The sequence below is a fragment of the Asticcacaulis sp. genome (genome assembly GCF_051956075.1).
GTDB lineage: Bacteria > Pseudomonadota > Alphaproteobacteria > Caulobacterales > Caulobacteraceae > Asticcacaulis.
Map to the genome: position 1 here is coordinate 1 of NZ_JBQCGA010000054.1, position 45541 is coordinate 45541.

The 45541-nt window shown below is 62.9% G+C and carries 42 protein-coding genes; 21 read left to right on the forward strand and 21 right to left on the reverse strand.

Annotation, left to right across the window (positions count from 1 at the left end; translation table 11 throughout):
- Positions 1 to 97: 97 nt before the first annotated feature.
- Both ACTHLA_RS14075 and ACTHLA_RS14080 read right to left on the reverse strand, forming a co-directional pair.
- Positions 98 to 394, reverse strand: coding sequence for a DUF805 domain-containing protein (locus ACTHLA_RS14075; RefSeq protein ID WP_440190549.1), 297 nt, complete (start codon positions 392 to 394; stop codon positions 98 to 100).
- Between the two features lie 23 nt (positions 395 to 417).
- Complete coding sequence (locus ACTHLA_RS14080; protein WP_440190552.1) at positions 418 to 1758, reverse strand: replication-associated recombination protein A; 1341 nt, start codon at positions 1756 to 1758, stop codon at positions 418 to 420.
- A gap of 104 nt (positions 1759 to 1862) precedes the next feature.
- Between ACTHLA_RS14080 and ACTHLA_RS14085 the strand changes: the two genes are divergently transcribed.
- The 4 genes from ACTHLA_RS14085 (at position 1863) to ACTHLA_RS14100 (ending at position 6189) form a co-directional block, all read left to right on the forward strand.
- Positions 1863 to 2792 carry an ABC transporter ATP-binding protein gene (locus ACTHLA_RS14085; protein WP_440190555.1) on the forward strand — a complete coding sequence of 310 codons (930 nt, stop codon included), beginning with the start codon at positions 1863 to 1865 and terminating at the stop codon, positions 2790 to 2792.
- Positions 2789 to 3559 carry an ABC transporter permease gene (locus ACTHLA_RS14090; RefSeq protein ID WP_440190558.1) on the forward strand — a complete coding sequence of 257 codons (771 nt, stop codon included), beginning with the start codon at positions 2789 to 2791 and terminating at the stop codon, positions 3557 to 3559. Before ACTHLA_RS14085 ends, ACTHLA_RS14090 begins: the two co-directional genes overlap by 4 nt.
- A 243-nt stretch (positions 3560 to 3802) precedes the next feature.
- Complete coding sequence (locus ACTHLA_RS14095; protein WP_440190561.1) at positions 3803 to 5350, forward strand: phospholipid carrier-dependent glycosyltransferase; 1548 nt, start codon at positions 3803 to 3805, stop codon at positions 5348 to 5350.
- Positions 5347 to 6189 (forward strand): lysostaphin resistance A-like protein, encoded by an 843-nt coding sequence (locus tag ACTHLA_RS14100; protein ID WP_440190564.1) that lies wholly within the window; start codon positions 5347 to 5349, stop codon positions 6187 to 6189. The genes ACTHLA_RS14095 and ACTHLA_RS14100 overlap by 4 nt, the downstream gene beginning before the upstream one ends.
- On the opposite strand, the gene ACTHLA_RS14105 is transcribed toward ACTHLA_RS14100, so the two are convergent.
- Positions 6186 to 6410 (reverse strand): hypothetical protein, encoded by a 225-nt coding sequence (locus ACTHLA_RS14105; protein ID WP_440190567.1) that lies wholly within the window; start codon positions 6408 to 6410, stop codon positions 6186 to 6188. The genes ACTHLA_RS14100 and ACTHLA_RS14105 overlap by 4 nt on opposite strands.
- Positions 6411 to 6574: 164 nt before the next feature.
- On the opposite strand from ACTHLA_RS14105, the gene ACTHLA_RS14110 reads away from it, so the two are divergent.
- Together ACTHLA_RS14110 and nhaA are read left to right on the forward strand one after the other, a co-directional pair.
- On the forward strand, positions 6575 to 8377 hold the full coding sequence (locus ACTHLA_RS14110) for a long-chain-acyl-CoA synthetase (RefSeq protein WP_440190570.1): 1803 nt from the start codon (positions 6575 to 6577) through the stop codon (positions 8375 to 8377).
- 171 nt (positions 8378 to 8548) lie between these two features.
- Complete coding sequence (gene nhaA, locus ACTHLA_RS14115; protein ID WP_440190573.1) at positions 8549 to 9766, forward strand: Na+/H+ antiporter NhaA; 1218 nt, start codon at positions 8549 to 8551, stop codon at positions 9764 to 9766.
- Here the strand turns inward: nhaA and ACTHLA_RS14120 are convergent.
- Positions 9728 to 11395 (reverse strand): cellulase family glycosylhydrolase, encoded by a 1668-nt coding sequence (locus ACTHLA_RS14120; RefSeq protein ID WP_440190576.1) that lies wholly within the window; start codon positions 11393 to 11395, stop codon positions 9728 to 9730. The two genes, nhaA and ACTHLA_RS14120, sit on opposite strands and share 39 nt — an antisense overlap.
- 80 nt (positions 11396 to 11475) lie before the next feature.
- Between ACTHLA_RS14120 and ACTHLA_RS14125 the strand changes: the two genes are divergently transcribed.
- The gene (locus tag ACTHLA_RS14125) at positions 11476 to 12855 is read left to right on the forward strand and encodes a protein adenylyltransferase SelO (protein ID WP_440190578.1); all 1380 of its coding nucleotides are present in this window, start codon (positions 11476 to 11478) and stop codon (positions 12853 to 12855) included.
- On the opposite strand, the gene bla is transcribed toward ACTHLA_RS14125, so the two are convergent.
- From bla to ACTHLA_RS14140, 3 genes are all read right to left on the reverse strand, one after another.
- Positions 12850 to 13755, reverse strand: a complete 906-nt coding sequence (gene bla / locus ACTHLA_RS14130) for a class A beta-lactamase (RefSeq protein ID WP_440190581.1) — start codon at positions 13753 to 13755, stop codon at positions 12850 to 12852. The two genes, ACTHLA_RS14125 and bla, sit on opposite strands and share 6 nt — an antisense overlap.
- Positions 13755 to 15833, reverse strand: a complete 2079-nt coding sequence (locus tag ACTHLA_RS14135; RefSeq protein WP_440190584.1) for a dipeptidyl-peptidase 5 — start codon at positions 15831 to 15833, stop codon at positions 13755 to 13757. Before ACTHLA_RS14135 ends, bla begins: the two co-directional genes overlap by 1 nt.
- 65 nt (positions 15834 to 15898) lie before the next feature.
- A complete protein-coding gene (locus ACTHLA_RS14140) occupies positions 15899 to 16348 on the reverse strand; it encodes an SRPBCC family protein (RefSeq protein ID WP_440190587.1) in 450 nt (149 codons plus the stop codon).
- Between the two features lie 71 nt (positions 16349 to 16419).
- Between ACTHLA_RS14140 and ACTHLA_RS14145 the strand changes: the two genes are divergently transcribed.
- Entirely contained in the window at positions 16420 to 17115 is a 696-nt protein-coding gene (locus ACTHLA_RS14145; protein ID WP_440190590.1) for a DUF1345 domain-containing protein, read from the forward strand.
- A 54-nt stretch (positions 17116 to 17169) separates the two neighbouring features.
- Complete coding sequence (locus tag ACTHLA_RS14150; RefSeq protein WP_440190593.1) at positions 17170 to 17400, forward strand: hypothetical protein; 231 nt, start codon at positions 17170 to 17172, stop codon at positions 17398 to 17400.
- Positions 17401 to 17462: 62 nt separating this feature from the next.
- On the opposite strand, the gene ACTHLA_RS14155 is transcribed toward ACTHLA_RS14150, so the two are convergent.
- From ACTHLA_RS14155 to ACTHLA_RS14165, 3 genes are all read right to left on the reverse strand, one after another.
- Complete coding sequence (locus tag ACTHLA_RS14155) at positions 17463 to 19325, reverse strand: SGNH/GDSL hydrolase family protein (RefSeq protein ID WP_440190596.1); 1863 nt, start codon at positions 19323 to 19325, stop codon at positions 17463 to 17465.
- 198 nt (positions 19326 to 19523) lie between these two features.
- Positions 19524 to 19988: a response regulator gene (locus tag ACTHLA_RS14160; RefSeq protein ID WP_440190599.1), complete on the reverse strand. Its 465-nt coding sequence runs from the start codon at positions 19986 to 19988 to the stop codon at positions 19524 to 19526.
- A 1-nt stretch (position 19989) separates the two neighbouring features.
- Positions 19990 to 21516, reverse strand: coding sequence for a sensor histidine kinase (locus ACTHLA_RS14165; RefSeq protein WP_440190602.1), 1527 nt, complete (start codon positions 21514 to 21516; stop codon positions 19990 to 19992).
- 150 nt (positions 21517 to 21666) lie between these two features.
- Here ACTHLA_RS14165 and ACTHLA_RS14170 point away from each other — a divergent pair, with 150 nt between their 5' ends.
- Positions 21667 to 22137 carry a response regulator gene (locus ACTHLA_RS14170; protein ID WP_440190605.1) on the forward strand — a complete coding sequence of 157 codons (471 nt, stop codon included), beginning with the start codon at positions 21667 to 21669 and terminating at the stop codon, positions 22135 to 22137.
- Here ACTHLA_RS14170 and alkB read toward each other — a convergent pair.
- Positions 22134 to 22763: a DNA oxidative demethylase AlkB gene (gene alkB / locus ACTHLA_RS14175; RefSeq protein ID WP_440190608.1), complete on the reverse strand. Its 630-nt coding sequence runs from the start codon at positions 22761 to 22763 to the stop codon at positions 22134 to 22136. The two genes, ACTHLA_RS14170 and alkB, sit on opposite strands and share 4 nt — an antisense overlap.
- Entirely contained in the window at positions 22753 to 23814 is a 1062-nt protein-coding gene (ada, locus tag ACTHLA_RS14180; protein WP_440190611.1) for a bifunctional DNA-binding transcriptional regulator/O6-methylguanine-DNA methyltransferase Ada, read from the reverse strand. The genes alkB and ada overlap by 11 nt, the downstream gene beginning before the upstream one ends.
- 270 nt (positions 23815 to 24084) lie before the next feature.
- Between ada and ACTHLA_RS14185 the strand changes: the two genes are divergently transcribed.
- Complete coding sequence (locus ACTHLA_RS14185; RefSeq protein ID WP_440190614.1) at positions 24085 to 26130, forward strand: autotransporter assembly complex protein TamA; 2046 nt, start codon at positions 24085 to 24087, stop codon at positions 26128 to 26130.
- An 11-nt stretch (positions 26131 to 26141) separates the two neighbouring features.
- Entirely contained in the window at positions 26142 to 30446 is a 4305-nt protein-coding gene (locus tag ACTHLA_RS14190) for a translocation/assembly module TamB domain-containing protein (protein ID WP_440190617.1), read from the forward strand.
- A 48-nt stretch (positions 30447 to 30494) separates the two neighbouring features.
- Here ACTHLA_RS14190 and ACTHLA_RS14195 read toward each other — a convergent pair whose 3' ends face one another.
- From ACTHLA_RS14195 to ACTHLA_RS14210, 4 genes are all read right to left on the reverse strand, one after another.
- A complete protein-coding gene (locus ACTHLA_RS14195; protein ID WP_440190620.1) occupies positions 30495 to 31652 on the reverse strand; it encodes a thiolase domain-containing protein in 1158 nt (385 codons plus the stop codon).
- On the reverse strand, positions 31649 to 32509 hold the full coding sequence (locus tag ACTHLA_RS14200) for an alpha/beta fold hydrolase (protein WP_440190623.1): 861 nt from the start codon (positions 32507 to 32509) through the stop codon (positions 31649 to 31651). The genes ACTHLA_RS14195 and ACTHLA_RS14200 overlap by 4 nt, the downstream gene beginning before the upstream one ends.
- Before the next feature lie 67 nt (positions 32510 to 32576).
- Positions 32577 to 33863, reverse strand: a complete 1287-nt coding sequence (locus ACTHLA_RS14205) for a DUF3443 domain-containing protein (RefSeq protein ID WP_440190626.1) — start codon at positions 33861 to 33863, stop codon at positions 32577 to 32579.
- Complete coding sequence (locus tag ACTHLA_RS14210; protein ID WP_440190629.1) at positions 33860 to 34342, reverse strand: DUF2844 domain-containing protein; 483 nt, start codon at positions 34340 to 34342, stop codon at positions 33860 to 33862. Before ACTHLA_RS14210 ends, ACTHLA_RS14205 begins: the two co-directional genes overlap by 4 nt.
- A 214-nt stretch (positions 34343 to 34556) precedes the next feature.
- Here ACTHLA_RS14210 and ACTHLA_RS14215 point away from each other — a divergent pair, with 214 nt between their 5' ends.
- Positions 34557 to 34817, forward strand: a complete 261-nt coding sequence (locus ACTHLA_RS14215; RefSeq protein WP_440190632.1) for a GlsB/YeaQ/YmgE family stress response membrane protein — start codon at positions 34557 to 34559, stop codon at positions 34815 to 34817.
- A gap of 55 nt (positions 34818 to 34872) precedes the next feature.
- Positions 34873 to 35289: a CBS domain-containing protein gene (locus ACTHLA_RS14220; RefSeq protein ID WP_440190635.1), complete on the forward strand. Its 417-nt coding sequence runs from the start codon at positions 34873 to 34875 to the stop codon at positions 35287 to 35289.
- Positions 35290 to 35292: 3 nt separating this feature from the next.
- On the opposite strand, the gene ACTHLA_RS14225 is transcribed toward ACTHLA_RS14220, so the two are convergent.
- The gene (locus ACTHLA_RS14225) at positions 35293 to 35481 is read right to left on the reverse strand and encodes a hypothetical protein (protein WP_440190638.1); all 189 of its coding nucleotides are present in this window, start codon (positions 35479 to 35481) and stop codon (positions 35293 to 35295) included.
- Positions 35482 to 35655: 174 nt separating this feature from the next.
- On the opposite strand from ACTHLA_RS14225, the gene ACTHLA_RS14230 reads away from it, so the two are divergent.
- The 4 genes from ACTHLA_RS14230 (at position 35656) to ACTHLA_RS14245 (ending at position 38975) form a co-directional block, all read left to right on the forward strand.
- Entirely contained in the window at positions 35656 to 36768 is a 1113-nt protein-coding gene (locus tag ACTHLA_RS14230; protein WP_440190641.1) for a heavy metal-binding domain-containing protein, read from the forward strand.
- A gap of 73 nt (positions 36769 to 36841) precedes the next feature.
- Positions 36842 to 37588 (forward strand): LuxR family transcriptional regulator, encoded by a 747-nt coding sequence (locus ACTHLA_RS14235; RefSeq protein WP_440190644.1) that lies wholly within the window; start codon positions 36842 to 36844, stop codon positions 37586 to 37588.
- A 160-nt stretch (positions 37589 to 37748) separates the two neighbouring features.
- Complete coding sequence (locus ACTHLA_RS14240; RefSeq protein WP_440190647.1) at positions 37749 to 38363, forward strand: demethoxyubiquinone hydroxylase family protein; 615 nt, start codon at positions 37749 to 37751, stop codon at positions 38361 to 38363.
- Positions 38364 to 38366: 3 nt separating this feature from the next.
- Entirely contained in the window at positions 38367 to 38975 is a 609-nt protein-coding gene (locus ACTHLA_RS14245; RefSeq protein ID WP_440190650.1) for an SOS response-associated peptidase, read from the forward strand.
- 85 nt (positions 38976 to 39060) lie between these two features.
- Here the strand turns inward: ACTHLA_RS14245 and ACTHLA_RS14250 are convergent, their stop codons facing one another.
- Both ACTHLA_RS14250 and ACTHLA_RS14255 read right to left on the reverse strand, forming a co-directional pair.
- Positions 39061 to 40866 (reverse strand): chloride channel protein, encoded by a 1806-nt coding sequence (locus ACTHLA_RS14250; protein ID WP_440190653.1) that lies wholly within the window; start codon positions 40864 to 40866, stop codon positions 39061 to 39063.
- Positions 40867 to 40975: 109 nt separating this feature from the next.
- Positions 40976 to 41707, reverse strand: a complete 732-nt coding sequence (locus tag ACTHLA_RS14255; protein ID WP_440190656.1) for a YoaK family protein — start codon at positions 41705 to 41707, stop codon at positions 40976 to 40978.
- Positions 41708 to 41804: 97 nt separating this feature from the next.
- Here ACTHLA_RS14255 and ACTHLA_RS14260 point away from each other — a divergent pair, with 97 nt between their 5' ends.
- On the forward strand, positions 41805 to 42356 hold the full coding sequence (locus ACTHLA_RS14260; RefSeq protein ID WP_440190659.1) for a hypothetical protein: 552 nt from the start codon (positions 41805 to 41807) through the stop codon (positions 42354 to 42356).
- Between the two features lie 34 nt (positions 42357 to 42390).
- Here the strand turns inward: ACTHLA_RS14260 and ACTHLA_RS14265 are convergent, their stop codons facing one another.
- The gene (locus ACTHLA_RS14265) at positions 42391 to 42963 is read right to left on the reverse strand and encodes a TetR/AcrR family transcriptional regulator (RefSeq protein ID WP_440190662.1); all 573 of its coding nucleotides are present in this window, start codon (positions 42961 to 42963) and stop codon (positions 42391 to 42393) included.
- A 134-nt stretch (positions 42964 to 43097) separates the two neighbouring features.
- Between ACTHLA_RS14265 and ACTHLA_RS14270 the strand changes: the two genes are divergently transcribed.
- A complete protein-coding gene (locus tag ACTHLA_RS14270) occupies positions 43098 to 43835 on the forward strand; it encodes an SDR family oxidoreductase (RefSeq protein ID WP_440190665.1) in 738 nt (245 codons plus the stop codon).
- Here the strand turns inward: ACTHLA_RS14270 and ACTHLA_RS14275 are convergent.
- Positions 43832 to 44743, reverse strand: coding sequence for an NAD-dependent epimerase/dehydratase family protein (locus tag ACTHLA_RS14275; protein ID WP_440190668.1), 912 nt, complete (start codon positions 44741 to 44743; stop codon positions 43832 to 43834). The two genes, ACTHLA_RS14270 and ACTHLA_RS14275, sit on opposite strands and share 4 nt — an antisense overlap.
- A gap of 88 nt (positions 44744 to 44831) precedes the next feature.
- On the opposite strand from ACTHLA_RS14275, the gene ACTHLA_RS14280 reads away from it, so the two are divergent.
- Positions 44832 to 45541, forward strand: a 710-nt coding sequence (locus ACTHLA_RS14280; protein ID WP_440190671.1) for a LysR family transcriptional regulator, incomplete at its 3' end; no start/stop codon positions are given.

Consider the following 45541-nt stretch of genomic DNA (forward strand, 5'->3'; position numbering starts at 1 on the left):
GACGTCGCCCTAACCATCAACCCGATCAGAGGAAAATCAGTCCCAAGCGCGTGGCGAAAAACACGACACAGAAAAGTGCGACCGTATAAACCCCAAACTAAATCGAAATGAGAACCGCGTTACGATGAATGAAGCGGGCTAAGCTTACGACAAAACTGATCACTAAGGAGATCAAAAAAGTCGCAAGATAAAACCACCAATATTCGGATCGCCTGGCCCGGCCGGTAAAATCAACATATTTCCGCATACACAGACTGAAGGCCTGAGAGAATTTCACGGGCGAAGCAGGCGGCCCAAAACGGTTGGGCCCGGAGGGCTTGACGAGCAATGGCAGAAAGCCCGGCAAGCCGAGTATGACGAGAAATAGAAGATGCCAGATTGAAAGCGTACCCATTTGTTTACTCCCCCTTTACGCCGTCACCCCTCGCCCCGCGCCTTTTGCTTTTTTTGCCGCAGGTCGGCCCAGTAGTCCAGTCTTTGCCGCACCTTGCCTTCGTGGCCGCTGCCCGCCGGGTCGTAGATGACCGGTCGCTTCATGCCGTCGGGAAAATAGTTCTGGCCGGAAAAGCCGTCGGGATCGTCCGGGTCGTAAATATAGCCCTTGCCGTAGCCGATTTCCTTCATCAGTCTGGTCGGCGCGTTCAATATCACGGCGGGCGGGTCGAGATGGCCGGTTTCCTTCGCCAGCATCGTCGCCTTTTTAAAGGCGGTATAGACCGCATTCGATTTCGGCGCCGAGGCCATATGCACCACAGCCTGGGCCAAAGCCAGTTCGCCTTCAGGCGAGCCGAGCACCTCATAGGTATCCCGCGCGGCATGGCACATCAAAAGCGACATCGGATCGGCATTGCCGATGTCCTCTGAGGCCATGCGGATCAGCCGGCGCGCGATAAACAAAGGATCGTCGCCGCCGTTCAGCATCCGCGCCAGCCAGTACAGCGCCGCATCCGGGTCCGAGCCGCGCACCGACTTATGCAGGGCCGAGATCAGGTTGTAATGGCCTTCGCGGTCCTTGTCGTGATTGGGACGCCGCTTCTGCAACTGCGCCAGCAGTTCATCCGGCCTCAAAGCTTCGGTAAAGCCCATATGGTCGAGCGATTCGATCAGGCTCAGGAGATAGCGCCCGTCGCCATCGCTCAGAAGTTTCAGCGTCTCGTAAGCCTCGTCGGTCAGCGGCAATTTATGGCCGATATGACCTTCGGCGCGCGCAATGATCTCATCCTGCGCCGCCTCATCCAGCCGTTTCAGCACAAACACCTGACAGCGCGACAAAAGCGCGCCGTTCAGCTCAAACGACGGATTTTCGGTCGTGGCCCCGATCAGGGTCACCACGCCTGCCTCGACATAGGGTAAGAAACTGTCCTGCTGGGCGCGGTTGAAACGGTGGATCTCATCGACGAACAGGACCGTGCGATGCCCCATGCGATGCCGGACCTGCGCCTGCTCGAATGCCTTTTTCAGATCGGCGACACCCGAAAAAACCGCCGAAATCTGCTGGAACTCGTAGCCCGCCGCCTCGGCCAGCAGGCGCGCAATCGTCGTCTTGCCGACGCCCGGCGGCCCCCACAGGATCAGGCTGGGCAGAAAGCCGCGCTCGACCAGCCGCGAAATCGCCCCGCCTTCGCCCAGCAGATGCGACTGCCCGACCACCTGATCCAGCGCGCGCGGGCGCAACCGGTCGGCCAGCGGCTTGGACGCATCATCGACAGATAAGGTTTTCGCCTGAGGCTCGGCGTCACCGAAAAGATCGCTTGTCATAAGAACACATATAGAACATGAATCATCCGCTTGCCATACCCCTGTCGCATTCTGGCAGGGCGCGCCTATATGGAGGCGGCACAGCTTACCGTACAGGACACAGCATGGAACCGGTCATCGCCATAACAGGCTTGGAAAAGACCTATAAGGGCGGATTTCAGGCGCTGAAAGGCGTCGATCTCAGCATAAATCGCGGCGAAATCTTCGCCCTGCTTGGCCCGAATGGCGCGGGCAAGACCACCTTGATCGGCATTGTCTGCGGGCTGGTGCGGCCGACCGGCGGCACGGTGATCGCCGACGGCTTCGACATCGCCAGGGATTATCGCGCCGCCCGCACCCGCATCGGCCTGGTGCCGCAGGAACTGGCGACCGACATGTTCGAGACGGTCTGGCACACGGTCAGCCATTCGCGCGGCCTGTTCGGTAAGCCGCCCAATCCGAAACTGATCGAGCAGATCCTGCGCGATTTATCATTGTGGGACAAGCGCAACAACAAGATCGCGACCCTATCCGGCGGCATGAAGCGGCGCGTGCTGATCGCCAAGGCGCTGTCGCATGAACCCACCATCCTGTTCTTGGATGAGCCGACCGCTGGGGTCGATGTCGAGCTGCGCCGCGATATGTGGCAGATGGTGCGCCGCCTACGCGAAGCGGGCGTCACCATCATCCTGACCACCCACTATATCGAGGAGGCCGAGGAGATGGCCGACCGTATCGGCGTGATCAATAAGGGTGAGATCATCCTGGTCGAGGACAAGCGCGACCTGATGAAAAAACTCGGCCAGACCCGCGTGCAGATCACCCTGACTCAGGCCCTCGCCGCGCCGCCGGACATTGGCCGGGAGACGCATTTGAGCGAAGACGGTCTGACCCTGAGCTTTACCTTAAGCGGCGAAGGACACGATCAGGATACCGGCGTCGCCGACGCGCTCAAAGCCCTGATGCAGCAGGGAATCGACTTTTCCGGCGTCAATGCCGAACGCTCGTCGCTCGAAGATATTTTCGTCAACCTGGTCGAGGCCCGCGCCGCATGAGTTCGTTCAATTTTTACGCCGTCCGCGCGCTCTACACCTTCGAAATGAGCCGGATGTGGCGCACCCTGTTTCAGAGCCTGGCCGCGCCGGTTCTGTCCACCTCGCTCTATTTCATCGTCTTCGGCTCGGCCATCGGCGGACGCATGACGACGGTGGACGGCGTATCTTACGGCGCCTTTATCGTGCCGGGCCTGACTCTCCTCAGCATCCTGACCGAAAGCGTGTCCAACGCCTCATTCGGCATCTATCTGCCGCGCTTTACCGGCACGATTTATGAGCTTTTGTCCGCGCCAGTGTCAGTGATCGAGGCCCTGCTCGGCTATGTCGGGGCGGCGGCGTCGAAATCGCTGATTCTCGGCGTCGTCATCCTGATCACCGCGCGCCTGTTCGTCGCGTATCACATTGCGCATCCGGTCTGGATGATCGTCTTCCTGATGCTCAACAGCCTGACCTTTTCCCTGTTCGGCTTCATTCTCGGCGTCTGGGCCGACGGTTTCGAGAAACTTCAGGTCGTGCCCTTGCTGGTGATCACGCCGCTGACCTTTCTGGGCGGCACCTTCTATTCGATCCATATGCTGCCCGCCCTGTGGCAGAAGATCATCCTGTTCAACCCGATCGTCTATCTGGTCAACGGCTTCCGCTGGGCCTTCTACGACAAGGCCGACGTCAATATGGCGATCAGCCTGGGCATGACTTTGGGCTTTATGGCGATCTGCATTGCGATCATCGCCTGGATATTCAAGACCGGCTATCGGTTACGCACATAAGAAAACTCCGGCCCGGAACTGTGACCAGCAGCTCCGGGCCGGGTGATATGCGCGCCGGACAAGGGGAGTAAACCAGCGCGCCCCGCATGTGTCCCGGTCTCAGGGGCCTCCGGGACACAAAATGACAATAACAACTAAAGGTTGCATTATGATTAATGCAATCAACGGACGATTTTTCTTGGTTTTCTCGCTATAGGCATGGCCGCGAGAATGGGGCATAAGAGGCGAAACGACGGAGACCTCATGCCATCCGCCCCTTCCAACCCTACGCATAAGCCGTCCTTTTTCGACCGATTATGGAACGCCGACGATGCAAGCCTGCGGTGGATACTGGGCGCGCTGATTGTGGTGCTGGCCTGCTTCAATTTCCTGCGCGACCTGAACAATCCCAACCATGCCTTCTGGGACGAAAGCTATTATCTGACCACGGCGCAACGCTATGAAGAAGGCACGGCGCAATACGCCTCGCACCCGCCGCTGGCCTTCATGTTCATGGACGCCAGCCTGAAGCTGTCGGGCGCCAATAAGACTCTCAACCTGCATCATCTGGCCGAGGTCAAGAAGATCGACACGCGCGTCGTGCCGGACGGCTACGACTTCACCTGGATACGCCTGCCTTCGGCCCTGTTCGCGGTGGCGGGCGCGCTTCTATTCTATCTGATCATGCTCAGGCTTGTGCAGGAGCCGTTCGAGGCCTTTGTCTTCTCGCTGCTGTTCGTGTTCGAGAACGCCTACATCGTGCATTTCCGCGCCGCCCATCTCGATTCGTATCAGATGACCTTCACGCTCGGCTCTGTGCTGGTCTGGCTGCACACATTCGGGCGCGAACCGAAACGCCCGCTTGTGACCTGGCTGAGCTTTGGCGTACTGTGCGGCCTCAGCTTCATGTGCAAGGTCAACTCCCTGCCTCTGTTATTCCTTGGCGCCTTGAGCCTGCTGCGCGCCCTTTGGGATGAGCGCACACGCGAAAATTTCTGGCGACAATTTTTGCGCGGCTGGACCGTGCTGGCCGGTTTCTTCGCTATGCTGATCCTGATCTTCAGCCTGCACGTCGTCTTCAATCCGAACGCCCCCGATCCGACCACCGAAGCGGGCAAGCGCGACCTGCGCTATATGGATCAGGTCTATCAGGACTATCTGCACCATAAGCGCGGCCTGTCGCCCGAAGTCATCTGGCACGCCACTTACGGCTATTATCAATACATGAAGCACGACTTCACCGGCGAGGTGAAGACCGAACCGAACGGCTCACAGCCGATCCTGTGGCCCTTCATGGCCAAGGCGATCAATTATCGCTGGGATTTCGACGGTCATCGCACCGCCTACACCCAGATGCTGGGCAATCCGGTCAATTGGGGGCTGGGCCTGCTGGGCGTCGTCGGCGCGCTGGTGTTGGTGGTCCGTCGCCGCTTCCGCGATGAGACGCCGCAGGAGACGCGCGATCTCGATCTGAGCGAGGCCCTGCTGGCCATGTACGCCGTCTTCATGGGCATCCATATCTATCTGGGCCTGCAAAGGGTGATGTACATCTATCACTATTTCATCGGCCTGGCCCTGACCTTCATGCTGGCGGCGTTGACCTTCCGCCTGCTGATGCGGCGCCTGCCTTGGCTGGACAAACACCGCTTCAGCATCTTGTGCGCCCTCAGCCTGCTGATTGCGGGCAGCTTCCTGTTCTACGCGCCTCTGACCTACCATCAGCAGATGACCCGCGCCGCCTGCGAAGCGCGCAACATCCCCGTCCGTTTGGTGGTGTGCCAGCCGGTGAAAAAGCACATGGTGACGAAATGATCTGGCTCGACCTCGCCCGCCGGGGCAAGACCAACTGGTGGCGTTATCTGGTGGCGTGGCCGCTGGCGATCCTGATCGCGATCGTGACGATCACCGTCCTGCTGGCCGCGCCGATCTGGCTGCACTGGCTGCCAGCCAGCATCACCGGCGACATGCAGTCCGCCGCGCACCCCATTGTTTTCTATGGGAGTCAGGGCCTGACCTTCGCCCTGTTCCTGTTCGGCTTCTGGGCGGCGATCCGTCTGATGCACGGCAAGCGATTCAGCGATATACGCGGCGCCTGGAGCTGGCGATCTTTCTTGACCGGCATGGGCGTATGGCTGGTCGTTCTGATTGTCCTGACCCTGATCGACTATGTGATCCGTCCGAAGGGTTTTCACCTCAGTCTGAGCCTGACGCCCGTTGCGGTTCTCGTCGCCATTGTCGGCCTGCTGGTCCAGACCTTCACCGAGGAATTCGTGTTCCGCGGCTACCTGTCGCAAAGCCTGCTGCTGGCGACCAAGAATCAGGTTGTCGCCATCGTATTAAGCAGCCTCGTCTTCGGCGCCATGCACATTCCGAACGGCATCCCCCAGGCGGTCGGCGCCACAATCTTCGGCCTCGTCGCCACGACCATGGCGATCCGCACCGGCAGCCTGTCTCTAAGCTATGGCGTTCACTTCATGAACAATCTGTTCGGCGCCATCATCGTTGTGTCGGCGCAGGACGTGTTCAAAGGCGCGCCTGCCCTGATTACACAAAACACGCCGGACCTGATGTGGTCGGACACCGCCATTGGCGCCGTCGCCATGCTGGCCGCGACCGCCCTTCTGCTGCGTTCGCGGAAAAAAGCTGTTTAAGCTTCCGCGAAAACGACCGTCACACCCTTCTTGCGGAAATAGGACTGCATCAGCTTGCGGCCCTGACGGTTGTTCTGCGCCAGACGGGTCGGTTCGACCACGGCTTCCTTGAGGCCTTCCGCGGCCAGCGCCGCCTTCAGATTCTTGATGCAGGCGTCGATCTCGGCATTATCATTGGCCAGCGACTCGTAAATGCGTTCCATGGCGTCAGCGACGGTCAAGTTTCATTCTCCTGTGATCTTCGCCGGGTTACAGAAATGCAGCGCGTGACGCAAGAGCGTCGCGCGTCGCCCATATCGAAGGCTTGCTCAAAAATTGACGTTTCCGTAAAGTTTGGTACAGTCCTCCGAACGCATAAAAGAGACAGACAGGGAGTTCGCAGCGTATGTTCGCCAATCTCAAACGTGACCTGACCTTCCTGAAACGCCTGATCCGCATCCTGGGTCGGGTGAATAAGATTTCACCGGATTCGCACAATCTGGTCTGCGACGATTTCGAAGCGGTGGCCGACAGGCATCCGACTCGTCCCGCCCTCAGCTTCGAGGGCAAGTCCATGACCTATCAGCAGCTCGACATGCTGGCTAACCGCTACGCCCACTGGGCGCGTCAGCGCGGCCTAAAGCCCGGCGATACGGTCGCCCTGTTCATGCCCAACCGCAGCGACTACATCGCCATCTGGCTGGGGCTCAACAAGGTCGGCGTCATCACCGCCCTGATCAACAATTCTCTGACCGGTTCGGGTCTGGCGCACTGCATCAACATCTCGATGGCCAGCCTGACCCTGGTGGATATGACCACCAAGGCCGCTTTCGACGAGATCGAAAGCCAGATCGCGCGCTTTCAGACCCTGTGGGTGCTGGACCTGCCGCGTGAGGACGAAAGCGAGCATTGCCGCAGCCTCGATGCGGCGATCAAAGGCGTCTCCAGCGTCCGCCCCGACCCCGCCCTGCGCGCTGGCCTGACCGCCGGCAGCGTCGCGCTTTATATCTACACCTCCGGCACGACTGGCCTGCCCAAGGCGGCCAAGATTTCCAACGCCCGCGCCCAGCTCTATATGCAGGCCTTCGCCGGTCTCAGCCATATGACGCCGGAGGACAAGATCTACTGCGTTCTGCCGCTGTACCACGCCACGGGCGGACTGTGCGGCGTTGGGGCGGCGCTGATGAACGGCGCCTGCGTGCTGCTCAAGCGCAAATTCTCGGCCAGCCAGTTCTGGAGCGATGTGCGTAAAGAGCGCGTCACCCATATCGTCTATATCGGCGAACTGTGCCGCTACCTCGTCAACTCGCCGCCTTCGCCTAATCCCGATGACGAGACGAAGCACAAGGTGCGCATGGCCTTCGGCAACGGCATGCGACCGGAAGTCTGGGACCACTTCAAGAAGCGCTTTAAAATTCCATCCATCGTCGAGTTTTACGGTTCGACCGAGGGCAATGTCTCCCTGTTCAATCTCGACGGCCAGCCCGGCGCGGTCGGGCGCGTGCCGAAAATCCTGCGCGGCAAGTTCAATGTCCGGCTGGTGCGCTTCGACGTCGAAAGCGAAATGCCGGTGCGCGGCATGAACGGCCTGTGTCAGGAGTGCAAGCCCGGCGAGATCGGCGAGGCCATCGGCATTATCGGCCATGATGTGCGCCACTCCTATTCCGGCTATGCCGACAAGGCCGCGACGCAAAAGAAGATTCTCACCGATGTGCTGAAAAAAGGCGACGCCTGGTTCCGCACCGGCGACCTGATGCGTCAGGACAAGCACGGCTATCTCTATTTTGTCGATCGCATCGGCGACACCTTCCGCTGGAAAGGCGAGAATGTCTCAACCTCCGAAGTCGCCGAATACTGCGCCTCGGCGCCGGGAGTGGAGGAGGCCATTGTCTATGGCGTGCCGCTGATCAATCACGACGGCAAGGCGGGCATGGTCTCGCTGATCACACGCGAAGGCTTCGACCTGGCGGCGTTCAAGGCGCATGTCGATTCGCACCTGCCCGTCTATGCGCGCCCGGTCTTCGTGCGCCTGCTCACCGAGGTCGAGACCACCGGCACCTTCAAATACAAGAAGATGGACCTGGTCAGCGAAGGTTTCGACCCCAACCGCGTGCATGACCCCCTGTTTGTCTGCGCCGACAAGGGCGGTTATGAGCCGCTGACGCCCGCCCTGATCAATACGATTGAAACAGGCCAGCTCAGATTATAATCGGTCGCCTCATGCCCAGAAGGACTTACGCTTTTGGGCATGAGGCCTGGTAAGACGCCTCAAGTTTTTTCCCAAAAGTGCTTACACTTTTGGGCATGAGGCTTGCTAAGACGCCTCATGTTTTTCCTAAAAGTGCTTACACTTTTAGGCATGAGGCTCTAATTTACCGGCATGAGAACACCCGCCGCCCTGAGCCGATTCACCCTGGATTTCCTCAAGACGGAGGCCGGTTCCGGCTTCCTTCTGGCCCTGTGCGCCCTGATCGCGATGATCTGGGCCAATTCGCCGTGGGCGCAAACCTATTTCGGCTTCATCAACTACCATTTCGAGATCGACGTCGGACCTTTATGGCGTTTCGACGAGAGCGTGCTGGAATGGACGAAGGAAGGGCTGATGGCCATCTTCTTCTTCGTCGTCGGGCTTGAGATCAAGTACGAGATCGTGCGCGGCGCCCTGTCCAGCCCGCGCAAACTGGCCCTGCCGGTCGTAGCAGCGCTGGGCGGCATGGCGGTTCCCGCGCTCGTCTATCTCGGCGTCAATCTGATCGACGGCGGCGACCTGCGCGGCTGGTCTGTTCCAACCGCCACCGACATCGCCTTTGCGCTGGCTGTGCTGGGCATGGCGGGCAAGAGCCTGCCGTCCAGTTTGCGGGTCTTCCTGCTGACCCTGGCCATTGTCGATGATCTCGGTGCGGTGATCATTATCGGCGTCTTCTATAATTCGCATTTCGACCTGGCGTATCTTGGCGTCGTCGTCGCCCTGCTGGCGGCGATGGCCTCCTTGCGCTATCTGTTCCCGCGCACGCGCCTCGGCTTCTTCTTCGTCTATATGCTGTTCTTCCTGGCCATCTGGGCGATGAGCCTCAAGGCCGGGGTCAGCCCGTCCCTGACCGCCGTGGCCGCAGCCTTCTGCGTCAGCATCGATCCGGCCAATCCGGGCGAAGAAGGCATGGTCAAGGACATAGCCAGCGAACTGCACCCTTACGTCGCCTATCTGATCCTGCCCTTCTTCGCCTTCACGGCGTCAGGTTTCTCTTTCGAGGGCATGAACTGGGCCAGCCTGATCGACCCGCGCTTTCTCGGCACGCTGCTGGGCCTGTTCGTCGGCAAGCAGATCGGCATCTTTCTGGCCAGTCTGGCCGCTATCATCGTGGGGCTGGCGCGCCTGCCCGACGGCGCAACGCGCGCCCAGCTTTACGGCGTGTGCCTGTTGTGCGGCATCGGCTTTACCATGAGCCTTTACATGGCGGCTCTGGCGTTCGAGGGCGGCCACGAAGGCGGCCTGATCGCCGTCAAGTCGGGCGTCATGGCCGGATCCTTGCTCTCGGCGGGCGTCGGCGCCGCCCTGCTGTCATGGCTGGGCAAGCGGCGTCAGGCGCAGGCCGCTTAAACTGTCGGCGTCCTTCACGGCGCGCACGACCAGCACATTACGGCCCGCCTGCAGGTCCGCGACACCCGACGACGGCGCGTGATCGGTTTCGATCCTGAAGGCCGACGGGTCACTGGCCTCTACCGTCACGGCATAACGGCCTGCCCGGGCGGCATCGAGCGTATAATGCAGCCATTCCCCGGCCTGAACCTGCGTCACCACAGGCCCATCCGGCGTGTCGGCGATGTCCACCCCGTCATTACGATAGACGCCGCCATCATTGCCCGTCGTATGCGCTCCGCCGGTTGAGACATAGTAGTTGCCCGACACCGTGTCGTGATAAGCGACGCCATCGGGCCCCAGATCATAATCGGCAGCGCGGATCACAGCGCCCTCAGCCCCGACCGCGTGGCTGACGAAAGGCACGGCCGCATCGCTGTGCACAGCGCGGAACATGGCGTCGATCACATCTTGATGGACCGGATTATGCTCAAAGCGGACATCCTGCGTCGCCAGGGTCATCAGGCCGCGCTCGGCCGTCGCCGCATCAGGCCTTCGCCCCTCGCCGCTCAGCCAGGCCGATACCTTCATATAGTCGGCGTTCGGACGCACTTCGAGCGGGTTGTTGATGCCGATCTTTTTCAGCGGCCACCACGACCAGCCAATGCCGTTATCCTCCTCCAGCCGGATCGCATGGGTGAACCAGTCGTTCGAGTTTTCGCCCGATTCGCCGTTCCATAGCGGCACATTGTATTTGGCGCGCATCGCGACAAAGTCGGCTATCGTGTCGGGCGTCGTATAGTTCCAGTATTTATGGAAGCTCAGCGCCAGATTAGCGTCCATCGGCGGCATCAAACCCTTGTAATTATTCCCCCAACAATTGCCCTCAATGATGACGAGGTGGTTCTGATCCTCATCGCGCACGGCCTTGATCGTGCGTACATAGAGATCGCGCAGCGGAGCGTTCTGCGTCTCCTTGCAGCCGTTCTTGTCGGAAGCGTCCTGAAAGCCCCAGTTCGGCTCGTTCAGCAGATCAAAGCCCCCAATCGTCGGCTCATCATGATAACGCCGCGCCAGTTCGCGCCACAGGGCGATCATCTTGCTCTGATCGTCCGGGCTTTGCCATAGCGACGGTTTGGCCGGATCGCGGTCGGAAATCGGCAGGTCATTGCCCTGTCCGCCCGGCGCGGCATGCAGATCGAGGATGATCACCATGTCATTGGCCTTGCACCAGGCGATCAGCCGGTCGATCATGGCGAAGCCTTCCGGCTTCCAGACGATCTTGCCGGGGATATCCTCCATAAACAGGTTCCAGTGCATCGGCAGGCGCACCGAATTGAAGCCCCAGGACGCCATCGCGTCGATATCGGCCTTGGTGACCTCATTGTCGCGCCAGGCCTGATAAAAGGCCTCGGCCTTGTCCGGCCCGATCAGCTCGGCGATCTTCGCCTTGATGGCGTGTTGCGGCAGGCCGCCCGCCTTCAGCATATAGCCTTCCTGAAGCATCCAGCCGCCAAGCCCCATGCCGCGCAGCAGAACAGGCCTTCCCGCGCCATCGACAATCTGCTGATCCCTGGCGTGTAAAAAGCCTTCGGCGTATGCGGGTACGGCCAGCGCCAGAGCGGCGGTGGCGAGCAGAAGATGTTTCATGGCGTTTCCTCTTTTTTTCGCAGGCTAAGCGCGAATGACAGCGCTGACAAGAGCTTGACTCATGCGACCGCTGCGCCGACATGCAAGCCATGCCCTATCGCCCCGCACCCCTTTTGAGCCAGAGCGGCCTTGACCTGTTCGATCCGGTCGCCGCCGCGAACTTTCCGCAAACTATCCTGCGTTACCGCAACACCCGCGCCGCGCACAGTATCGGGCTGGAGACTGTAAGCGACGCCGATTGGGTCGGCTATTTCGGACGCTTTCAGCCCCTGCCCGATAACCAGCCGCAGCCTCTGGCCCTGCGCTATCACGGCCACCAGTTTCGCCACTACAATCCCGATCTCGGCGACGGACGCGGTTTTCTGTTCGCTCAAATGTATGATGACGCTGACCGGCTTCTCGATCTCGGCACGAAGGGTTCGGGAACCACGCCGTATTCACGCGGCGGCGACGGCCGCCTGACGCTCAAGGGCGGCGTGCGCGAGGTTCTGGCCACCGCCATGCTGGAGGCTCTGGGCGTGCCGACCTCGAAATCGCTGTCGCTGATCGAAACCGGCGAGGCGCTGATGCGCGGCGACGAGCCGTCCCCGACGCGATCTTCCGTGCTGGTCCGGCTCAGCCACAGCCATATCCGCTTCGGCACGTTCGAGCGGCTGGCCTATCTGAATGACGTCGCGACGATGCGTGCGCTCGTCGACTTCATCCGCGCCCACTATTACCCGGATAAGGCAAACGCCGCCGAGTTGTTTGACGCCGTCGTCAGCAACACCGCCCGACTGGCCGCGCGCTGGATGGCGGCGGGCTTTGTGCATGGGGTGCTGAACACCGACAACATGAACATCACGGGCGAGAGCTTCGACTATGGACCCTACCGCTTCCTGCCGCGCTATCAACCCGACTTCACCGCCGCCTATTTCGACCATTCCGGGCTTTACGCCTATGACCGTCAGCCCGACGCCGTGTTGTGGAATCTCGGCCAATTGGGCCGCTGCCTGACCCTGATCACAGAGCCGGAACCGCTGATCGCCAGCTTAAACGCCTTCTCGGACCGTTATCAAAGCGAACTGGAGCAGGCGATCTGCGCGCGTCTCGGCGTGATCCCGACCGGGAATGACGCGCCTCTGGTCGCGGCCTTTTTCAAGCTGGCGCAGGAGCTGCGATTTGACGGCAGTTTCGAGGGATTGATCTATGACGCCATGACAGGCCGTTTCACGACCAGTCCGCGCGCCGCCTCTTATCAGGGCGCAGACTTCGACTCTTTCAAGTCCCTGTTGAACGGCTATCCGCGCGATCGCCCAGAACGTCTGCCCCATCCGCGCCTGCAGCAGCCCGATCCCGAAACCCTGCTCTATGAGGAGATCGAAGCGATCTGGACACAAATCGCCGTCGAAGACGACTGGTCCCTGTTCAACGCCAAACTGGTCGCCATCGACGTGTGGCGCGAAGCCCTCGCCCTATGAAGAAGACGAATCCAGTTTGGAAATAAAGCCCAGCGTATCGAAGACCAGCCGGGTAATGTCCGCGATGGTCTTTTCGCGCCCGGCGTCGTCGAGATTTCCGCCCGACGTGTAGATGGCCAGAAAAACCGGTCCACCTTTGGGAGGCCAGATCACCGCCACATCATTGACCGCGCCGTTCGCGCCCGTGCCGGTCTTGTCCGCGACCACGCTGCCCGCCGGAACCCCGGCGCGGATGCGCGCCTTGCCGGTCTGGCAGTCCACCATCCAGCCCTTGAGCCGGGTCAGGCTGTCCGGTTTCAACGCCGTCCCGGTAAACACCGTGCGCAGCAGGCCGGCCATCGCCGCCGGAGTCGTGGTGTCGCGCTGATCCCCCGGTAGATTGCTGTTCAACTCCGGCTCGTTGCGGTCAAAGCGCGTCACCGCATCGCCCAGACCCCGCGCGAACTGAGTCAACCCCGCCGGACCGCCAACCAGTGGCAGCAGCAGATTGGCCGCCGTATTGTCGCTCAGTTCAACCGCCGCCGCGCACAGATCGGCCACCGCCATTCGCCCCTTGGCGACATGCGCCCTGGTCACCGGCGCATAGGACAGCACATCCTTGTCGCTGTAGGCGATCTCCTTGCTCAGGCTTAGCTTGCCCTGATCGACCTGTTGCAGGATCGCCGCCGCCAGCACCCATTTGAAGGTCGAACAATGCGCGAAGCGCTGATCCGACTCGATGCTGATATTGCCGCCATCGCCTTGCGCACCCGTCAGGGCGCTGACGCCGATCTGGCCGCCGTGGCGCTTCTGAATGGCGACCATGCGTTGCGCAAAGCCGATCGCCTCACGCACCTTGGGCGAGCAGCCCGCCAGACTGAGCGCGCCGACGCCCGCCAACACCCCCCTGCGCGACAGCATCACTTATCCTCCGGCTTCAGATATTTGGCCAGCCAGTTGAACACCGTCTTGTGCCACATCAGAGAGTTCTGCGGTTTGGTCACCCAATGGCTCTCATCGAGGAAGCGCAGGAATTCGGAGTCGATGCCCTTGGCCTGCAAGGCGGTGAAGGCGCCGATGCCCTGCGCCAACGGAATGCGGAAATCCTGATCGGAATGCACGACCAGCATCGGGTCTTTCCAGTCCTTCACATGCAGGGCCGGGTTGAACGTGTCGTAGGCCGCCGGATCGTCATACGGATCGGCGCCCTGCTCCCAATGCTCGAACCACATCTCCTCGGTATTGTAACCCATGGCGCGCGAATCGAACACGCCGTCGTGCGTGACTAGGCACTTCCACGGTTGCGGCCAGTTCCCGGCGATCCAGTTGATCATGAAGCCGCCATACGACGCCCCCAGCGCGCAGGCGCGATCGCCGTCGAGGAATTTGAAATTGGCCAGCGCATAGGCCCAGCCCTTTTGCAGGTCTTCCAGCGGGCGGTCGCCCCAGTGCTGCGAGATCGAATCGGTAAAGGCCTGGCCATAACCGGGCGAGCCGTGGAAGTCGATAAACACCACCGCATAGCCTTCGCCCGCATAGGTTTCCGGGTTCCAGCGGAACGACCAGCCGTCGCCGAACGCCACCTGCGGCCCGCCATGCACGATAAAGGCGACCGGATAGGTCTTGCCCTCCTGATAATTGGCGGGCTTCATCACATAGCCATAGACGTCCTCGTCGTTCCAGCCCTTGAACTTGAACTGCTGGTAATCGCCCTCGGCCAGCGTATCGAGAACGCTGTCGAAAGCGGTGAGGTTCTTCGCGCCGTCATCGACATAGGCCGCCTTGTTCGCGGCGAGATAAAGCGTGTTCGGACGCTTCAGGCTGTTCTTCAGGAAGACGAGGCCCTGCGGCGTCTCCTCATAGGCGACCATGTCGCCGTCCTTTGAGAGCTGCGTGACCTTGCCCGTCTTCACCTCGACGCGGAACAGCAGGTGCTTGCCGTGGTCGTCAGAATCGACCAGCAGGCTCTTGCCGTCCTTGGCCCATTGCAGTCCGGCGACCGTATGGTCCCAGTCCGGCGCCAGAGGCGTAACCTTGCCGCTGCTGAGATCGCGCAGCATGATGTCGAAGCGGTCGGATTCGAATCCGGGCCGCTTCTGCGCCGTATAGGCCAGGGTCTTGCCGTCGGGCGAGACGCGCGGCGCCGCGTCCCAGGCCGGATTGGCGGCGGTCAGGTCAGTCATCGCGCCGCCGGTGACGGGGACGCTGTAAATATCGAAATTGGTGCTCCACGGCTCGGTCTTGCCCGCCAGACGCGCTGACAGATAGACGGTCTGCGAGTCCGGCGAGATGAAGAAATCGCCCTCGTCGCCGAACGGTTTGGACGGAACGTCGCCATCAAAACCATCGGTCAGCGCGACCGGATCGCCGCCCGAAAGGGCCTGATAGAACAGATGGTTGCGCGTGCCGTCCGCCCAGGTGTCCCAGTGGCGCACGAACAGCTTGTCATAGACCATGCCGGTCGCCTTATCGGCCTTGCGCGCGTCCTGCTTCTGGACCGTGCAGGCAATCTCATCGCCTTTACACTCTGGGAAGACCGCCAGGGACAATATGATCCCCTTGCCGTCCGGCGTCAGGCGATAGGCCGAAACGTCGAGCGGCAAATCAGTCACCTGCGTCGCCGCTCCGCCGGTCAGGTCGGTCTTCCAGATTTGCGATGAGCCGCCGCGCGAGGATAGGAAGTAGATCGTCTTGCCATCCGGGCTCCACTGCGCGTCGCCTGCGCCGCCGTCGCTGGCCGCCAGCTTGACCTCCGGCGCGTCAGGCGTCTTCAGATCCTTGAGCCACAAAGATGTCACGCCCTTATTGGCCTGCACGTCGGTGGCGCGCGCGTCGATGACGACATAGCGCCCGCTCGGATCGACCTTCATGCCGTTGATGCGGTCAAGCCCCACCATCTCTTTATAGGTGAACGGCGCCTTGTCCTGGGCGTGGGCGGCGCCAAGCGCCAGAAGCGAAGCCGAAGCGGCGAGCAAAAGCGAAGTGAGGGGGCGGCGCATGTCAAACCTGTCTCAGTCGATACGATGCGTCAGTTAAAGCCCTCTTCTTAGTACTTGTCGAGCCTTTAGGCCGCCATCTGACGCGACAGGAGCCGCGCCAGATTGTCGAGCGCTTGTCGCGCCTGCGCATCGGCCTTGGCGCCAATCAGCGCCGAGGTTATACGCGCGATCAAGGTGTGCGGCGTGATCTCGATGCGATGCGTCAGATGCGTTCCCGTCTCAGTTCCCACCAGACGAAAATCGACAATCACCTGCATCGACTTGTCGAAATAGCGGCAGGTCAGTCGGTACGGCGCGTCGTGACTGAGGATCACGCCGTCCATCAGATGATGCTTGCCGCCTTCGCAATGGGCGTAGCGCAGCCGGTCGCCCGCCACATTCGGACCGGGACCGATCTTGGCCAGGCCTTCGCAGTGGCCGTGCCACTGCGGCAGGCGTTCAAAATCGTCGAGCAGGGCGAAGACCGCCTCAGGCGACGCCGCCAAATCTGTACTGTGTTCGCAAACTATGGTCATGGTAAGCTGCCGGACTTATTACGGTCATAGCCGAGCATGTCGCCGACGCCCGCAAAGGATCAATACGGTTCATGAGCCAGCCTGCACCTCCGGCGAAACGCGGCCTGTTCGACCTCTATGTGCTGCGCTATCTGCGCCAGAAGCCGCAACTGCCGATCACGGCTCTGATCGGCGCTTTTGTGGCGGTTGTCGTCGCCGGCGTAACGCCTCTCCGGCTGGCCACGGCGCTGCTGATCGGCTGGAACGTCACCACCCTGCTTTATCTCGGCTTTGCGCTCTATGCGATGTTCACCGCCGAACACGACCGGCTGACGCGCACCGCGCACCTCTATGACGATGGCGAGGGCGTGATCCTGCTGGTGTCGGTGCTGGCCGCTGCGCTGAGCTTCGCCGCCATCGTGTTCGAACTGGCCTCAACCCAGCACGTCACCGGCCTGATGAAGGCCGTACATGTCGGTTTGGCGGCCCTGACCCTTCTGACCTCCTGGGCCTTCATCCACACGGCGTTCGCCTTTCACTACGCGCACGGCTATTATCTGCGCCATAATGATAAGACGCCGTGCCTGATCTTTCCCGGCAAGGACGCGCCGCACTATACGGATTTTCTGTACTTTTCCTTCATTATCGGCACGTCGGGCCAGACCGCCGACGTCTCCTTCGCCAGCACGGCCATGCGCCGCACCGGCCTGTTTCACTGCGTCATCGCCTATCTGTTCAACGCCACCGTGCTGGCCCTGATGATCAATATTTCCGCTTCGCTGCTGTAACCTTTGTGAAAGGCGGTCGTAATAGGCTGGGAACGACGCAAAAGGCGGGCGACTATGGCAATCAGCGGCGACTATCCCCATCCGGTGCAGGTCAACGGCTTTACTTGCAAAAACTGCACGGATGTCGATTACGCCAAAAAGCACATCGACCCGGCGCATCCCAAATCCGGCCCTTACGACGTCAACGCCGCCTCCGATCCTTCGCGAAAGGCGGCGCTCGACCCGGCGACCGCCACCACAGCGCAACTGACGGCGGCGGGCAGACTCCTTGACCTGCGCGCATAAAAAACCGCGCCCTTTTGTGACGAAAGGGCGCGGGATCAGGCTTGGCTCGAAAGATACGCGAACTAGAACTTTTTGCTGACCGAGATCAGCGCCGACTGCGACTTCTGGCTGTGCGAACCGAAGGTTCCGCGATACTGGGCGCCAAGATCGAAACCGCCCACCTCTGCGGTCAGGCCGATTCCCGCCAGCATGCCGGGGCTTTCGACATTGCCCATCGCCATGGTGAAGGGTTGCGCGGTGTTGTTGAGCAACTGGCCGCGCAGATCGCCCTCGTCGCCGCTGAGGACGCCCTCATAACCGATCACGCCATTGACGCGCACAGTGGGCGCGATCTGACCGACCGCCTGCAATTCGACAGCGCCATTGGTCGAATTGACCTTGCGGTCCTTAAAGCCGACCGCGGCGATCGTGCCGAACTCGTCAAAGCCCTGCATGGTGGCCGCGACATAGGACAGCCGCGCCAGCGGGGTGATCGTCCAGTCGCCGAGCTTGTGGTCGATGCCCGCCTGCACGGCCGCCGAATAGGCGCTGGTCCCGATGTGGGTGCGGCCATTGGTGTAGGGGCCAAACAGGGTTTCGCGCTGATAGTTGGAGTAGCTGCCCGCGCCAGCGCCCGCCGAAGCCGTAATGAAGACCGGGCCGGAGCGGCAGTCATAGGCGGCGTCAACACTGATATCGAGCGTGCGCGCCTTGATCATAAAGCCCTTGGTGTCGCCGCTGACCACCGTGCCGCCGAAACCGAGGCTGGAGCTGGCGTTCAACGGACGCATAAAGCCTGCGCGCATCCCGGCCTGCCGGTAATCATAGGCCTTGGCGTCGGTGGTGATCATATCGCCGCCAATCATGTCCTGCACGCTGACGGAGCGGTTGCGCTGGCCGTCATTGCCGACGACCTGCGCGAAATAACCGCCGTCGCGCGCCGCATGCAGCAGGTTGGTCATGTCATTGGCCGTCGTGCGGCGGGTTTCATAGCTCTCGTCCGCGAACAGGCCGACGCCCGATGTCAAGGCGGGTGTATAGAGATATTGCGCCGTCAGGGCGGCGATCAGCTTGTGTCCGCCGGCGGTCGGATGCACGCCGTCCCAGAAGAGATAACCGTTCTGCGTCGCCGCCGTGCCGGTCACGCAGGCCGCGACCGTGATGCAGGCGTGGGTGACGTCGCTGAAGCCATAGGCCTGCGGATTGGCCTCGATGGTCTGCAAGGCCGAGAAGATATCGACCTCGACAATATTGCTGCCGGTCGCTGAACCGGCGACCTGCAACAGGCCCGCATGCAGGGCGGCGTTGAAGGTCTCGCCCGAATAGCTGGACAGGGCCGAGGCGCTGGCATTGGTGTTGAACTGCGGCGTGGCGCCGAGATCGGGCAGGTTCATGACCAGAATGGTCTTAGCCCCCGCCCCGGCCAGCATGCCGGTCTCGGTGGCGACGTAGCCAGCCGCCGTCTGGGCGGCGCCGGTCATATAGGCCTGCGCCGTGGCCGGATTGGACGCCGCCGTCGGCAGGGCCTGGAACAGGTCGTTGGCGCCCGCCCAGAGGCTGGCGACGTCCCCGGCGCCGAACTTGCCGCCCTTAGCGACAAAGGCCTGAATCTGCTGGTAGCTGGACGGGATCGGGCCGTTGCTGTTGGCCGCGTTGTCGGCGCGCGCGCCGCCCCAGGCGAAGTTGATGCTGCCGGAATTGACGCCCGCCGCCGGGGTGAAATAGCCGAGCATGCTTCCCGACAGATATTCCGCCCAGGTCTTGTCATTGGTGAAGCGGTGATTGTACGGCGCCGGCGGCTGTCCGGTGGCGGTGTAGAGATTGCCGTTGTCGGTCAGGCTGTCGCCGAAGCTGACAAGGCGGTCATAGGACTGCGCGTTGGCCCCGGCGGCGAACGCAAAAAGGGCGGTGGACGCCAGCAGCGTCAGGCAAAAAGCTTTCTTCATGGCTACCCTGTCGAATTTTATAAGTTCGGCGGTCACGCAGAGTTGACCTTTCCGTCAACGGAAACCATCCGCCTTTTGGCCGCATTTGGCAAGATTGCCGCAAGGTCAAGTTATGTGCTTTTTTGGCGCTGCTGTTACATTTGTGTCTCAGCGCCCGATCTGAAGCCCCGATCTGAAGCCCCGACGTGAAAGCCCGGCTCAGGCCGCGGCGTCGCCGCCGGGCAGCACCGCCAGCATGAAGAAGAACTGCTCGATACTGGCGGCGACTTCGCGAAACTTGTCGATGCTGACCGGCTTGACGACATAGGCGTTGGCATGGCGGTCATAGGCGCGCGCCACATCGGTCTCAGCCTGTGACGACGACAACACCACAACGGGTATGGTTTTGAGCGCGTCGTCGTCCTTGATGGCGCGCAACACGTCCTGACCGCTGACGCCCGGCAGGTTAAGATCGAGCAGAATAATGTCGGGCAGGCGGAACAGCGCATAAGCCCCTTCCCGCCGCAACATGGCCAGCGCCTTCTCGCCGGTGTCGGCCACCGTCAAACGATTGTCGATGCGGGCGTCGCGAAAGGCGCGCGCGGTCAGCAACGCGTCGCCGCGATTGTCCTCGATCAGCATGATTTCGGCCGGACGGCCTTCGCGGATAAGCAGGTTCAGCATGTCACGCTCCCTGATACGAGGCTGGTTCCGGCGCGAGTCTCAGCGACTTGGCGATGGAGATATGAAAGCGGCTGCCTTCTCCCATCCTGGACTCCACCCAAATGCGGCCGCCATGATTCTCCACGATCCGCTTGCACACCGCAAGCCCAAGACCGCTCCCCTTGATGGATTCCCAGTTGTGCAGCCGGCGGAACGGCTCGAAAATCTGCTCGATAAAGGCTTCGTCGATCCCGAGGCCATTGTCGGTGACGGAAAATTGCCAGTAGGCCCCACCCTCGGCGGCGGCGATATGGATGACCGGCGTTCGCCCTTCGGGTTGATATTTGATGGCGTTGGCGATCAGGTTCTGAAACAGGCGCATGATCTGCACCGCATTGCCCTGAAGCTTCGGCAGCGGGTCGCTGGTGATCTCGGCGCCGCTGTCCAGAATGAGCTGGCGCAGGTTTTCCAGCACATGATTGATCTCGACCTGCATATCGACCTCGCCAATGGTCAGGCCTTCGCGGCCCATGCGCGCATATTCGAGCAGATCCTGCACCATGTCGCGCATCCGCCAGGCGGAATCGCCGATGATTTTCAGATATTCGCGTCCGTCATCATCAAGCTTGTCAGCATAGTCGTGCGCGACGATCTGGCTGAAGTTCAGCATCATGCGCAAAGGCTCCTGCATGTCGTGCGAGGCGACATAGGCGAAGCGCTCCAGCTCGGTGTTGGAATCGGTCAGACGTTTCAACAACCGCTCGCGCGCCGCCTCCGCCTGCTTGGCGCGGGTGATGTCACGCAGAATACCGATATAGTATGTGCGTCCGCCGAGTTGATAGTCTGATACCGACAGATCGAGCGGAAACTTGCGGCCATCCTTGCGCCGTCCCGTCATTTCGCGGCTGAACGCCCCGGCGCCGAGATAGTCCTGCACGAAGCCCTCATGCGGCTTCTGATCGGGTTCGGGAATCAAAATGGCGATGCTGCGCCCCGTCACCTCGTCGGCGCTGTAGCCGAACATCTGAGCGCAGGCGGCGTTGAAGCTTTCGATATGGCCGCGTTCGTCAATGGTGATGATGCCGTCGGTGACATTGTCCAGCACTACGCTGAGCGCGGCGCGGCCCTGTTCCTGACTTTGCTGGTAGAGATCGGCCAGCTTGGCGTTGGTTTCGGCCAGTTGACGCGGACTGGGCAGACGCAAAGCCACCGGTATGCGCACGATCAGCGCAATCAGGGTGGCGATCGAGGCTATGGCGGTCAGCGCCTTGATCACGCCTTCAAAATAATAGTCAGGATGCCAAAGCACCCAGATATTGAGCAGATGGGTGAAGCCGCACAGCAGGATAAAGGCGCCGAACAGCGCGAAAACGCCCTGAAACGGCAGGTCGCGGCGCTTATGCAGGATATAGAGCAGCACCAGCGGAATGCCGGAATAGGCCAGGACGATGCCGGCGTCGGACAGGACGTGCAGCCACAGCACGCCCGGTTTCCACAGGAAACAATAGCCGTGCGGCATGAACATATCGCCGCCGTTATGCTGCGTCATGATCGTCTCCTGCCTGTTCGGCGCCAGTCTTTCCCGATTTTGCCCGCACGGCAAGAGCCAGAGTCGACTTCGGTGCATAATGCGGAAAATGACTTGCAGGGCGCCGAAAAATGGGCGCAAATCGTCCTGCGGTAGAACCGGGCGGGATGGATGACTCGACTTAACGAACGGGATCGCAGCGCACAGGTGCTGCTGATAGAAGACAATCGCGGCGATGCGGTCTTAACGCGCCGCGCCTTCAAACGGGCGCGCATCGCCAACGACATCACGGTCGCCGAATCGGGCGAGAAGGGTTTGAGCATCCTGCGTCGCGAGGGCGAATACGCCGACGCGCCGCGTCCAGATATTATCCTGCTCGACCTGAACCTGCCCTATATGCACGGGCGCGATTTTCTTTCGACGGTCAAGGATGATCCGGCCTTGCGCCGCATCCCGGTCATCGTGCTGTCCTCGTCCAGCGCCGACACCGACATCAGCGCCGCCTACGCCCGTCACGCCAATGGCTATATCACCAAACCGGTCAGCAGCGACACCTATGACAATGTCGTCTCGCGCCTCGAATCCTACTGGTTCGAGCTGATGCAACTGCCGCCCGACGAAGCGACTCCGGCGTTTTCCTAGCCAGCCTTACGGAAGGTGAGATTGTAACGCAGGCCGCCGGTCAGTTCATGCCGCCCGGCTTTCAGCGGCGTCACGCCATGAAAGGCGCGCCGCATCGCCCCGCCCCAGACCGCAACATCGCCATGGCGCAGCTCCAGCCGCGTCGCCTTGTCCTTGCGCCGCAGGCCGCCCCACAAAAACGTCACCGGCAGGCCCAGCGACACCGACACGATCGGCGCTGTCTCATCGGGCTCGTCGGCGTCCTGGTGCAGCCCCATGCGCGCGCCGATCTCGTAGCGGTTGATCAGGCAGGAATCGGGCGCGAAACCGAACCCCGCCGCCTTCGCCGCCGTAACCGCCAGATCGCGCAACTGGTCCGGCATGACGGGCCAGGTCTGACCCGACAGAGGATCGCGCGCCGTGTAACGATAACCCTTGCGATCGGTCACCCAGCCCAGATCGCCGCAACTGGTCATGGCCGCCGACATGACCTGCCCGCCCGGCGTTGTCATGCGGCGAAACGGCGCCGCCTCTGCGACGGCGGCGATGGCGGCCAGCAGATCGGGCGCGGCGTCCAGCGCAAAGCCGCGCAGCAGGCAAAGCCCTTCCGGCGCCGCCTCCGGCGCATCGAACAGTTCAGCCTGCATCGCGTTCCTTTGCCAGCAGAGCCGCCTTGCGCGCCACGCCCCAGCGATAACCCGACAGGCCGCCGTCGCTGCGCACGATGCGGTGGCACGGCACGGCGACAGCCAGCGTATTGGCGGCGCAGGCCCCCGCGACCGCGCGCACCGCTTTGGGCGCTTTCAGACGCTGCGCCAGCTCGGCATAGCTCAGAGTCTTACCCGGCGGCAGGGCGCGCAAGGCCTGCCAGACGCGCTGCTGAAACGCCGTGCCGCGAATATCGAGCGGCAGGTCCAGCCCCAGCCGCGGCGCCTCGACAAAGGCCACCACCTGCGCCACGCGGGCGTCGAAGGCCGGATCGTCGCCCGTCAGCCGCGCCGCCGGAAACCGGTCCTGCACTTCGCGCGTCAACGCCTCAGCATCGTCGCCCAGACTGATGGCGCACACCCCCTTGTCGCTCTCGGCCACCAGCACGGCGCCGAGACTGGACTGCGCGATGGCGAAACGGATGACTTCGCCCGTCCCGCCTTTGCGGTAACGGCCCGGCGTCATGCCCAACCGCGCCGTCGCGCCCTCGTAAAAGCGGCTGGCCGAACCGTATCCGGCGGCGTAAATGGCGCCGGTCACCGAGCCTTCGCCGTCCAGAGCGGCCCGCATCCGCTTGTCGCGCTGCGCCCGCGCATAGGCCTGCGGCGTCACCCCGGTCTGCGCGCGGAACAGGCGGTGAAAATGATAAGGGCTGAGGCCCGCCTCGCGCGCCAGATCATCAAGCCGGGGCATGGCGTCGCTGGCCTCAATCCGGCGGCAGGCCTGCGCAATGATCGCCGCCGTCTTTACAGCGAGGTCTTCGCCGCGCGGACGACAGCGCAGACAGGCGCGCAAACCCGCCGCCTCAGCCGCATCATGGCTTGCAAAGAAGACGACATTCTCCGGCCTTGGCCGTCGCGACGGGCAGGAGGCGCGGCAATAGATTCCCGTGCTCATAACGCCATAGACAAAGCCAGCGTCCGGCGTCCGGCGCAGCACCGCGTCCCAGCGCGGATCGGTTTCGACAGGGTGTGTGACGGAAGAGGTCATGGCGCGCTCCAGATATAGTCCTGCAATCGACATGACGCCAGATTAACGCTGCGCCCGAACCGCCACACTCCGCCGCTTGCGGTCAAATTCCGCCGCGCGTCTTTCGCTTCCATATCGCTTTTTTGTGCAAATTTAATACAGGCAAGTCTATAGACGCCTTGCGTCTTCGCCTCCTCCCTCCGGTTCACGAGCGCCGCCATCCTGTATCGCCTTGCACATGCTTCGTCTTTACGCGCCGTATCGTCAATCGCGACGGCGCTGCTGACCCTGTTGAGCGCGCCCGCCGTGGCCCAGACGGCGCCTGCAGAGCCTCCCGCGCAAACGCCGCAGACCCAGCCGCCCATCGTCAGCGACCAGGCGTTCGGCGCCGCCCTGCCCGCGCTCGATGATTCGACGCCACAGCAGACCACGCCGATTGAGAATGCGCCTACGCCGCAAACCGCCGCGCAATCTGCGGAACCCGCCGCGCAAGCCCCCGCCCTGCCGCCGGTCAGCGCCAGCGACGACCCCGATCTCAACGCGCCCCTGCCGCCGTTGCAAGGCTATGACGTTCAGCCTCAGCAGGCCGCCGCCCCGGCTCAGACCGAGCCGGAAATCCGCTACGCCACCGAAATCGACGGGCTGAAAAAGGCGGGCGTCGCCAGCGCCTTCAAAGATCTCAGCGCGCTCGAAAACGGCAAGGGCAAGGCCGCCAATGTCGCCATGGTGCGCGCCCGCGCCACCGAGGACGAAGCGCTGATCCTGCGCCTTCTGACCTCGCGCGGCTATTTCGACGCCGCCGTCACCACGACGCTGAAAGCGGCGCCGGATAATAACGGCCCCGTCACGGCGAAACTGGTCGCCGTTCCCGGCCCGCTCTATACCTTCGACAAGATCAGCATAGACGCCAACCCGACCCAGCCGCCCGACCTGATCCGCAACGCCCTGCCGCTTACGCAAGGCGAGCCGATCGTCGCCGATAACGTGCTGACCGCCGAGGCCAGCGTCAGCGTCGCCATGCAGGAAAACGGCTATCCGTTCGCCAAGGTCGGAACGCGCGACATCGCGCTTGATCCGACCAACGCCACCGGCGATTACAGCCTGCATGTCGATACCGGCGACCGGTCGCGTTTCGGCGGCTTCCGCAGCGACGGGAAGCTGGCCTTCAGTCCAAAGCACGTCGGCGAACTGACCCGCTTCTCGCGCGGCGACCTCTACGACAACCGCAAGGTCAACGATCTGCGCGACGCCCTCGTCGCCACCGGCCTGTTCCGCAGTGTCTCGGTCGAACCGGTCGCCACGGATGAAAAGGCGCCCGACGGGACGTCCTATGTCGATCTGCTCGTGCATCAGCAGGCCGGTCCCGTTCACACCCTGGCCGCCGAGATCGGCTATTCGACCGGCGAAGGCTTCACCGCTACGGGAAGCTGGCAGAACCGCAACAAGTTCCCACCCGAAGGCGCGCTGATCGTGACCAGCGCGCTCGGCACGCAGGAACAGAGCCTGACCACGACCCTGCGTCGCTCCAACGCCAAAAGGCGTGACCGCACGGCGCAACTGAGCCTGACCGCCAGTCACGACATTTACGATTCTTATGAGGCCTACGCCGCCGGACTGTCCGGCTCGATCTCGCGCGTCTCGACGCCGTTATGGCAGAAGGTCTGGACCTGGTCCTACGGCTTCAATCTGGAGGCCAGCCGCGAATCCAACGACCTGAACCACAACGCCAGCACGGTCTGGCAGAACTACTACTATCTCGATCTGCCGGTGAAATACGGCTACGACCGCTCCAACGACCTGTTGAATCCGACCACCGGCTACCGCCTGAGCAGCCAGACCACGCCGCAGATTTCGCTATCGGCGGGCGGCACCAATGTCAGCGAAATTTTCGACGCCAGCTATTATCACCCGGTCGGCGCCAAGCTGGTCATTGCGCTGCGCGGGCGGCTGGGCACGCTGATCGGCGGCGGCCTCAACAATGTCGCGCCGTCGCGGCGGCTGTATGCGGGCGGCGGCGGCAGCGTACGCGGCTATGGCTATCAGGCGCTGGGACCGGTCGATTCCAGCGGCAACCCGACCGGCGGCCTCAGCCTGGTCGAAGCCAGTATCGAGGCGCGCTACCGCGTCGGCGATATCGGCATTGTGCCGTTCATCGACGCGGGCCAGGCCTATGCCTCGACCACGCCGTCCTTCTCCGACCTGCGTTTCGGCGTCGGAATCGGGGCGCGCCTCTACACCAATTTCGGCCCGATCCGCATCGACGTCGCCACCCCGATCAACCGTCATAAGGGCGATCCGATCGTGGCGCTCTATGTCGGCATCGGCCAGAGCTTCTAGGGAGGCCGGACATGGCGAAAAAGCCCCCTGAAAAAAAGTTCTCTGAGAAAAAAAACTTGCGACTGACGGACGATGCACCGGAATCGCCCCTGCCGCAGGACGCTGAGTCCGCCAATCCGGTCAGAGAGACTGCGGAAAAGGTCGCGCGCAAGGCCGGTTTTCGTCTTGAAGACATAGACTCGGGCCGTGTCTTTCAGCGCCTGGCGGTCATTCTTGGCGGCCTCTTGCTGTTGCTGACTGTGTTTCTGGCCGCGCTCAACACCCCGCCGGGCCGCCGCCTGCTCGTGCAGTTCGCCACCGGCGTCAAGCTCAATTCCGGCCTGCAATTCCAGATCGACCGCATCGACGGCTCGCTGTACGGCAAGATGACCATTCACGGCCTGCGCATCGTGGATACCAAGGGCGTGTTCATCCAGGCGCCCGTCGTCAATCTTGACTGGCGCCCATTCGGCTATCTCGACAAGCACGTCGATATCCGCGATCTCGACGCGCCACGCATCGAGGTGCTGCGTCAGCCGGTCCTCAACCCGTCGCAGGAGCCGGAAAAATCCGGCCCGATCCTGCCCGATCTGCGCATCGACCTGAATCGCGTGCAGGTCGGGGCGCTGGTGCTGGACGAAGCCGTGGCGGGCCAGCCCTACACGCTGCGCTTCGGCGGCGCCGCCCATATCCTGCACCGCCGCGCCCAGATCTCGCTCGATGCGCTCAGCGACAAGGGCGACCGGCTCAGCCTGCATGTGGACGCTGTTCCAGACGCCAACAAGCTCGACATCGACGCGCACGCGCTGGCTCCGAAAGACGGCGCGGCGGACAAGCTGCTTGGCCTCGGCAAGCCCGTGATCGCCGACCTGACGGGCAAGGGCAGTTGGGCGAACTGGCAAGGCCGCTTCGTCACCCAGTACGGCGTCGATCCGCTGAGCGATCTCAACGTCACCGCCCGGAACGGCGTCTTCCACATCACTGGCGCCGCCCACCCCGACCGCCTCCTCAGCGGCGAATCCGTTGCCCTGCTTCAGCCGCAAGTCAATCTTGACGCCACCGCAAAGATGAAGGACCGCGTCTTCGATCTGAACCTGGCTCTGGCGACGCAGGCGCTCGACCTCAAGGCGCTCGGCGTGGTCAATCTCGGCCATAACCGTTTCAAAAAGCTGGAGGCGCACCTGCGGCTCCTGCAACCGCAGGCGCTTGGCAAGGACTTCACCGCCGACGATCTGCACGCCGATCTGGTCTTCAACGGCGCCTTTGACGCCCCGAAGATCGACTACGACATCGCCGCCAAACGCTTCGGCCTCGGCGCCATCCGCCTGACGGGTCTCGACGCGCAGGGCCACAGCCATAAGGACGGCGCCGCGCTGATCATTCCGCTTAAGGCGCGGCTGGACAGCCTGACTGGCATCGACGCGCAGGTCGATCCACTGTTGACGCACGTAAAGCTCGACGGCGAACTAAGTTTCGATAATGGCAGGATCAGCAGCAAGACGCTGAAACTGCAATCCGACCGTCTCAAGGCGACGGGAACCGTCTCCGGCGATGTCGGTAAGGGCCAGTACGGCGCCGACGCGCAGGTGGCGCTGAACGACTATACCGTCCAGAACATCGCCACGCTGAACGCCAGCACGAAGGTCAGGCTCGCCTATGGCAGGGCAGGACTGAGCGCATCGGGAACGCTGAACGCGCGCACGACGAAAATTTTCAATGATGGATTGGCCAAGGCGCTGGGCGGCGACGCCACGGTCAGCAGCGGTTACGCCTATGCGACCAACGGCGCCATCGCGGTGCGCGGCCTGAAGCTGATAGCGCCAAAATTGACACTGACCGGCGAAGGCGGACTGGCCAGGTCAGGCGCGCTGACCTTCAAGGCGAACGCCGAGAGCGCCGATTACGGCCCCGCTGATCTGACGCTTTCGGGAACGCTCGACCACTTGCAGGGCGTGCTGCACGCCGCCAAACCGGGGCTGGGCGTCGGAGTCGTCAATGTGACCGCCAGTTTTGAAGGCGCGCAGGACGGCTATGCGGTCAAGGCCGAAGGCGGCAGCGATTACGGTCCGTTCAACGCCGACGCGCTGATCCTCACGCAGACGCCGCTCAGCATCGACATTCATCACGCCGACTTCGCAGGCATCGGCATGGCGGGCAGGCTGACGCAAAGCGAAGCCGGGCCGTTGACCGGAACCCTTGACCTGTCGGGCGCCGGGCTGAACGGAACCGCGCAATTAAACGCCGCCGGTCAGGATCAGGCCGCGACGGTGCATGCGGTCGGCAACCAGTTCACCGTGCCCGGCCCGACGCCGATCCGTATCGGCCGCGCCTTGATCGACGGAACCGTCGTTTTGCGCGATCAGGCTAAGATCGACGCCGATGTGCAGATGGCCAATGTCACCTATAACGACATCACGCTGGCGACCGGACGCGCCAAAATCGCCCTGATCGGCCAGAACGGAACCGTTCAGGCCGTCGCCAATGGCGCCAGCGGCGGCGTGCCGGTCAATCTGGCCGCCAACGCCCAGCTTGCGCCCAACCTGATCCGCGTAGCGGCGCAGGGCATGGCCAATGGCGTCGCCTTCCATACGGAGGCTCCAGCGCGGCTTGTCAAATCCGGCGAGGACTGGGCGCTGGCGCCTACCACCCTCGTCATGGACGCAGGCAAGCTCGACGTCGCAGGGCGTTTCGGCGCCGACAAGACGGTGCAACTGCGTTTGCACGACCTCGACCTGTCGGTCGCCAACCTGTTCCAGGGCGATCTCGGTGTGACAGGGACAGCGAACGGCGCCATCGACCTCAAACAGGCTGGCGACGCCCTGCCCTATGCGCACGCCACGCTGAAGATCAGCCGCTTCTCGCGCGCCTCCGCCGCCGTCGCCTCGGCACCGGTCGATATGGAGGTCGAGGCCGGGCTCGACCCGGACGCCCTGGCCAGCCACAACTATGTCCGCGCCCTGATCCGGCAGAACGGCGGCGTGATCGGGCGGGTTCAGATCGGCCTGACCCCGGATGGCGGAGCCGACTGGATGAAACGCCTGCTGAACGGCTCTTTGTCAGGCGGCGTGCGCTATAACGGCCCCGCCGCCGTGCCCTTCTCGCTGGCGGGCCTGCCGCGTCAGCAACTGACCGGCGCCGTGGCCCTGGCCGCCGACGTGTCGGGCAAGGTCGCCGATCCGCAACTGAACGGCGTGGTCAAGGCCGACAGCCTGACCTATGACAACGAAACGCTCGGCACGCGCATCACCCAGATCGCCCTGAGCGGTCGCTTCACCTCCAACCGTCTGGAGCTGGACAGCTTTACCGGACGCGCAGGCGAAGGCAGCATCAACGCCTCCGGCTGGCTCAGTCTGGCCGCGGATCAGCACTTCCCAATGGCGCTGCACGCCGATCTGAAGAATGCCCGCCTCGCGCGTTCCGACGCGATCAATTCGGTGGTGTCCGGCACCCTCGACGTCACCAATGACGCGCAGAACGGACCGCTGATCAAGGGCGATCTGCGCCTGCCGCAGTTCAAATATCAGGTCGTCAAACAGGGCGCCGCCGAGGTCAATGTGCTGGACGGCGTGCATCGCAAGGGCGAAAGCCTGACCCCGCCCGCAACCGATAACGGCGCGCCCAGCCGTTGGAAGCTCGATGTGCGCGTCCGCGCCGACAACCAGGTTTTCGTGTCCGGCATGGGCCTCGACTCGGAATGGTCAGCCAATCTGCGCGTGACCGGAAGCAGCGACGATCCGCGCATCGTCGGCGAGATGAAGGCGGTTCGCGGCGACTATACCTTCGCAGGCCGCGCCTTCAATCTCGATTCCGGCACGATCACTTTCGACGGTGGCAAGGTCACCAATCCCGAACTCAACATCTCGGCCAGCGCCAACATCTCCGACATTGAAGGCGTGATCAGCATCACCGGCACGGCAGAGCGCCCGCAGATCAGCTTCTCCTCAACCCCGTCCCTGCCACAGGACGAAATCCTGTCGCGCATGCTGTTCGGCCAGAGCGTCGCCAATATCTCCCCGACCGAGGCGCTGCAACTGGCCTCGGCGGTCAACGGGCTGAATGGCGGCACCGACTATCTCAACCCGCTCGGCGCGCTGCGCAACGCCACCGGCATCGACCGGCTGCGCGTGGTCGGCGCCGACGCAGCGACCGGACGCGGCACATCCATTGCGGCGGGCAAGTATCTGACCAATAACGTCTATGTCGAGATCGTCACCGACACAAAAGGCTTCACCGCCACCCAGTTCCAGATCGCCCTCAGCCGCGCCCTCAGCCTGCTGTCGCAAACCGGCGGCGTGAACGGCACAAGCGTCAGTCTGCGGTATTCGAAGGATTACTAGTCTTCCCCCTCTCACCATGACCATGGGGAGAGGGGGAAGATGATGAAGTTAACCGACCCGCTCCAGAATCGACACATGGCTCGCCACCGCGCCGCCGCCCATATTGAAGATCATGCCCAGCGACGGATCGGGTAATTGCATCTCGCCCGCTTCTCCGGTCAGTTGTTTGGCGGCGATGACGTGCATCGAGACGCCCGTGGCGCCCACCGGATGGCCCTTGGCCTTCAGCCCGCCCGACATATTGACCGGCAGCTTGCCGTTGCGGCCCGTGCCGCCGTCGATGACCAGTTCGCGCCCCTTGCCCGGCGCCGCCAGCCCCATGGCCTCGACCGCCAGCAATTCGGCGATGGTGAAACAGTCATGCACCTCGGCGAAGGCGATATCGCCGACCCCGACTCCCGCTTGCGCATAGGCGGCGTCGAACGCGCGGCGCGGCCCCTCGAACGCAGTCAGATCCTTGGCCGACAAGGGCAGCAGGTCGTTGACCTGTTGCGCGGCGCGGAAGCCGACAGCGCGGCGGAAGTCTTTGGCCATGTCCTCGCGGACCAGCACCGCCGCCGCCGCCCCGTCCGACACCAGCGAACAGTCGGTCTTTTTCAGCGGCGCCGCGATGACCGGATTTTTATCCGACGCAAAGCGGCAGAAATCCAGCTCCAGCGCCTTGCGTAGTTGCGCATAAGGATTATGCACCGCCGCCGCATGGTTCTTGACCGCGATATGCGCCATCGCCTCGCTGGGATCGCCGTACTTCGCCTGATAGGCCAGGGCGAATTTGGCGAAGATCTGCGGAAAGCTCAGTCCCGCCTCCTCGGCCTGATAGCTGGCGGCGCCCAGGGCGCGCGTCACCTCGGCGCCATCGACCGCCGTCATCTTCTCGGCCCCGACCACCAGAGCGACCTTGACCCGACCCGACGCAATGGCGTCCATCGCGGCGTAGAGCGCCGCCGACCCCGACGCGCAGGCGTTTTCGCAGCGCGTCGCCGGTTTGAAGCGCAGGCCCTCATCCGCGCTTAGAATCATCGACGACGCAAAGCCGTCCGGGACCATGCCGGCGTTGAAATGGCCCAGCCACACAGCGTCCACATCCGCGCCAGTGAGGCCCGCATCGGCCAGCGCCTCGCGCGCCACGGCGTGAATCATCTGCTCAAAACTGTCCTCCAGACGACCGAACTTCGTGTGTCCCCAACCGACGATGACGGATTTCATAGGCGAGTCTCCATAGCCTGTAAGAATGCAATGATCGCCGTAACGGCTTCCGGCTCGTCCAGCATAGGCGCATGGCCGCGCCCCGGCGCAATGACCGCGCGCAAATCCGGATGCCGGGCCTGCATCTGCTCCAGCGTCACGGGCGACAGCAGGTCGGACAGGCCGCCGCGAATCGCCAGTATCGGAATCGCGGTCAGCGCATCCCAAAGGCCCCACATATCGGGCGGCGCCGCGCCTTCGGCGGCTTTGAACGGGACGGCGATATCGGGATCGTAAGCGGGGGCCGGGCCGTCCGGCGTCTCACGATACGTCCGGCGCGCAAAGGCCAGCCAGTCGGCCTCGCCATAGTCGGGAAAGGCCTGCGCATTGCTCGTGCGGCAGCGTTCCGCCGCCTCGGCCCAGTCGCGCGCGGGTTCAACCTTGCCCGTATAGGCCGCGATGCGCGCCAGACCCGCCGGGTCCAGTTCCGGCCCGACATCGTTGAGCGCCAGCCCGATCAGGCTCTGCGGCGCCATCGCGCCCATAATCATGCCCATAATGCCGCCCATTGAGGTGCCGACGACCACGCAACGCGCCAGATCCAGATGGTTGAGCAGGGCGAACACGTCCTGCACATAGACGCCGGGCTGGTAATTCATCGGTTCCGGGTCATAATCCGACAGGCCGCGACCGCGCACATCCGGCGCGATGACGCGATAACGCGGACTGAGCTGCGCCGCCAGCGCCTCGAAATCGGCGCTGTTGCGCGTCAGACCGTGCAGGCACAGCACAGGCACGCCCTCGCCGCTGTAATCGCGGGCATAGAGGTTCAGGCGCTCATCGGCGCTTTTGAAACGAATATCCCGATAGGGGGCCATGATATTTCCCTGTTGCGCGCAGCCTACGCCATATCGTCACATTTGCAACCTAATGCTGGCGACGGCTTCAGAAAGCGACATAGGGCCCGGTATAACCGCCCGCTGTCCGCCCGTAGATGGCGGTATAGACGCGCTTGCCATAGAAGAAGGGCAGGCCGAAATCGAAGCTGTCGCTATAGGGTTGCAGATTGTCGAACCCGTTTGGGTCGCCCGCCAGTCCCGGCAGTACGGCGAAATTGCCATTGAGCTGTTCGGTATTATCGACCGTGAAGGCGATATTGGCGTTGACCGCGTTCTTACCGGTCAATGTGGCGGTCAGGTCGAGTGAACTGGTCGGACAGTAGAAGCCCTTGAGATTGCCCGTGCACTGCGTGATCGCGCTGTCGCTGAAGCCATAGAAGTTGGTGCCGCTGTCGATAAAACTCTGGCTCAGCGCCGTTCCCTTATAGGTCGCGGTCAAAAGCCCGCCCGTGCTGGTCGTCAGAACCTGAGTCGCGGTCATGGCGTTATTGGCGCGCGTGCCGATGCCGAAATAGAGCGTTCCGCTCATGGTCCTCTGCCCCAGCGGCGTCGCCGCAGGCAGGTCGATGACCACGCCGTTACTGTCGAGCCCCAGCTTCGCCACGGGGTTCGGAACCTGTGTCGAGATCGGCGTCGCCGTCTGCGTGCAGCCGCCGCCCGATGGGCAGACATAGTAGTAGCCATTGCCGACCGTAACGGCGCAATAGCTGCCGTCCCCGCAATCGTTCGGCAGGACGCCGACGCCGATAATGCCGTTGGCGCCGAAATCGGCGATGGTGTCGTGAGCGTTGCCGCCGCCGGACGTACAGTCCGACGGCACGCTGGCGTAGTCGCCGGTCTCGCCAATCACCATCAGCGGCATACCGGCGACCTGCTCGTCGCCCATGCTGAGATCGGCCTTGCGCACCGAGCCCCAGACATAACCGTCAACATATTGATAGCATTCCGCCAGATGGCCGGTCCCGCTGACCGTCTCGGGCAAAGCCGCGCGCATGGCGGCGCTCAGCGCCTCGTTTTCGATGCGCAGCCCTTCCGAGCCGGTGTCAACGATAATGTGGTCGATGGTCTGGCAGGTCGTGGTTCCCGGCGCGCAGATTTTCAGCGTCATATAACCGATATTGACATTGCCGGTGGCGGCGTCAGGCCACAGATCGACGCTCATGGCGACGCTGTTGGCGAAGGCGCTGCTGCTGGATGATGAAGACGATGAGGATGAGGATGAGGACGAGGCGTAGCCCCCGCTATAACTGCTGCCGCCACCGCCTCCGCCGCCGCACGCGGCCAGCACGATAAGCGTTAAACCTGTCAGTAAGACGCCCAATGTCCGCTTCATGGCTGAGCATCCGTCGCGGTCAGTTGCCGCATGTCAAAGCCGTTCGGCGTCGCCTGCGGCAGAATCGCATAACCCCATTGGGCGCTGCTGACGCCGCCCGTACGCACGATAAAATCGGCATGGGTCGAGGCTAAGGCCCGGCGCATGCGGATATGGCCGGTCTGGGCGTTATCGGATTGAAAACGCTGGAAATAGGCGCTTCCGAACAATTGGCGCAAGTCAGGCCGACGCGGCCCCATCCAGCTCACGGCGAACACGGTCCCGTCGGTATTGGTGAATTCGCGCACCGCGCCGCCATTGCCCAGCGCCATCTCGTGCCGATTCGCCGCGCGCACCGCATGCACGCTCATGGCGCGCGGCGCCAGTCTGCGCTGATCCAGATTAATCGAGGCCGCTGTCTGGCCCAGCTCCGCATGGGCGCTGTGCGCCGCCGCCAGGGCGACCACCGCCGCAATCACGCTATATAATGGCCGCATCATGCTCCGCCGCCCTCCCCCTTCGTCACGGTTGGAAACAGATGCTATGCTCACGGCGAAAATATGCAAGCGCCTTGACTCGGCGACCGCTCATGCCGGTCACAAGCCTTTGCCGCCGCCTTACTTTCCGGTGAACCCGCCGTATATAAGCTTGATGATCTCCTCTCTAAGCTGGACCGACCGCAATGGTGCGGTGACTGTCAGAGAGGAGGGTCTTATGGGACCGAATTCTGTCGGATGGCTGACCGCCATCATCGTCGGCGCGCTGGCCGGCTGGATCGCCGAACAGCTCATGCATTCCAATCAGGGCCTGTTGATGAACATCGTCCTCGGCATTCTGGGCGCCATTATCGCGAGCGCCTTGATGTCGGTGTTCGGCATCATGTTCGCGGGCGTGATCGGCTATCTGATCGCCGGCATTATCGGCGCCTGCATCCTGATCGCGCTCGGTCGGATGTTACGCGGCCGGACGGTTTAGCCATGTCGACGCCGCTCCGTCACCGGAGCGGCGGTTCTTTCGTCGGGAGGCTTTTATGCGCGTCAAGGACATCATGACCAGCGATTTTCAGGTTGCCACTTCGCGCTCCACCTTGCAGGAGGTCGCCGAAATCATGCGCAATGGCGGTTTCGGCTACCTGCCCGTGCGCGAGGGCGATAAACTGAAAGGCGCCGTCACCGACCGCGACATCGTCGTGCGCGGTCTGGCCGACGGCTTCGGGCCGGAGACGCCCATTCTTCACGTCATGTCGGAAAGCATCGTCTATTGCCTTGAGGAGGACGATATCCGCGAGGCCGCCGACCTGATGCAGCGCGAGCAGATTCGCCGTCTGGCGGTCCTGAACGACGATAAACGCCTGGTCGGCGTGGTCTCGCTTGGCGACATCGCCCGCGTCACCGACGACCGCGCCCTGACCGGCGCTATTGAGGTGCAGGTCGCGCAGCCCCTCTAGCGATCATGAGCCGCCCATAATGCCCGTAAACACCACCAGTGTGTAAGCGCCAAACGCCAGAATGGCGACGATCAGCAGAACCAGCCCCATCTTATCGTCTTCGCTAAGCGAAGGCCCATGTGCGTGTCCTGGCGCGCGTCTCATCTCCGGTCGCGACGGACGACGATTATAGAGTTGAGGATCGAAGGGCATAATGGTCTCCGGCGTCGACATCTCAGTCAGCCTGTAAGTGTAATCGAAGCCGTATAAGATGTGCTGTGGTGAATGGCGCGCCCACATAAGAAAGCCATAAATCCCGCCATTTCGATTGCGATTGACAGACCGCCTTCGCGGCTTCACCTTTGGCGAAAGGCACGGAGGAATGTCATGGCCAGCGTCACGGGTTTGTCGGGTAACGAAATCTACTGCATGGCGCTGAAAGGCTATACGCCCGGCGAACTGGTGGTCGGCAACAGCGTCAATTCGATGGGCTTTTTGGGCTCGATCGGCGCGGGGCTGAACAATATTCTCGGCGGCGAGATTCCGCAGGTGACGCAGGCGATCCAGGACGGGCGCATGCACGCCTTTTCGCGCATGGCGCGCGAGGCGCAGAACCATGGCGCGTCCGGCGTTGCAGGCGTGTCCGGCAACCTGCGCGGCCTGTCTGGCAATACTGAATTTCTGTTCATCGGCTCGTGCCTGCATGGCGCCTCGGGCGCCTTCTTCACCTCGGCGGGCGACGCGCAGGAACTCTACTGCCACATGGACGCCGGCTATCAGCCGATCCATCACGTCTTTGGCAATATCGCCTATTCGATGGGGGTCGGCGGCGGGCTGATCGGCGCGCTCAAGCAACTGGCGCGCGGCGAAATCTCGGAATATTCCGACGTGTTCAACAAGACGCGCCACAAGGCGCTTGAGCGCATCACACAAGCGGCGGCGGCGGACGGCGCCAACGCCGTCGTCGGCATACGCACCACCGTGCTGCCATGGATGGGCACGCACGAAATGGTCATGACCGGCACGGCCATGCATCATCCGGGCCTGCCTTCGGGTCAGGTCGCCTCCTCCGATCTGACTGGCGAGGAGCTGTGGTCGATGGCCAGCCTCGGCTATGCGCCGGTCAAGCTGTTGATGTCCACCTCGATCTATTCGCTCGGCGTGGTCGGCGGCATCTTCTCGGCGCTGAAATCGCTGGCGCGCGGCGAGATTTCCGAACTGACCGAGCTGGTTCACGACGCCCGCGAACACTGCATCAGCCGCCTGAAGCGCGAAGCCGACGAGCTGGGCGCGCAGGAGGTGGTCGGGGTCAAGACCTATGTGATCGAGATCGGTCAGGGCCTGATCGAATTCATGGCCATCGGCACGGCGGTGCGCAAAACGGCGGGCATGGGCGTCGCCACCCAGATGCTGCCCGCGCAGGCCATTGTGCGCGATAAGGACACCTGGGTCGATGGCGATTCCGGCATGATGCTGCTGCGGCAAAACGAAGGCGGCTAAGCTTTTCACGCGAATTGACGGGACGAAGGCGGCGGCTCATGTTACAGACCTGTTATCCAGTTTTCGCACGCACATGCTCGACCGCACCCAATTCTACCGCTTTGAAGATTTTATCCGCGACACCGCCGAGGCGCGCAGCGGCGACGAGTTGTTCGCCGCCTTGCAGCGCGCGGTCGGGCAATATGGCTATGACCGGCTGATCTTTTCGGCGCCGCTCGATTTCGACCTGCCGGACGAATGGCGCAGGATGGGCGTTTACAGCACCTATCCAACGGACTGGGACGAAGAATATGAGCGGCGCGGCTATGCGGGCATCGACCCGGTGCTGCGCGCGGCGGCCCTGCGCAGTCAGGCCTTCACCTGGAAGGAGCTGGAGCGCAACTCGATCTATTCCGACGCGCAGAAACGCTTTATGCGCATCGCTGAATCCGACGCCGGACTGTATGGCGGCATTGGCGTGCCGATCCATGGCCGACGCAATCTGCAGGCGGGCGTCGGTCTGGCCAGCAGCCAGCCACACAACGACGCCGAGGCGCACCGCGACCTGATCGGCGCCTTCTGCAACCAGTTCTATGTCGCCTTCAAAAGGCTCTACGCCCGTCCCGCCCCGCCGGTTGAAGCGCCCTCCCTGTCGCCCAAGGAGCGCGAAATCCTGACCTGGGTGGCGGCAGGTAAGACTGACGATGATATCGGCGTCATCCTCAGCATCAGTCGCAATACGGTCGATACCCATATGCGCTCGATCTTTCGCAAGCTGGACGCCAGCAACCGCGTCACCGCCGTGGTGCGCGCCATTGTTGACGGCCATATTCAACCCTGACGAAATGCGATGGATTGCGGCTTTTCTGCGTCCCCTCACGAATTCTCGTGATACCACGCCCCGCGCGGATGTGGTTGATTTTCCACGTCGTTTGACGCCACGTTTTCGTTTCAGGGTCCGTTTTAGCCTCCGGATCCTGAAACCGGGGGGCGCGGGGGGCATGAATTGTCCGCACATAGGAGAGAAACTTATGTGCGGACGGTTCGATGCCTTGTCTACCATTCATGCGCGCGCGACCATAACCCGCATACTCAAGGTCAATCACGCTGGCGAATATGGCGCCATTCGTATTTATCGCGCGCAGATATACATTGCGCGCTGGCTACATAAAGACCTCGTCCCTTTCCTCAGCGAGATGCTCGGCCACGAAATTGATCATTGTCGGCAGTTCCATCTGGCTATGCCGTCGCGACAGGCGCGTCCGTGTCGCGCTATGTCTGCATGGAGCCTTGGCGGATATGTATTGGGCTGCGCGACGGCACTGATGGGGCAAAACGCCATCATGGCCTGCACCAAAGCCGTCGAACAGACCGTCCATCGCCACTTAAGCGAACAGTTGCGCTTTTTGAAAACACGCGACAAGGCCCTGCACGATGTTATCGCGACGATCCAAATTGAAGAGGCTTCGCATCTCGACTGGGCCGAATCGCGCCTGCAACCGACCTTTATAGCGAAGCGTCTTGAAGCCTTCGTCGTCATGGCGACCGAATCGGTCATATGGCTATCGACACAGGGCGACGTCACTCGCATGACGCGCGCCCTGCACGAAGGATAAGGCATGTGCGGACAGTTCGATACTCTGGCGCAACTGGCGTTTTTGCAGGATTTACTGGGGGTTAGGCCAGCCGCCCTGCCGGTTTTGCCGCGGCGGGTCGCGCCGTCGGCGGGGGCGGCCATTGTCGTGGAAAACCCGGAGAGCCGCGCCTTTGAGGTCATGCCTGCGCGGTTCGGACTGGTTCCGTCCTGGTATCGCGGCGCGCTGAAGGACTGGAAGGCGGCGACGTTCAATGCCCGCGTTGAAGAGGCCAATTTGAAACCGGCTTTCAAGGGCGCGTGGCGGTATCGGCGTGCGCTGGTTCCGGCGGAAGCGTTTTACGAATGGTCGGGGCCTAAGACGCATCGCCGCCGTTACCGCGTCGCGCGCGCCGACAACCAGCCGCTGATGCTGGCCGGATTGTGGGAGGAGGCCTATCTGGCAGAGGGCGAGTTATGGAGCTTCGCCGTGCTGACGCGACCGGCGGGGCCGGATATGGCGGCGATTCACGACCGCGAACCGGTCATCTTATCCCCGCAAAGCTGGGCGGCATGGCTGAGGCGCCAGGCGGTCGATCTGCGCCAGCCTGCGCCGCTGGGCGTAAGCGAAGAAACGCTGGGAAGTTTGTTATAAAGGCGAAAAAAGCGGGTTTTTTGGCCGATTATTGCCGAATTTAGGCAGGCCGACGACTCCCACCCACCCACGGACGCCGAAGGCCTCAGTTTTCTCCGAAAAACTCGCGTTGCGACTGCTCCAGTTCTTCAGCGTAGCGCCGCGTCACATATTTTTCGGTCAAAAGGCCCATCAGCTTGTGGTCTTCGCTGACCACGGCCAGATCATCGACGCCGAAATGTTCGAACACGCGCTGGATGGCGGCGATATCCATGTCGGGCCGCACGTAAACATCGGTCTGGCGCGCGATCTGGCTGGCCGGGCCGTCTGGATCGACGCCCTCGCCATAGGCTTCGGCGGTCAGAACGAGTCCATGATAGTCGCCCGCCGCGTCGACCAGCAGGACGCGGCTGGTCGAGCCAAGCGGCACCTGTTCGCGTAAAGACGCGATGCTGATCGTATCGGGCAGGGTCGTATGGTTCTTGCGCATCAGGTGCGCGGCGGTCAGGGAACGCACCCAGCCGATGTCGCGCGGCGTGCGGATCGCTTCGCCGCGCAGGTGCAGGCGCCAGGTCGAGAAGGAATAGCCGAAATATTCGCGCATGATGGCCGAGCAGCACAGGGCCGCCGTCACCACCGCCGCCGTCAGCGCGAAGTCGTGCGTGACCTCCAGCACCAGCAGCGACATGGTCATCGGACCGCCGACAATGCCGACCGCCAGCCCGGCCATGCCGACCAGGGCCGAATTCGTCGGATCGAGATTGGCCGCGGGCCAGATATGGTTGACCGTCATGGCGAAGGCCGATCCCAGCAGCGAGCCGAGAAACAGGGACGCGAAGAACAGGCCGCCGCGGAAACCGAAGGCGAGCGACAGCACCGAACCGCACATTTTCAGCACGAACACCGCCAGAAGCGTGAGGATCAGCGATTGCTGCGCCAGAAAGAGCTGCATGGCGCCGTGGCCGGACGACAGGGCCTGCGGCGCCACGAAGGCGACCGGCATCAGGCAGATCCCGCCGACCAGCGGGCGCCAGACATCGCCGATGGGCAGACGGCGCACCAGCGCCTCGGCGCTGGCCACCAGCCGGATGATGACGATGCCGACTCCGGCGCAGATGATGCCGAGCAGGGCGAACAGAAGATAGCCGGGCAGCGAGATGTCGCGTCCGATGGTGCTGGCGATGACGAACGGTTCGTTCTGCATCAGTTGCGCGGCGACCACCGCCGTCAGCGACGCCGCCGCCACCGGCGCCAGGGCCGCAGGCGTATAGGCGCCCAGCACGATTTCGAACGCATAGAAGGCGCCCGCCAGCGGCGCGTTGAAGGCCGCGCCGATGGCCGCGCCCGCGCCTGCGCCGACCAGGGTGCGTAAAGAAGCGCGCTTTAAGTCCAGCCACTGACCGATCTTGGACGCCATGCCGCCGCCCATCTGGGCATAGGCGGCTTCGAGGCCCACCGAGGCGCCGAAACCGTTGGAGATCAGGGTTTGCAGCGACACCATCAGACTGTCGCGCAGAGGAATGCGCCCGCCATAGAGGGCGTTGGCCTCGATCACGTCGATCGGCTGGCGCGCGCGACGCGGAAAGATCAGGCGCAGCACGCCGAGGATAAAGCCGCCCATCGGCAGGGCCAGCAGATGCCAGGGCTGCAATTCCGGCAGGGCGCTCAGACGCAGATCGGGCGAAAACCCGTAGAGGATGGATTGCAGCAGGTGCGCCGTATGGCTGAGGAGCGCCGCCATGACGCCGGCCAGCAGGCCGACCCCGGTGGCCAGCACGATGAACCAGACCTCGGAGCCTTGCAGATGGCGCTTGAACAGGGCGACGCCGCGCAGCACAGGCCGCTTGACCGTCTTGCCCAGCAGAAGGTCATTGAGATGCGGCGGGCTGACGTTCTGGCCAAGCAGTTGCATCAGGGGCTCCAGACCGCGTTGCGGCGGATGAGACGGCGAGATTCTTCAAAAAAACCTTAGACTTCTCGCGCGACAATGTGAAGCCGGTTCGCGCGCTGACAGGCGAAATTCAGCGATCTTCGGCGAACAGGCGACGGATGGACTCGTTCCACGGCAGGCACAGGGCCAGGGCCGCCGTCAGCACGATCAGCGGCAGCCACACCGCCGGATGATGCAGACGCGCCGTCGCCACGGCGCCGATCAGCGCGCCCAGAACAAAGCTTGCGCACAGGGTAAAGAAGAACAGGGCCTCGCGCCGCTGCTTTTTTTGCGGCGCCGGGCCGCCGCGCCGGAACACGAAGGCGGCCATGAAGCTTTCGGCGAAATGGCGTAAGTTTCCGCTGGTCGTCACCGAGGTGTAGAAAAGGTGTCCGATGCGCGTGAAGCTGGTCGCCTGCAGGGCCGCCACGAAGGCGATGCCCGCCACCACCGCCATGTCCGGCGCGATATGCTCGGGCAGCAGGGCGACGCAGAACAAAAAGACGACCTCGACGGCCAGCGAGACGCGCGCCGCCGACGGGATCAGTCGCCGCAAGGGCGGCTCCTTCAGCGCATGGGCGACCCCGACCCCGATCAGATAGGCGAGGATCGGCGTGACGAACGGCAGGGCGCGCCAGCCCTGATCCGGTGACGAGGCTTGCGCCAGGGCCGCCGTCAGCTTGACGATATTGCCGGTCATGGCGTTGGCGAACACGCCGCCGTAGCCGACATAGGTATAGGCGTCGAGCATGCCCGCCGCCAGAATCAGCAGGGCGGCGACCGGTAAGGTGCGTTCGGGGCGGTCTTCGTCAGCGGCGCTCATGGCCGCGATTGTAGAAGCATCCGGGGCCGCCGCAAGCCTCGCCTTGCGCGGACGGGCCGATGCTGTAGGCTGACGCGATAACGTCAAGGAGACCGCCATGTTCCGTTGCGCCGCCCTGCTCGCCTGTCTTGTCGCCGTCCCGGCCATGGCCGCCGCGCCGTCGCCGACCTCGACGGTCATTTCCGCCGTCAGCGGCGACTGGAACGACGACGGCGTGATGGACCGGGCGGTTCTGACCGATAATGACGACAGCGCCGCCGACCTGTGGGTCTGGTTCGGCGGCGACAACGGCTTCACCCTGGCCGCCCATACGCCCGCCATCGCCTATAATGGCGGCATGTTCGGCAGTACGCCGGAACTGAAACTGACGGACAAGGGCGGTTTGCAGGTCAGCGACGGCAATGAGGCGGTCGGGCGCGATCACTGGACGCGGCTGCTCACCCTGGCCTGGCGTAATGGCAAGCTGGTGGCGGCGGGCATAACCGCCAACGCCTACGATACGCTCGATCCCGACAATGGGCATAGCTGCGACGTCAATCTGCTGACCGGCAAGGGCGTGAAGGACGGCAAGCCCGTCAGTGTCGCAGGCCCGCAGGTCGCCGTATCCGACTGGAGCGACGACAAGGTTCCTGCGGCCTGTCAGTTTTAGAGTCTGGCAGTTTTAGAGTCTGGCAGTTCTAGTTTCAGGTTCCGTCGCCAAGCCGCGCCGCCACCGTGGCGCGCGCGGCGTCGAAGGCTTCGGTATTGCGCCGGACCTGCGCGACCAGAACCGCGCCCTGAAAGATGTTGTTGAGTTCGCGGCCAAGCGCCTCAGGATCGGGCAGGCCCGCCTCGGCGCAGAGCTGCGTGAAGCGTTGTTCGATATAACGCCCCGCCTGCTGGCCGCGCGCCTCGATCGGGCCGCAGCGTCCGGCAAATTCCTGCGCCGCGCGCATGGCCAGACAGCCCTGAAAGCCGCTCGCTTCCATCATCTCGCGCTTGATGTCGAAAAGAGCCTGAATCTGCGCGCGCGGATCGGGGTTGCGGGCTTTGGCCGGCTCGAACAGGCAGGCCTCGACGCCTTCGCCATAGCGGTCCAGCACCGCCTCGATCAGGTCTTCCTTGGACGGGAAGTACTTATAGAGGGTGCGCTTTGAGATGCCGCTGTCGGCCATGACCGCATCGACGCCGGTGGCGTGAAAGCCGCCCGCGTAAAAGGCCTCATAGGCCTTGGCGATGATCTCCTGCTTTTTGTTCGGAACAGCGGCGTCGGCCACAGTGATCTCCTTTGCAGAAAATTTTATAGCACGGCGGCTTGACAATGTAAACCGATCTGTTTACCTATGCCGGTGTAAACAGATCGGTTTACACCAACGCGCCGTTTTGACGCTCTCACGAAAGGCTCACAGCCATGCCTAATCTCTCTGGAAAAATCGTCCTCGTCACCGGCGCCAATCGCGGCATCGGCGCCGCCCTTGTCCATCAGCTTTTAAGCGCGGGCGTCGCCAAGGTCTATGCCGCCGCGCGCAACCCCGCCGCCCTGCCCGATTTCGGCGATGCGCGCGTACAGGCCCTGCAACTCGACATCACCGATGAGGCTTCGGTCGCCGCCGCTGCCAGAGCCGCAGGCGATATCGACGTTTTGATCAACAATGCCGGGGTCGCCGCCGCGGGCGACGTGCTGGACAGCGACCTTGACGTCCTGCAACGCGATATGGACACCAACTATTACGGCACGATCCGCGCTGCGCGCGCCTTTGCGCCCATCGTGCCGGACCAGACCGGCGTGATCGTCAATGTGGTCAGCGTGGTCGGCCTGACCTCGGCGCCCGGCATGGCCGGTTATTCGGCCTCCAAGGCGGCGCTGCAATCCTTTACGCAAAGCCTGCGTTACAGCCTTAAGCCGCGCGGCGTCGCCGTGCTGGGCGTCTATCCGGGGCCGATCGACACCGACATGGCGCGCGACCTGCCGTGGGACAAGGCGACGCCTGAGTCGGCGGCCAAGGCTATCGTGGAAGGCATCGAAGCCGGCGAGACGCACATCTTCCCCGATCCGACCGCCAGAAACATCGAACAGTTGTGGCTCAGGGACGGACGCGCGCTCGACGCCGCCCTGTCGCAACGCGCCGAGGCGCTGGAAGAAGCTTAGGTTAAGTACCGCAACGCCTGGTCCAGCGGCGTCCTCGGCGTCTCGCCGATGACCCGCGCCAGGCGTTCGTCATAGAGGCCGTGCGGCGCGTCCCACAGATAGAGCATTTCCAAAGTCGCCTTCATAAAGGCGTCGAACGGCGCGGCCAGATGGAAGAAGATGCGCGGGAAACGGCTCAGGCGCACGCGCCGCCCCAGCGCCTTTTCCGCCGCTACGCGCAAGTCCCGCATCGTTACGTTCCAGCTCTCGAAATGGAAGACCTCATAGGCGGCCAGATCGCCTTCGACCTCCGCCAGGCGGACAATGACCTCGGCCAGATCGGGCAGGCAGGCCCAGGCGTGAACCGTGTCATAGCCGCCGGGCGAAGACAGCTTGCCCTTGCGCAGATCCTTGGCGACCAAAGCGTTCATCCAGCTATTGGCGGCGACATCGCCGAAGAAGTCGCCCGCGCGCACCACGATTGTGTGCAGGCGCCCCGCCTCGGCGCGCTCACGGAACAGGGCCTCGGCAGATACGCGCAGGCGGCCTTTCAGCGTGGTCGGGGCGAACGGCGTCTCCGGCGTCAGGCGCGGCGGCATATGGCGGCCGAAATTATAGACGCTGCCCGGATAGATGTGACGCGCGCCCAAAGCTTCGGCGATGTCCGCCGCCGCCGTCAGGGTCGGCAAAAGCTTGTCCGCCCACACCGGATAGGGGACGTTCAGCCCGTTGAACACCACATCGACATGACCGCAAGCCGCCGCCACGGCCTTTGCGTCGAACAGGTCCGCCGCGACCGACAGGACGCCCTCGCCCGCCGTCTTGCCCGGCCTTACCAGGCCGATCACCCGCCAGCCATGCGCCCTGAAGGCGCGCGCTGCGACACTGCCGACCCCGCCATTTGCGCCCAGAACCAGAACCGTTTTCATCGTCATCTCCTTGATTTGCGATGACGGCAGGATCGCTCATTTATATTTGCATGGAAATTGCGGTAATTTGCATGTTAGATATGCAAATATGGATAGTCTCGACTGGACCCTGCTGCGCGCCTTTCTGGCCGTGATCGAAACCGGTTCTTTGTCCGCCGCCGCGCAGCGTATCGGCGCGACCCAGCCGACGCTGAGCCGACATATCCGCGAGCTGGAAACCCGCCTCGGCGTGACGCTGTTCCGGCGCTCGGCGCAGGGGCTGGAGCCGACCGAGGCCGGGCTGGCCCTGACCGAGGATGCGCAGGCGATGGGACGCGCCGCCGACGCCCTGTTGCTCAAGGCCAGCGGCCGCACCGAATCCTTGCGCGGCACGGTGCGGATTACGGCGTCGGTTGTGATGTCGAACCTGATCCTGCCGCCGGTCATCGCCGCCCTGCGCCGCGACGAGCCGTTGATCGAGATCGAGATCGTGGCCTCAGACCAGTCGCAGAACCTGCTGCGCCGCGACGCCGATATCGCCATCCGTATGTTCGATCCGACGCAAGGGGCCTTGATCGCGCGTAAGCTGGGCGAGACGCCGCTGGGGCTTTACGGCGCCCGCGATTATCTTGAGCGGCGCGGGCGTCCGCGCGGCGTTAATGAGTTGCCCGATTTCGACCTGATCGGCTTCGACCGCGACGACATGATCATCCGTAATTTTCAGGCGCGCGGCATGAATGTCACCCGGCACAGCTTCGGCGTGCGCACCGACGATCAGGTGCTGGGCTGGCATTTATTGCGCGCCGGCGCGGGGCTGGG

Bases quoted from the DNA above. Each gene is read 5' to 3' on its own strand.
- ACTHLA_RS14080 (WP_440190552.1), bottom strand. From the start codon at position 1,758: ATGACAAGCGATCTTTTCGGTGACGCCGAGCCTCAGGCGAAAACCTTA.
- ACTHLA_RS14250 (WP_440190653.1), bottom strand. From the start codon at position 40,866: ATGCAACTGCTTGGCCAGAACGTCAGCCCGCCGCATCTCAATGACCTT.
- ACTHLA_RS14110 (WP_440190570.1), top strand. From the start codon at position 6,575: ATGTTCGCCAATCTCAAACGTGACCTGACCTTCCTGAAACGCCTGATC.
- ACTHLA_RS14100 (WP_440190564.1), top strand. From the start codon at position 5,347: ATGATCTGGCTCGACCTCGCCCGCCGGGGCAAGACCAACTGGTGGCGT.
- ACTHLA_RS14255 (WP_440190656.1), bottom strand. From the start codon at position 41,707: ATGAGCGCCGCTGACGAAGACCGCCCCGAACGCACCTTACCGGTCGCC.
- ACTHLA_RS14125 (WP_440190578.1), top strand. From the start codon at position 11,476: ATGCAAGCCATGCCCTATCGCCCCGCACCCCTTTTGAGCCAGAGCGGC.
- ACTHLA_RS14205 (WP_440190626.1), bottom strand. From the start codon at position 33,863: ATGAAGCGGACATTGGGCGTCTTACTGACAGGTTTAACGCTTATCGTG.
- ACTHLA_RS14165 (WP_440190602.1), bottom strand. From the start codon at position 21,516: ATGACGCAGCATAACGGCGGCGATATGTTCATGCCGCACGGCTATTGT.
- ada (WP_440190611.1), bottom strand. From the start codon at position 23,814: ATGACCTCTTCCGTCACACACCCTGTCGAAACCGATCCGCGCTGGGAC.
- ACTHLA_RS14260 (WP_440190659.1), top strand. From the start codon at position 41,805: ATGTTCCGTTGCGCCGCCCTGCTCGCCTGTCTTGTCGCCGTCCCGGCC.
- ACTHLA_RS14090 (WP_440190558.1), top strand. From the start codon at position 2,789: ATGAGTTCGTTCAATTTTTACGCCGTCCGCGCGCTCTACACCTTCGAA.
- ACTHLA_RS14140 (WP_440190587.1), bottom strand. From the start codon at position 16,348: ATGACCATAGTTTGCGAACACAGTACAGATTTGGCGGCGTCGCCTGAG.
- ACTHLA_RS14075 (WP_440190549.1), bottom strand. From the start codon at position 394: ATGGGTACGCTTTCAATCTGGCATCTTCTATTTCTCGTCATACTCGGC.
- ACTHLA_RS14235 (WP_440190644.1), top strand. From the start codon at position 36,842: ATGCTCGACCGCACCCAATTCTACCGCTTTGAAGATTTTATCCGCGAC.
- ACTHLA_RS14095 (WP_440190561.1), top strand. From the start codon at position 3,803: ATGCCATCCGCCCCTTCCAACCCTACGCATAAGCCGTCCTTTTTCGAC.
- alkB (WP_440190608.1), bottom strand. From the start codon at position 22,763: ATGCAGGCTGAACTGTTCGATGCGCCGGAGGCGGCGCCGGAAGGGCTT.
- ACTHLA_RS14145 (WP_440190590.1), top strand. From the start codon at position 16,420: ATGAGCCAGCCTGCACCTCCGGCGAAACGCGGCCTGTTCGACCTCTAT.
- ACTHLA_RS14190 (WP_440190617.1), top strand. From the start codon at position 26,142: ATGGCGAAAAAGCCCCCTGAAAAAAAGTTCTCTGAGAAAAAAAACTTG.
- ACTHLA_RS14195 (WP_440190620.1), bottom strand. From the start codon at position 31,652: ATGAAATCCGTCATCGTCGGTTGGGGACACACGAAGTTCGGTCGTCTG.
- nhaA (WP_440190573.1), top strand. From the start codon at position 8,549: ATGAGAACACCCGCCGCCCTGAGCCGATTCACCCTGGATTTCCTCAAG.
- ACTHLA_RS14150 (WP_440190593.1), top strand. From the start codon at position 17,170: ATGGCAATCAGCGGCGACTATCCCCATCCGGTGCAGGTCAACGGCTTT.
- ACTHLA_RS14085 (WP_440190555.1), top strand. From the start codon at position 1,863: ATGGAACCGGTCATCGCCATAACAGGCTTGGAAAAGACCTATAAGGGC.
- ACTHLA_RS14275 (WP_440190668.1), bottom strand. From the start codon at position 44,743: ATGAAAACGGTTCTGGTTCTGGGCGCAAATGGCGGGGTCGGCAGTGTC.
- ACTHLA_RS14210 (WP_440190629.1), bottom strand. From the start codon at position 34,342: ATGATGCGGCCATTATATAGCGTGATTGCGGCGGTGGTCGCCCTGGCG.
- ACTHLA_RS14160 (WP_440190599.1), bottom strand. From the start codon at position 19,988: ATGCTGAACCTGCTTATCCGCGAAGGCCGTCCGGCCGAAATCATGCTG.
- ACTHLA_RS14220 (WP_440190635.1), top strand. From the start codon at position 34,873: ATGCGCGTCAAGGACATCATGACCAGCGATTTTCAGGTTGCCACTTCG.
- ACTHLA_RS14155 (WP_440190596.1), bottom strand. From the start codon at position 19,325: ATGAAGAAAGCTTTTTGCCTGACGCTGCTGGCGTCCACCGCCCTTTTT.
- ACTHLA_RS14225 (WP_440190638.1), bottom strand. From the start codon at position 35,481: ATGCCCTTCGATCCTCAACTCTATAATCGTCGTCCGTCGCGACCGGAG.
- ACTHLA_RS14120 (WP_440190576.1), bottom strand. From the start codon at position 11,395: ATGAAACATCTTCTGCTCGCCACCGCCGCTCTGGCGCTGGCCGTACCC.
- ACTHLA_RS14215 (WP_440190632.1), top strand. From the start codon at position 34,557: ATGGGACCGAATTCTGTCGGATGGCTGACCGCCATCATCGTCGGCGCG.
- bla (WP_440190581.1), bottom strand. From the start codon at position 13,755: ATGCTGTCGCGCAGGGGGGTGTTGGCGGGCGTCGGCGCGCTCAGTCTG.
- ACTHLA_RS14245 (WP_440190650.1), top strand. From the start codon at position 38,367: ATGTGCGGACAGTTCGATACTCTGGCGCAACTGGCGTTTTTGCAGGAT.
- ACTHLA_RS14170 (WP_440190605.1), top strand. From the start codon at position 21,667: ATGACTCGACTTAACGAACGGGATCGCAGCGCACAGGTGCTGCTGATA.
- ACTHLA_RS14135 (WP_440190584.1), bottom strand. From the start codon at position 15,833: ATGCGCCGCCCCCTCACTTCGCTTTTGCTCGCCGCTTCGGCTTCGCTT.
- ACTHLA_RS14200 (WP_440190623.1), bottom strand. From the start codon at position 32,509: ATGGCCCCCTATCGGGATATTCGTTTCAAAAGCGCCGATGAGCGCCTG.
- ACTHLA_RS14240 (WP_440190647.1), top strand. From the start codon at position 37,749: ATGAATTGTCCGCACATAGGAGAGAAACTTATGTGCGGACGGTTCGAT.
- ACTHLA_RS14230 (WP_440190641.1), top strand. From the start codon at position 35,656: ATGGCCAGCGTCACGGGTTTGTCGGGTAACGAAATCTACTGCATGGCG.
- ACTHLA_RS14270 (WP_440190665.1), top strand. From the start codon at position 43,098: ATGCCTAATCTCTCTGGAAAAATCGTCCTCGTCACCGGCGCCAATCGC.